General features: G+C 58.0%; 46 protein-coding genes. 12 read left to right on the plus strand and 34 right to left on the minus strand.

Annotated features, from left to right (window positions below; translation table 11 throughout):
• From INT29_RS18375 to INT29_RS18400, 6 genes are all read left to right on the plus strand, one after another.
• Positions 1-423: hypothetical protein (locus tag INT29_RS18375; protein ID WP_226842216.1), on the plus strand; the 423-nt coding region annotated here is incomplete at its 5' end.
• The gene (locus tag INT29_RS18380; protein ID WP_193072847.1) at positions 413-970 is read left to right on the plus strand and encodes a DUF5819 family protein; all 558 of its coding nucleotides are present in this window, start codon (positions 413-415) and stop codon (positions 968-970) included. The genes INT29_RS18375 and INT29_RS18380, both read left to right, overlap by 11 nt.
• Positions 967-1,560 (plus strand): CypD family RiPP peptide-cysteine decarboxylase, encoded by a 594-nt coding sequence (locus INT29_RS18385; protein WP_193072849.1) that lies wholly within the window; start codon positions 967-969, stop codon positions 1,558-1,560. Before INT29_RS18380 ends, INT29_RS18385 begins: the two co-directional genes overlap by 4 nt.
• 120 nt (positions 1,561-1,680) lie before the next feature.
• A complete protein-coding gene (locus INT29_RS18390) occupies positions 1,681-2,310 on the plus strand; it encodes an ATP-binding cassette domain-containing protein (RefSeq protein WP_193072852.1) in 630 nt (209 codons plus the stop codon).
• 377 nt (positions 2,311-2,687) lie between these two features.
• Positions 2,688-3,806 (plus strand): hypothetical protein, encoded by a 1,119-nt coding sequence (locus tag INT29_RS18395; RefSeq protein WP_133066602.1) that lies wholly within the window; start codon positions 2,688-2,690, stop codon positions 3,804-3,806.
• Positions 3,807-3,897: 91 nt separating this feature from the next.
• Positions 3,898-4,659 carry an endonuclease/exonuclease/phosphatase family protein gene (locus tag INT29_RS18400; protein ID WP_096161371.1) on the plus strand — a complete coding sequence of 254 codons (762 nt, stop codon included), beginning with the start codon at positions 3,898-3,900 and terminating at the stop codon, positions 4,657-4,659.
• Between the two features lie 207 nt (positions 4,660-4,866).
• Here INT29_RS18400 and INT29_RS18405 read toward each other — a convergent pair whose 3' ends face one another.
• Positions 4,867-6,963: a HelD family protein gene (locus INT29_RS18405; protein WP_319020940.1), complete on the minus strand. Its 2,097-nt coding sequence runs from the start codon at positions 6,961-6,963 to the stop codon at positions 4,867-4,869.
• Between the two features lie 171 nt (positions 6,964-7,134).
• Here INT29_RS18405 and INT29_RS20810 point away from each other — a divergent pair, with 171 nt between their 5' ends.
• Positions 7,135-7,461, plus strand: a complete 327-nt coding sequence (locus INT29_RS20810; protein ID WP_096161370.1) for a winged helix-turn-helix transcriptional regulator — start codon at positions 7,135-7,137, stop codon at positions 7,459-7,461.
• Between the two features lie 311 nt (positions 7,462-7,772).
• Here INT29_RS20810 and INT29_RS18415 read toward each other — a convergent pair whose 3' ends face one another.
• Positions 7,773-8,345, minus strand: a complete 573-nt coding sequence (locus tag INT29_RS18415) for a TetR/AcrR family transcriptional regulator (RefSeq protein ID WP_096161369.1) — start codon at positions 8,343-8,345, stop codon at positions 7,773-7,775.
• Complete coding sequence (locus INT29_RS18420) at positions 8,332-9,858, minus strand: MFS transporter (RefSeq protein WP_193072854.1); 1,527 nt, start codon at positions 9,856-9,858, stop codon at positions 8,332-8,334. Before INT29_RS18420 ends, INT29_RS18415 begins: the two co-directional genes overlap by 14 nt.
• A 951-nt stretch (positions 9,859-10,809) precedes the next feature.
• Between INT29_RS18420 and INT29_RS18425 the strand changes: the two genes are divergently transcribed.
• The 4 genes from INT29_RS18425 to INT29_RS18440 all read left to right on the plus strand — a co-directional run bounded on the left by INT29_RS18425 (position 10,810) and on the right by INT29_RS18440 (position 14,314).
• Positions 10,810-11,202: a nuclear transport factor 2 family protein gene (locus INT29_RS18425; protein WP_096161382.1), complete on the plus strand. Its 393-nt coding sequence runs from the start codon at positions 10,810-10,812 to the stop codon at positions 11,200-11,202.
• A gap of 195 nt (positions 11,203-11,397) precedes the next feature.
• A complete protein-coding gene (locus INT29_RS18430; RefSeq protein ID WP_096161381.1) occupies positions 11,398-12,285 on the plus strand; it encodes a proline iminopeptidase-family hydrolase in 888 nt (295 codons plus the stop codon).
• An 842-nt stretch (positions 12,286-13,127) separates the two neighbouring features.
• Positions 13,128-13,595: a Panacea domain-containing protein gene (locus tag INT29_RS18435; protein WP_193072856.1), complete on the plus strand. Its 468-nt coding sequence runs from the start codon at positions 13,128-13,130 to the stop codon at positions 13,593-13,595.
• A gap of 146 nt (positions 13,596-13,741) precedes the next feature.
• On the plus strand, positions 13,742-14,314 hold the full coding sequence (locus INT29_RS18440; protein WP_193072857.1) for a helix-turn-helix domain-containing protein: 573 nt from the start codon (positions 13,742-13,744) through the stop codon (positions 14,312-14,314).
• Here the strand turns inward: INT29_RS18440 and INT29_RS18445 are convergent.
• The 9 genes from INT29_RS18445 to INT29_RS18485 all read right to left on the minus strand — a co-directional run bounded on the left by INT29_RS18445 (position 14,263) and on the right by INT29_RS18485 (position 24,339).
• Positions 14,263-14,901: an RES domain-containing protein gene (locus INT29_RS18445; protein WP_193072865.1), complete on the minus strand. Its 639-nt coding sequence runs from the start codon at positions 14,899-14,901 to the stop codon at positions 14,263-14,265. The two genes, INT29_RS18440 and INT29_RS18445, sit on opposite strands and share 52 nt — an antisense overlap.
• Complete coding sequence (locus tag INT29_RS18450) at positions 14,898-15,482, minus strand: hypothetical protein (RefSeq protein ID WP_193072867.1); 585 nt, start codon at positions 15,480-15,482, stop codon at positions 14,898-14,900. Before INT29_RS18450 ends, INT29_RS18445 begins: the two co-directional genes overlap by 4 nt.
• A gap of 50 nt (positions 15,483-15,532) precedes the next feature.
• Complete coding sequence (locus INT29_RS18455) at positions 15,533-16,723, minus strand: low temperature requirement protein A (RefSeq protein WP_319020941.1); 1,191 nt, start codon at positions 16,721-16,723, stop codon at positions 15,533-15,535.
• Positions 16,724-16,974: 251 nt separating this feature from the next.
• Positions 16,975-17,442 carry a hypothetical protein gene (locus INT29_RS18460; protein ID WP_193072869.1) on the minus strand — a complete coding sequence of 156 codons (468 nt, stop codon included), beginning with the start codon at positions 17,440-17,442 and terminating at the stop codon, positions 16,975-16,977.
• A gap of 305 nt (positions 17,443-17,747) precedes the next feature.
• Entirely contained in the window at positions 17,748-18,188 is a 441-nt protein-coding gene (locus tag INT29_RS18465) for a hypothetical protein (RefSeq protein ID WP_193072872.1), read from the minus strand.
• Between the two features lie 373 nt (positions 18,189-18,561).
• Positions 18,562-21,867 (minus strand): hypothetical protein, encoded by a 3,306-nt coding sequence (locus INT29_RS18470; protein WP_193072874.1) that lies wholly within the window; start codon positions 21,865-21,867, stop codon positions 18,562-18,564.
• Between the two features lie 3 nt (positions 21,868-21,870).
• Complete coding sequence (locus tag INT29_RS18475) at positions 21,871-22,725, minus strand: hypothetical protein (protein WP_193072876.1); 855 nt, start codon at positions 22,723-22,725, stop codon at positions 21,871-21,873.
• 75 nt (positions 22,726-22,800) lie between these two features.
• Positions 22,801-23,148 carry a hypothetical protein gene (locus INT29_RS18480; RefSeq protein ID WP_143924337.1) on the minus strand — a complete coding sequence of 116 codons (348 nt, stop codon included), beginning with the start codon at positions 23,146-23,148 and terminating at the stop codon, positions 22,801-22,803.
• A 90-nt stretch (positions 23,149-23,238) separates the two neighbouring features.
• Complete coding sequence (locus INT29_RS18485; protein ID WP_193072878.1) at positions 23,239-24,339, minus strand: hypothetical protein; 1,101 nt, start codon at positions 24,337-24,339, stop codon at positions 23,239-23,241.
• 272 nt (positions 24,340-24,611) lie between these two features.
• On the opposite strand from INT29_RS18485, the gene INT29_RS18490 reads away from it, so the two are divergent.
• Positions 24,612-26,249 (plus strand): glycoside hydrolase domain-containing protein, encoded by a 1,638-nt coding sequence (locus INT29_RS18490; RefSeq protein WP_193072880.1) that lies wholly within the window; start codon positions 24,612-24,614, stop codon positions 26,247-26,249.
• A gap of 6 nt (positions 26,250-26,255) precedes the next feature.
• Here the strand turns inward: INT29_RS18490 and INT29_RS18495 are convergent, their stop codons facing one another.
• The 22 genes from INT29_RS18495 to INT29_RS18600 form a co-directional block, all read right to left on the minus strand.
• A complete protein-coding gene (locus tag INT29_RS18495; protein WP_193072882.1) occupies positions 26,256-26,705 on the minus strand; it encodes a hypothetical protein in 450 nt (149 codons plus the stop codon).
• A gap of 368 nt (positions 26,706-27,073) precedes the next feature.
• Entirely contained in the window at positions 27,074-27,697 is a 624-nt protein-coding gene (locus INT29_RS18500) for a hypothetical protein (protein ID WP_193072884.1), read from the minus strand.
• Positions 27,694-28,365, minus strand: a complete 672-nt coding sequence (locus INT29_RS18505; protein ID WP_193072886.1) for a hypothetical protein — start codon at positions 28,363-28,365, stop codon at positions 27,694-27,696. The genes INT29_RS18500 and INT29_RS18505 overlap by 4 nt, the downstream gene beginning before the upstream one ends.
• The gene (locus INT29_RS20700) at positions 28,340-31,774 is read right to left on the minus strand and encodes a M23 family metallopeptidase (protein WP_193072888.1); all 3,435 of its coding nucleotides are present in this window, start codon (positions 31,772-31,774) and stop codon (positions 28,340-28,342) included. The genes INT29_RS18505 and INT29_RS20700 overlap by 26 nt, the downstream gene beginning before the upstream one ends.
• A gap of 45 nt (positions 31,775-31,819) precedes the next feature.
• On the minus strand, positions 31,820-32,302 hold the full coding sequence (locus tag INT29_RS18515; RefSeq protein WP_226831578.1) for an HNH endonuclease: 483 nt from the start codon (positions 32,300-32,302) through the stop codon (positions 31,820-31,822).
• A complete protein-coding gene (locus INT29_RS18520; protein WP_193072891.1) occupies positions 32,302-32,751 on the minus strand; it encodes a hypothetical protein in 450 nt (149 codons plus the stop codon). The genes INT29_RS18515 and INT29_RS18520 overlap by 1 nt, the downstream gene beginning before the upstream one ends.
• A gap of 3 nt (positions 32,752-32,754) precedes the next feature.
• Complete coding sequence (locus INT29_RS18525) at positions 32,755-33,819, minus strand: hypothetical protein (protein ID WP_193072894.1); 1,065 nt, start codon at positions 33,817-33,819, stop codon at positions 32,755-32,757.
• Positions 33,806-34,396, minus strand: a complete 591-nt coding sequence (locus tag INT29_RS18530; protein ID WP_193072897.1) for a hypothetical protein — start codon at positions 34,394-34,396, stop codon at positions 33,806-33,808. The genes INT29_RS18525 and INT29_RS18530 overlap by 14 nt, the downstream gene beginning before the upstream one ends.
• Positions 34,393-34,773 (minus strand): hypothetical protein, encoded by a 381-nt coding sequence (locus INT29_RS18535; RefSeq protein ID WP_193072900.1) that lies wholly within the window; start codon positions 34,771-34,773, stop codon positions 34,393-34,395. Before INT29_RS18535 ends, INT29_RS18530 begins: the two co-directional genes overlap by 4 nt.
• 5 nt (positions 34,774-34,778) lie before the next feature.
• Entirely contained in the window at positions 34,779-35,072 is a 294-nt protein-coding gene (locus INT29_RS18540; RefSeq protein WP_193072903.1) for a hypothetical protein, read from the minus strand.
• Between the two features lie 145 nt (positions 35,073-35,217).
• Complete coding sequence (locus INT29_RS18545) at positions 35,218-35,625, minus strand: hypothetical protein (RefSeq protein ID WP_193072906.1); 408 nt, start codon at positions 35,623-35,625, stop codon at positions 35,218-35,220.
• Between the two features lie 14 nt (positions 35,626-35,639).
• A complete protein-coding gene (locus INT29_RS18550; protein WP_193072909.1) occupies positions 35,640-36,638 on the minus strand; it encodes a hypothetical protein in 999 nt (332 codons plus the stop codon).
• Between the two features lie 362 nt (positions 36,639-37,000).
• Entirely contained in the window at positions 37,001-38,188 is a 1,188-nt protein-coding gene (locus INT29_RS18555; protein ID WP_193072911.1) for a hypothetical protein, read from the minus strand.
• A 272-nt stretch (positions 38,189-38,460) separates the two neighbouring features.
• On the minus strand, positions 38,461-38,844 hold the full coding sequence (locus tag INT29_RS18560; protein ID WP_193072914.1) for a hypothetical protein: 384 nt from the start codon (positions 38,842-38,844) through the stop codon (positions 38,461-38,463).
• Between the two features lie 13 nt (positions 38,845-38,857).
• Entirely contained in the window at positions 38,858-39,061 is a 204-nt protein-coding gene (locus tag INT29_RS18565; protein WP_193072916.1) for a hypothetical protein, read from the minus strand.
• A 68-nt stretch (positions 39,062-39,129) separates the two neighbouring features.
• The gene (locus INT29_RS18570; protein WP_193072918.1) at positions 39,130-39,411 is read right to left on the minus strand and encodes a hypothetical protein; all 282 of its coding nucleotides are present in this window, start codon (positions 39,409-39,411) and stop codon (positions 39,130-39,132) included.
• Between the two features lie 81 nt (positions 39,412-39,492).
• Positions 39,493-40,512, minus strand: a complete 1,020-nt coding sequence (locus INT29_RS18575) for a hypothetical protein (protein ID WP_193072920.1) — start codon at positions 40,510-40,512, stop codon at positions 39,493-39,495.
• A 35-nt stretch (positions 40,513-40,547) separates the two neighbouring features.
• A complete protein-coding gene (locus tag INT29_RS18580; RefSeq protein WP_193072922.1) occupies positions 40,548-41,738 on the minus strand; it encodes a hypothetical protein in 1,191 nt (396 codons plus the stop codon).
• Between the two features lie 76 nt (positions 41,739-41,814).
• Positions 41,815-42,492: a hypothetical protein gene (locus tag INT29_RS18585; RefSeq protein WP_193072925.1), complete on the minus strand. Its 678-nt coding sequence runs from the start codon at positions 42,490-42,492 to the stop codon at positions 41,815-41,817.
• A gap of 13 nt (positions 42,493-42,505) precedes the next feature.
• Entirely contained in the window at positions 42,506-43,264 is a 759-nt protein-coding gene (locus tag INT29_RS18590) for a L,D-transpeptidase family protein (protein WP_193072933.1), read from the minus strand.
• A gap of 190 nt (positions 43,265-43,454) precedes the next feature.
• On the minus strand, positions 43,455-45,386 hold the full coding sequence (locus INT29_RS18595; RefSeq protein ID WP_193072935.1) for a hypothetical protein: 1,932 nt from the start codon (positions 45,384-45,386) through the stop codon (positions 43,455-43,457).
• A gap of 164 nt (positions 45,387-45,550) precedes the next feature.
• Entirely contained in the window at positions 45,551-46,315 is a 765-nt protein-coding gene (locus INT29_RS18600) for an HNH endonuclease family protein (protein WP_193072937.1), read from the minus strand.
• Between the last annotated feature and the right edge of the window lie 395 nt (positions 46,316-46,710).

Here is a 46,710-nt window from a genome sequence, read left to right on the forward strand (position 1 = left end):
CAGCAGGACCTGAAATCCCGCTACCTTGGGTGTCCACTATTCGAGGCTAACCTCAGTTCGATGTTCGTTGCGCTGACGGGGATATACAACTTTGTTCCTCACACGGTGGCGAGGCAATCTGCTTATGCCCCTGATGAGCAGAGTGGGGTTGTACAGTTTGCGTTTGCTCCGAAAAATATCCACAGGGCAATTCGGGAGTACTTCGATACCGATATCACCAGAGTGACTGAATCGATTGTGAGCGGGCCACCACGTGTTGTCGTTGCCTCGGCTGAAAACGCCGACCAGCAACGAACTCTTGCGGATAAGCTCTCTGCACCTTACGAACTCGTCGAAGAGTCGTCTCATCGGTCGATCATCGGCTATCAGTCACAGTCGAAGCATGTCGCGGCGATCGTAAGGGAAGTCGTCAGTGGAATCTAAAATTGTGAGCACTGCGCTTGGCATCGCTGCGATCGGGGCCATCGGGGCCCACATTGCAGCTACAACATTGCAAAATACACCAGATCCTTACAATCTGGATATGCGTCCCTACGTGGGTGGGTGGTCCGTGCCAGGCTGGAGGTTTTTCGCGCCCAACCCGGGCAACCAGAACGTACACCTTCTGGTGCGTACTCGGGACGCTGAAGGGACACTGGTCAGCGATTGGAAAGATGTCACCCCACCCGTCCATCACAGTGTTTTTAATGTCCTCATCAATCCACGAAGTCGCGGCCCGAAAGCCCTCTTCGATGCAATGCAACAATTGACTGTGATGCGAGACAATTACGCGGGACTCGACTGGATCTTCAAAAGTCTCCCCTATGAATTGGTCGCAGATACCTGCCGGGGGCTGATAAAAGACTCTGTTGGTCCACGATTTCAATACCTACTGATGAATTATGTCCCATCGGCGTCTGAGGGCGAACGTATGCAGCCGATCCTCGTCTCGCAGTGGCTGGCCGTCAATACGGAAGGGGTTCGAGGATGACAACCGATGTCGGCGAATATGGCGTCTACCACGGCGCTGAGGTGCATCTGCACATCACAGGATCGATCGGAGCCGCGCTCGTTCCCTGGTGGATTCACTGGTTCAGACATATCAACCAGGACGTCGTGGTCAACGCTTCAATCTCTCGAGGTGCTTCGCGTTTCGTGACGAAAGACGCAATTGCAGGTCTGTGCAACGGACACGTATGGGAAGACGAATGGGACGATGCCAAGAGTGAAGACTGGAGGCAAGGACGCACAGGAGACTCAGACTGCATCATTGTCTTCCCCGCGAGCCTAGACAGCGTGATGCGACTGGCGCAGGGACGCAGCGACTCGCCAGCTTTAATGATGATGCAAGTCACCAATCTCCCAATCATCCTGTGCGAAGCTATACCCGTGACCAACTCCGTCATCGAGCATTGGCGAAATATTCTGCATGAACGGCCAAACGTGACTACAGCTCCGCCTGTCGTTGGGATCAAGGCCACGGACCGGGACTCTCAAGAGACTGGATTCAACCTCCCGGGTGCCATCGCTATGGCAAATGAGCTCATTGATGCATCACGCGAAGGTGACGGCGTTGGTTGAAGCCCACGTCCGGCCAATCGCATCACTTCATAGTCACGGTTTGCTTCAGGACGTTGGTTCGTCCCCTGGGGGACACATTTTGTCACAACGAACCATGCAGGATGGTGGAACAGTCGCTTTATGATCGAACTCAATAACGTCAGTGTTTTTGCGGGAGAGGTACCTCTGTTGAGACCCACTACGGTCTCACTCTCACAGGCAGAGGCTCTAGTGATCCGCGGCCACAATGGTTCGGGTAAGTCAACGATGCTTCGCGTACTCGCAGGAACCCTGCCTCCTACAGATGGTGAGGTTTTGATCAATGGCAGCGTGCCGGATACGAGAAGTCGAGCTTTTCGCCGCACGGTCGCTGCCATGATCGGCCTTCCCCCGATGTCCTCGGACCTCACTGTCCGCGACCATGTCGCACTTGTGTCGACCACGTGGTTCCCGCGGTCTGCAGATGCTGACGATGTTGCATCCAGCGTCCTCGACAAGCTCGGATTATCACAACTCTCCTTGCGTTTTCCTCATGAACTTTCGTCCGGACAACTCCAATTGTTCGGATTGAGTCTTGTGCTTGCGCGACCGTTCGACATTCTGATCGTCGATGAACCCGAGCAACGACTTGATGATGAGCGCTTGGGTATTGTGTCTCATGTTCTTCAGGCACTGAGAAACGATGGCGTCACCGTTGTGGTGGCCACGCACAGCTCTCATCTGGCTGATGACCTGGGAGACCGTGTCCTCAGTCTGGATGTAACGACGTGAGGTCGCAGTACTCCGCGGCGATGTCGATCTGGAGAAACAGGACGGTTGACAGCGACCACCCCGAACCTCGGCGCGACGTGGGGTTCATTATCTACGCTGTGATTCTGCTGTCTGTTATTTGTCTAGTACCAATAGTTCGCCTTTTATTCTTATCCCTGGTTTCACCTTCTGCCAGTTCAGTTCTCGCTTCACCAGTGGCAGAACGAACGGCGTTCGCAGTCGCTGTGATTGTTTGCGTGACAGCTCTTTGGGGTGGCCGGTTTCAGGGCCCCGCGACCTTGCCCCCGTTTCTCACATATGCTCTGGCCGGTAGTGATATTCCTCGACTCTTAACGTATCGGCGTCCGCTTTTAATCGCGGCGTCGTGGGTGTTGGGGATGTTGACAGCGGCGTCTATTCTGGTCGCCGCCAGCATGTGGACGACTGACATCATCTTTGCCCTGGACGCGGCGCTGGTCGTGGTGTCTTGGATCTGCACGGCCACCGTCGTCTTTTGTCTTTGGGTCACGAGCCAAACTTTTCCGCGAGCTTCCGCTGTGTCCGCGATTCTACTACTGCTGGTGGGCGGTTGTGTTCTGTTCGTCCCTGGCCTGTGGCAGGGATGGCCGGCCGAAATTTTGTCCAGTGGCCCAGGAACGGTCATCGCGTTGATAACTTGGGCAGCGCTTGCTGTGGTCGGAGTATGTTGCTTACCTCGCATGCTTGAGGCTCAGCGATTTGATGATCTGCTCAAACGCTCTATTCGCTTGGCGCAGGCACAAGCGCAGGTGTTTATTATGGAGTTTGGCCAGGCTTCCTCAATCTATCGGGAGCCTCCACGGTTGCTTCGGAGAATGAAAGCGGTGCGGCCGTCGCGTCACGTCTGGATCACCATCGCCATAAGTGATTTGTACGCGTCACTGAGAAGTCCCATCCGACTATTGACCAGCCTCGTTTGCGTCTTAGGCGCCGGTTTGCTTGTGGGGTTGGGGTCGTCGCTGGGACCTTTAGCTGCCCTACTCGGACTCGGTGCCGGGGCGTTGAGCTATATGGGCGTAGGCCCCCTTGCCGATGGCCTTCGGCATGGTGCTGCTCAGGTCTCGGATCTTCCTCTGTACGGTATCAGTGATCGTTTTCTCATTAGTGTTCATGCGATCTTTCCGATCGTGGTCAGTGGTGTCGTCACCACGATCGGTGGTCTGATCGGTGTACAGCTGACTAGCGGATCGATTCTTCAGGTATTAGTGTCATCGGTCGGTTTGTCAGTCCTGACAGTTGCTTCCATACTCATGAGCGCATTGAAAGGTCCGATGCCGGTCCAATTCCTCACGTCGGTTCCTTCGCCGATGGGGGATCCGATGGTGCTGACGAGAGCGATGTGGGCCCTCGACGGTTTACTTACAGCAATAGCGGCAGGTATGGCTGTAGCAGCGCTGCCGACGGCTCCTGCTCTGACGGTCGTAGTCGCAGGTATTCCCTTGGTCCTCATTTTGCGTCGATGGCGCTATCGCGGTTAATGTCCCAGATCTAGCGTCGCATGAATGGTTGCCGGTCTCCTTAAATCGTGACTTCAATGCGCCGCTGACCCGTGCGAGGAAAACTCAGCGCATGTTTGTCCGCAATTCATATCGGAGCGTCATGCTGGGATGCATGGTCACCATTGGCACTTGGAATCTCGAGAACCTTTTCCGGCCAGGAGAAGGTTCAGGACCCGACAGTTCGACAGAGTATGAGAAGAAACTCGAATCTCTGGCCGAGACGATCACGAATCTCGGTCCAGACGTACTTGCGGTTCAGGAGGTCGGTGACCCCGCGGCGCTCGAAGATCTTGCGGGCAAGCTTCAGAGGACTTGGCGTACCGTGCTTGCGGATCCGGACGGACGCGGAATCCGCGTCGGGTTCCTTTCCCGGTCGGCGGTTACGAAGGTCGAGGAGATCGTCGACTTTCCAGAGGGATTTTCACCAGTCCAGATCAACGACAAGGGCGAAACCATCGAGCAGATGGGCCGACTGGTGCTCAAGGTGCGAGTTCGCAAGGATGGAGCGATGTTTGACATTGTCTCGGTTCACTTGAAGTCGAAGCTCTTGTCATATCCTGGCGGCCGGTTCTCACCTCGCGACGAGGGTGAACGCACTCGCTACTCCGTCTACGCTTTGCATCGCGGAGCAGCAGAGGCGATCACCAAGCCGGGATGGATCGACGAAGATCCGCCGAGAAGGTCTGGGAGCCAGAGCATCGTTCTTTGTGGCAACACATCCGCGCGGCATAGAACCGTGAGGGAGCCGGACAGGCGGGGTTGTATTAAACGTGAGCTCAGTTGGAGGACTTTCAAATCAGGTCCGTCGCCGGTCAGCTTTGAGACCTCGTAGAATTTCAGCTGCTCAAGCTGGGTCGTCGAGGCGGTAGCGCTTTGGCCGCGGTTGAATGGAGGGCAATTCGTAAGATGACCGGACCGCACCGTCTTGGATGGACCGGCTTGTGGGGTTGCTGACACGTATGTTTCTCATTTCCAATCGTGGGTGGACTTTGGTTGCATTCGGCTTTTGCCCAGCGAAAATGTTTACTGTCCCACATGCCTAGAGGACGTGGATCCTGCACAGCTCCTGAGTGGATCGAGTGAGTGCTACATATAACCTGTTCCAGCCGCGAGGTTCTGCTGCGATGCCGGCAGGATCGATAACGATAGTCGCGTCCCATTCCAGGCCCTTCGATTGAGTGGCCGTGATCACTGGAATACCGTCCAGTGCAAGCTGCAGTGCGGGGACCCGTGGTGCGGCGGCGATGACGCCGACCGTGCCACCAGCCCAACGTTCGGTGAGTTCTTTGAACGCGCGTGAGATTTCGGTGACCAGTTGAGATTCGTTGGCGCTGCGTTCCCAGGGTTCGATTCCGGAAAAGCGCACAGCGTTCGGTGGTTCGTTGACGCTGCCGGCATTTTGGAGGATGGGGCCGGTAAGGGCCATGGCTTCTGCAGGAGTACGATATCCGATCGTGAGCTTTGCTTGAGTCCAGCGTTCACCGAAGACTGCGTCGACGGCCTGAGCCCATGTCGTGTGCTGATGTGGCGTTTCCGCCTGGTCGATGTCGCCGACTGCGGTGATGGACAATTGTGGAGTTCGGCGGGCAACCATGTGCCACTGCATTTCAGACAACTCTTGGGCTTCGTCGACGATTACATGTCCGTAAATCCAGTCCCGGCGTGACGCGGCCCGTTCGGAGAGGAACGTCTCAGAATTGGGGTGGACGGTCGTGTCGCCGAGCAAGTGCGAAATTGCATCGAGCAGGGGAATATCACTGCTCGTCCATCCGCCCTTCGTTGTAATGACTGCTTGTCGCTCGGCATCGTTCAGCTCCGGAACGAACTTCTGAAGCATGGCTTCGTCGCCCATCAGCCGGCCTAGTTCTTCGTTCGGGTCCAAGATGGGCCAGAAGTCCGCGAGGACGGCGGCAACTCGGGGGTTTTCTGCGATGTCTTCGCGAAGTTTGTCGAGTTCTTCGTCTGTGAGTATGCCGTCGGCCTCGCTGCCCTCATTGCCGCCGTCCACCTCCTGGAAGTTGACTCGGGCGTGCACGACATCCTCGAGGCCTTCGTCGATTCGCGCGAAAGCATCCTCGAGACGCTCGGCGATAGCGTGGGCAAGCCGGTCGTGCATCTGCTCATGGAACCACCTCCGCGCGGCGTGGTAGCTCCGACCAGAGATAGCAGTGGTGATGAGGCGTTCCACCATGGACGAGGAGATCTCGTATCGTTCCCCTTCCCAGTCGAGGGCAACCGGAGCACTTTCGGGGGTTTGGGCGACGGCGTACCGAGACAGGGCTGACTGCCACAGGGCGCGACCCTTGATGGCCTCTGTCAGGCGCGGCTCTTCCACCGTGACAGTGACTCCAGGCAGGAGCGTGTCCGGGGTTGCCGCGACAATAGCTGTCTCACCCAAGGCGGGGAGAACCTGGGAGATGTAGTCCAGGAAGCGACGAGATGGCCCGAGGGTCAATACGCCTCGCGTGGCCAGTTGAGGATTCGCGAAGAGCAAGTACGCCGCGCGGTGGAGCGCAACAACGGTCTTTCCCGTGCCAGGACCGCCCTGCACCACGAGGGGCCCATGCGCGGTGGCGCGCACGATCTCATCTTGTTCACGCTGCAAAGTGGCCGCGGCGCTGGACATCTCACCCGTGCGTCGCTGCGAGAGTGCACTGAACAGCGCGCCTTCACCAACCAGTCCGCTAGCACTATTGCCATCGAGAGGTTCGTCGTCCACTCCCACAACAGTGTCACCCGTAGTGCGGATATGTCTTCGGTGAGCGTGCCCCAGTGGTTCGACGGGCGTTGCCATGTAGAACGGCCGCGCGGCAGGTGCGCGCCAATCGATGACCATCGGATCAGCACCATCCGCCGCGTCTGAAACACCAACTCGACCGATCCTGAGAGGAGTTCCCTCAAGAGAGTCGAGACGCCCGAAAATCAGCCCATTCTCGGCGTGTGTCAGCTCTGTGCGTTGCCGGTTCATACCTTGATGGCGGGCATGGGAAACCGCATCGTCGACTGAGGTGGACAGCTCGGCATTCAAATACTGGAGGATTTCTGCACGACGCTCCAGCGTCGCGTTGAGGTAGTCCTGCTCTTCAGTGATAGCGGCTTGGCGTGTATCCAGCGGCGAGGCGATCTCTTTCGGCACCAGTTCTCCTTCGAGTGATCTTGCCCATAGGATGACTGCATAATGGCGGAATGGGTGGCGGAATTTGGGACCGCCGAATGGGCAAGATCACTAGTAAATCACTAGTACTAGGAAAAGCAAAGTACTAGTGATTAGCTAGCAGATGACTTTAAGAAAAGCTATGCTTGGGGCATGTCGAATCGAGCGGGTTTAGCGAGTGCCGTCCGGGACTCCGGTCTACCGTCGGCATTCGGCATTCTTGGCAAGAAATGGAACGGGCAAATTCTTGCCGCCCTGTGTGAGGGGCCGATGAAGTACTCAGATCTGCGCCGTTCGGTTGGCCCGATTACGGACTCCGTCCTCTCAGATCGACTCGGCGACCTTGCCAATGCAGGACTCATCGAGCGCGCACAAGCCTCCATGCGACCGAGTCACATCACATATGCACTGTCTCCGCAGGGTGACGCGATCCAGCCAATTCTCGATGATCTCGCAGTCTGGGCTGCTACAAACCTTTAGATCCAGATATCCAGCAATTAGCGCATCCAGAATGCTGCTATGACGACCGATTCTCACCCAGAGCTCACCACGGAACGTTTCCCAAAGCCGATCGACTGACGCGCAATGGTACTGTTGAGCACTGCGAGAACACTGCCACGTACCGTTGCGGGACGATCAAAGCGGCCGACTTTCGGCTTTGGCGCCACCGCTGTCCGTTCATCAATTTTCGCTGAAGGTGTCCTGAGCCATTTACCGATGCCGCAGAAATCGATCCCGTTGGCCTCTCCGCGAAGCTGCTCTCAAATCGTATCGTGAATGACTTTGCCCCACTACAAGTTCTGGGTTGGTTCTGTCATTTCGAGGAGTCGCTCACGAGCGGATTTGAGCTCGGTTGCCGTGAGGTATGGAGTATCTGTGGCTGTCGCGAGTCCTTCGGCAGCGAATCGCAGCATCAACGAGGTGGCTGGTTCGATTCCATCGGCGGCGAAGGCTTCTCGCCAGGCGTGGGCATCTTTCTCAAGGAACTTTTGTACAGGTCGTTCACCCCCGATGACCAGAATCAGGAAGGTGGGCGAACAGATCTCCCACATCACGTCGCTGTTGGAGGTCAGGGCTCTGATATAGCCGCGCAATAACTTGCCCGGTCGATTCTCTGACAAGTCCACATGGGCATGTACTTCATTCCAGAAGCGTTGTGCCCCGTCGGAGAGGATCGCGTCTTCTAAAGCGCTGCGGCTTGTGAAGTGGTGGGTGAGCGCGCCTTTGGATACACCAGCTCGAGCTGCGATGTCCGCCAAACTGACTCCTGCACCATGTTCAGCGATGAGTTGGGTGGCGGCATCGATGAGTGCCTTGCGAGTGCGTTCTTTGTCACGGGTGGCAGTGTGTTCAGTGTCCTGCATGGGAATCGTCCTTGCCAGTTGTGGATGGGATCAGACGCCAGGCAATGAACGCCGCGACTACCAGCAGTACTGCCGCGACGAACGCGGTAATCTGCATCCCGTGGGTGAAAGCATCTTGAGCGATGGATAATAGTTCGGCATCTTTTGTGCCCAGCGTACTGGCCGTGCTGGCCAGCGAGTCTTGCATCGAAGCAGAGACATCCGGGGGTGTCCCTGCAGGTACATGCAGACTCGCACGATAAATTGCGGTTTGGATGGATCCAAGCACCCCAATGCCCAGTGCGATGCCCAACTCGTAGGCTGTTTCGGCGATAGAGGCCGCGGCGCCAGCACGCACTGGCGGGGCTGCGGACACTACGGCATCCGTGGACAACGTCATCGACAACCCTGTACCAAGACCGATGACTCCCAGGGAGATCCCCATTCCAACGTAGCTTGGCATACTTTCGCTCAGCCCCAGGGTGGCCAACCCAATCGCTCCGATCAATAAACCAGCAGCAATAGCGCGACCCAAACCCAGTCGGGATAGGACAAACCCCACGATTGCGATGACGGCCACTGAGGCGATGGTCGCGGGCATTTCGGCCATGCCTGCCCAGAATGGTGAATAGCCGCGTACCAGCTGCAAATACTGGGAGAAAAAGAACAACAACCCGAAGAACGCGAAGATCGACAGTGTGTTCGACGCCACGGCTCCATTAAACGCCGGAATTCGGAAGAGACTGATGTCAACCAATGGTGTTTGCAGCCGGCGCTGGCGACGCACGAACAACCACCCCGACAGGGCCCCGATCAGTAAAGAAGCCAGTACTGACCAGTCCAGTCCTTGGCCGATCGCATGTTTGATGGCATAGACCACCGGCACAATGGCCAGCACCGAAAGCACCGCGGACAACAGGTCGATCCGCCCGGCATGCGGATTCTTAGACTCCGGTAGCAACCAGATACCCAACACAACAACGAGCCCGATCACGGGCACGTTGATCAGGAATACCGACCCCCACCAGAAGGATTCCAGCAACGCACCGCCGACCAGCGGCCCCACTACGCCGCCGGCCATGGCCCCGGCCGACCAGAAAGCGATGGCCTTGGTCCGCTGGATTGAGTCATGAAAGAGATTGCGAATGATCGACAATGTCGAGGGCATGATGGTGGCGCCAGCGATGCCCAACAACGCCCGGGCAGCGATCAGTACTTCCGCAGACGGTGCGAAAGCAGCCAGAACCGAAGCCAAACCAAACGCCATACTGCCGATCAACAACAGCCGCTTGCGCCCGACCCTGTCAGCCACGTTACCCATGGTCACGAGGAGACCTGCTAGTACAAACGAATAGATGTCGCCGACCCACAGGATCTGCGTAGCGGTCGGCGCGAGGTCGGCGGTGAGCGCGGGCACCGCCATATAGAGAACTGTGCCGTCGATGGCCAGCAGTATGACGGCGAGGATGAGCACGACGAGCGAGAGCCATTCCTTGGCACCGGCTCTAGGTGGAGTGATAGATGGGGTGTTCACGTAAATCAGCCTAACAGACCATATGGTTTGTTAGTAAGTCCGATTGGCTTGTTACTAACAGGTGCCAACATTAATGTGTGGGTGGAGGAGTTGGGGCGACTTCTTTCCCGGTCAAAGGACGCCACTGTTTGGTGGTCACGGACCGATGATCAGGGTCAAAGGCGTTTGTTTTTCGGTGAGGGAACGTTGTGCGGGTCGCCACAGTTGCAAATGTGCCACTGTCGACATCGACTGCACTGTAAACGGTGTACGTCCTCGCAGGGCTCACTCCAGAATTTGACGGCAGCACGGTCGCCTTTGCTCAGTGGTTGCGCAGGGCCGCGAAGACCAAGTCATTTAAGGTTCTAACTCACACTTTTGCCTGCGAATGGCGATGCCGCCATTCTGCGGCGAACGAACACCGTTACCTGTCAGCCAACGCCACGGTTCGGCGTAGCTTAGTCGGTCGTGGCCGCGGCCAGATCGGCGGTGACTGTTGGCGAGCCCGGTCACGGGTGGCGACGAGGCCCTCCACACGGGCAGTGATCGCCCGATAAGCGTGAGCGGCCTGTTGGGATTCCCGTTTCCTCGCCGTCGCCTCCTGGCGGAAAAATTCTGCCCCCTTGGTTGCGACCAACTTCCGAGCGCTAGCGAGACGGGCTTCCTTTTGGGGTGACGTCGGCACAGTCTTCGTCGAACTGTTCCGAGTAGGCGACTGCATTCGGCGAGCAGGAACTGTCGTGACCTGGCATTTTAGGCCTGCTGCTCTCACTGCTTGAGAAAAACAAGACTTATATTCCGAAGTTCCTGTCCCTAAACTTCGAATCGTGGCCGAGAAGGCACGGCCAGAGGGCACCGTGGACGAAGGTGCAGTTGCGCCCAGATCAGGATGGTCGGCGGTGGCGTCTATTCCTCGAGTCGCAGACATTATCAATACCTCGTTTCGGCGAGAAATAAGGAAGGCACGATCGAATGACAGTTCAGAATATCGGGGAGACGGCAATGGAGTGTTTGCGTAGTCTGGAAGAGTACGACTTCGAACGTATGCGGGCCCTGTGTACAGAGACGGCAACTATGTGGCACAACGACGGTCGCGGAGACCAGTCGGTTGACGAGAAGATCGAACAGCTCAGACCACTTGTCGCGGCCGTCGATTCGTTACGCTACGACGTTATCCGACAGTTTCAGAAGCCGGACGAGGTCCTTCAACAACAGGTGCTCCACCTGGCGATGGCTGACGGCTCTCGCAGCGACGTAATGGCGACGATGTACTTTCGGTTCAAAAATGGACTGATCGACAGAATTGAGGAGTCTGCCTACCAGCCACCAGACGTGAACAACCCGGCTACTAACAAGAGCACGTGAAGTTGGACCTTCTTGATTTGAAGCCCTATTTCTGACCGCCCGGGTTCGTGTCCTGCTAAGCGTTCAGGATATGAAACATCCATGTTGAAATTTACAGCGCCTGCGCTGATGGGGTAGAAGCTCAACTTCTGGGAAATGTTGTTCCGGTGCAAGGCTGGATGACTGGGCTTCGGCCCGTTGGTTTGTATATGACACTTGATTGAATACGAGGTTGACATGATTGAAGGGTATATATCTGTGCCGGGAGGAGACGTCTGGTATCGCAGGATGGGTAGTGGTGGTGTGCCGCTGGTACTCGTTCATGGTGGACCGGGCTATCCAAGTGATCCATTGTTCGAGGCCTTCGAGCCACTCGCGCGGGAACGCGAAATAATCTGGTACGACCAACTTGGAGTCGGACGTTCTGATCCGATCAACGACACGTCTTTATTGACTGTGGATCGTTTCCTTGACGAACTCGGCGCCGTTATTGAAGGTCTCGGTCTTGACCGTCCGCACGTTTATGGGCACTCGTGGGGTGCGATGCTTGGCCTCCAATATGCCGCCGAGCGGGCGCCCAACTGGACAAGTCTGATTAGTGCCAACGGTGTGGCGAGCATACCTCGGTTCCAAAAGGAAGCCCGAGAATTGATGGCCAAACTTCCAGGCAACGTGCTTGACCGCACATATGGCCGTGAGCTCCGGGGACAGACCGACGATCCCGACTATTGGCTAGCCCAAGAAGAGTACCTACGGGCGTGCGTGGTACGGACCTCTCCCGTAAACCTCGACTCGGATCGCATGAGCATGCTCACGTTCCGGACGATGATTGGACAGTCTGACTACCATGTCACAGGTACTCTTACGGAATGGGATATCTTCGAGAGTTTGGAACGGATTCGGGTTCCTACATTGGTTCTCGGTGGGGAGTTTGACGAATGCGTACCTGTGCACCTCGCAGACATTGCAAGTAAAATTTCTGATTCCCAACACATCACCCAGACCGGCGTCGCGCATATGGGATATCTCGAGTCGGAGCCGCTTCGCAGCGAGTACATTGCAATAATCCGGAACTATCTGACTCGTATCGAAGCTCGTCCGTAACCACGAACCACAGCTGGGGCGAGGTGAGCAGCGTTTCATCATCACCGGGCTTGGTGATATTCCGGGCCCGTCGGGCAGTCTTGATGCGCTCTTCCCGAAGCGAACCTGGGCCTGAGCACCGGTGACGTGAGTGTGACCAGTGATGGTGCCGCATGTGACGCTGGCCTCATTGTCAAGAGCATCGCCACGTGGATATCTGCAGACGCTAACCTCTTCAGTGGGGAGATCGGAGTCTCTTACATCATGACAAACCGCACCCATCAATTTGGGGCCCGTAACTACGCCGAGACCTCAGTTGCCTCATTCGCCCACGCGTTCAAAGCCACAAGACGGCGGGGAGCCGGCGCGCCGAGAGCCCCACCACCATTAGAGCCGCCGCGCAGCGCTGCGATCCGTGGGCGCTGAAAGGTAATATCGGTGGCGCTTAACTGCAATAGTCGTTGGCACTCAACACGCGGCAAAGATTCTCGGCGTCGCACTGCAGGTCCTCGTCAATCTCAGCGATAGCGGCCAAATTCCTTCCCACGGTCGCTTCGCTCACCGACGGGTTACCCTCCTCGATGTTCTGGCGTATCGAGACGAGCGGAAAGCGTGGCAATACCGAGCACTTGAGGCCCTGGGACAATACGGCGACGAGATGGAAGAGAGCCCTGGCCTCGCAGTTGCGCGGATGAAGGAAGCTTGAAAGATCGTCGCGCACAAGCGTCGAGCCCAGGAAGAGATCCCCGCAACCGAGGACGCCTGACTGTAAGGTTTCAGCCCCAAGTTGTTCTCTTGGCCGACGAGCCATGTCAGGGGCTGCGGCTAGTGTTGGCCTAACTGGCGAGTTTGAGAGGGGCACGATGGTACAGACAAATGCTCATGATGTAGCAAACTACATCCTCAAGAAGACCGGGCGAATCCAGGCGATCAAGCTCCAGAAGCTCTGTTATCTTGCGCAGGGGTGGAGCCTGGCATGGCTTCGGGGACCTCTCTTCAACGATGAGATCCGTGCATGGCGTTATGGCCCCGTTGTCTACTCTCTCTATCAGGAGCATCGTGGATTGCACTATCTCGAGGAATGGACCCACGGGAATCCTGACGACTCCCATCTGAGTGCCGATCAGAAGAAAATTATTGATGCAGTGATTCAGCAGAATGCGCACAAGGGTGGGCTCGACCTGGTGTGTGAGACTCGCTCCCACGAGATATGGAAGACCAAGTTCGAAGAGGCAGAGCCGAGTCGGCGCGGTTATGAGGTCCTCACGGTCGAAGATATCCGAAAGGAATTCGACCGGCTCGACGACGAGCTCATGAAGGCCACGAGCTAAGCGCTCTTAGACGCAGAGCCCGACACGGATTGATCAATCTGTGTCGGGCTCAACGTATAACTTGCGAAGGATTCGGTAGACGCGGGAGTTGGCGACGGTCTACGATGGGTAAAACGCAAGAAACGAAAATCGAGAATCGAGACATCATGAGCACGAGTGCAGCAGCGCAGGACACCTTCTACGTGCCAGGGGACCAGGGCACAGGTGAGGTTTACGACTTCATCGAAGCTCACGCAGCGAAGACTGGCTCTCGGCCTGAACCTCGCTTCTACCTCTCGGGACCAGACGCAGGAGATCAGGTAGAGCTGCCGCATGAGATCTACGAGATCCTGGTCAAAGCTGTGGACGCAATGCGATCGGGCATGGCAGTCACCATCACTCCCAACTCTCTAACGATGACAACGCAGCAGGCGGCCGAGATTCTCGGAGTCACGCGCCCAACGCTCGTGAAGCTACTCGACGAGGGCAGGATCCCCTTTGAGAAGCCCAATACACACCGCCGCGTTCGCTTGGCGGATGTCCTCGAATACAAAGAGCAGCGGAAGGCTGAGCAGCACGAGGCAATCGCTGAAATGAGTGACTACACCGACGACGAAGAAAGCCGGGAGCAGGCGCTGGCGCGGATGAAGAAAGCTCGAAAGATCGTCGCAAATCGGCGCCACCAAGCTCACGGGTCGATGACGATTGATCCTGAATCTGGAACGGATTCCACGTTGTAACCTGCCATGTCTGCAACGATCGTGTTTGCAGAGGCTGATTCGCTGTCGAGGATGTCGCCGAGCTCATGTTCGCCCTCGCTGCCAAACATGAAGAGGCATTGAGGGTCGCGCCCGGCGCCGCATCGTGAGCGGGTGCGAATACCGCCCATTCCGGCTCTGTCGAAAGTGTGGGCCCAACGGCGAGTGATTGTGTAGGTGGGGTCCATCGGCGCAGATGCGTCTGCGGCCAACACCCCGAAAGACGCCGCTGCTTCGTGAAGAAAGTCGGCGGCGCTCAGTTGGGGTATTTCAAGACATGAGACTTCCACGCCAGTCAGCGCGGTCTCTGGGATTTCACGGCTGCCAAGTAGGACTGGACCGAGTCTCTCCCTGAGTGCTGTCGTCGAGGACGATCCGAGATTTAATGTGCCTCTCGGGCTGAAGAGATTGAACCGTCCAACGCTGCTGGAAAACCACCAAGGAGACTGCTCTCCCTGGTGGGCCCGATACCACCGCAGCCGATCCTTATGCTCGAAGGTTGGGAATTCAGAGTAATCCACGTCGAGATCGGGTAGTGACAAAGAGCTTTCTGCTCGTTCCTGACTCATGCAGATTCAGTCCGCCAGGAAGCGGCGTCATCCGCCGCCTGCATTAGCAGCCGGCGTCGAGCGTCTGCACCGTCACCGACTACTTCCACCGCGGTCCTGCCGTCAAAGGAGTTCATCGGCGCAGTGAGCCAATAGGCCACAGTCCATGGGTCGGCACCAGAGTTAAGGAGTGTTTCTATCACAGGAACTAAGTTGGATCGAACACCAGTGGCAGTGAACTGGAAGGCAGGGAAGACCTTCACCCCATCGGATGTAGTCACACGCAGGAGCCTGTTTCTCCGTGCTCGTTCTGACACAGCCTGCCTACTGACACCGAGCAGTCTCTCAACTCGTCCAGACGTGTAAAACGGGCCAATGCGATCATTGACTCGGCCAGCCGATTGGAAGGCATCGCGCATCGCATGGATCTTCACTTCGACCGCTGCCTCGGAGTAGTCTGAGGTTTCGTCAGATTCGATGAGATCGTCGACCATTTTGACTGCTCGACGCTTGAGAGCCTTGCGATAGCGGTCTTTCGTGTTCACGGCGATCAGCCTCCAGGCCTTAGTAGTTTCAACACCCATTATCTCGGATCTTGTCAAGCCTTGTCAAAAGAGTTTGGTGTCAGGTGGCTGGTATCCAACGAGACCGATCACTCAGCCTTTTCATCGAGCTTTGCAAGCATTTGCCCTTGATGTGTGTGGCCGATGGTTTCGTAGCCGACAACGGTGACAAACGGGGCCGCCATGATCAGTAACAGGCATACCGACATTGGTGCTCCGAGGGCTGCCATACCGACTGTCGCGGCGAGAATCGCCAGCGTGGTGCCTAAGAGAACGGCGTGAAACGTGCCTCCGGAGAAGAACAATAATGTGTGGAGGATGTAGACCATCGCTACATACAAGGCAACGGGCGCAGCCACAGCCAACACCACAGTCGTCTCGTTGAGTGCACTGTCGTGTTCAAGATATAGCCCAGCGACATGCAATCCGGCCCCGACACCGGCAGTACCGATGAATAGCGGAATGTGGCCGTACCCAAACAAGTACCCACGACGCTTGCGATGCTGGAGTACTTCTCCGAACGGGGTGGCGAAATAGACCCACCACATTCCAAAGGTCAGTCCCACACCGGCGATGACGACGGCAACCGTGTTGGTCGTCCAGGTCAGGCCGTCGGCGCCGCCAAGCAGCCCCGACGACGAAGCCACAGTCCCCACGACGCTCTCTCCTAGCGTGATGATCGCAAACAGGCTGAATCGCTCCGCCATGTGATGAGGGTGCCATGGGATACCATCGGCTGCACCCTGCGTGATCATGGGCAGGAGCAGCTCGAAGACTCCTATCATGAGGAAGAGTGGCACCATGACGAGAGTCGGCAGACCTGAGAACGACAGACCAACCCATGCGACCTGGATGAACACGGTCCACCTAATGTGGGAGTGGGCGACTTTGCGGTACTGCGGCGCGGATCGGGCCACCCGCCACCACTGGAAGACGATGGCAATACGCATCACCACATAGCCGATCACCATCAGGCGCAGGTCGAGGTGATGACCCTCCTCGACCGACCGGTACATTGCTGGCAATCCGAGCGCAAAGACTACGACGCCCATCATCTGGACCATAGTCAGAATCCGGTACAGCCAATCGTCGGTATCGAAGGCCGACCCGAACCAGCTGAAGTTGATCCAGGCGATACAGATGGCGAATGAGGCGAGGACGAACGCTCCGATTGCAGAAGCCACATGCCCTGCACTGGTCATTTCGGCCAACTGCGATGCAGATGTGCTGATGGCGACGACGAATGTTAGATCTAAGAGCAGTTCGAGTGGGGAAGCCACCCGTCCTTTTTCGCGTGGATCTCTTCCCACCATAGGGCTCAATCCATGGGCTATGCGGCCTGTCGGCGGCTGCCCTGGTTCTGTGTTGCTCAATTTTCCTCGAAACATTGTTGCTCGTTGGGGGCGGTCAATTGTCCGATCCTGAGGGATAGAGGCTGGACTGAAGAGGCGCGTAGTGCGGGACCTTGTGCGTCGATTGCCAGCCCCTCGGGTCGTGAACCTGCATCAGGAGCATGGAGCGGGCTCGGGATCTAACCTTCGCCGCAGAGCTCCGTGATCTGGTCGACGGCGCCCTGGACTGCGTCGGTGAGTCTGTCCTGGGCATCCTGGACCTGATAGAGCTCTCGCACCGTTCCGCTACCGCCGAGTGCGAACTTCGAAGGATCGAACTCGCTTAGTTCGTCCTCGGCCTTTTGCAAGATCTCGCCGAAGTTCTCGAGCTCTCCGACAAGGTCTTCATTGTTCACGTCCTCGCCCACCTTCGCAATGATGTCGTGTGTGGTGACGAAGTACTCCGACACTCCGGCGTCGTCACCCCTGAGGATGGACGCGACAGCTTCCCGAACGCTGGTCTTAGCGTTGACGTTCAGTGCGCGCTCCTTGTCCATCACGACCTGGCAGGCAGCCTTAGTGCTCTGGCCCTGGGCGCATGCCGACAACGCGGCACTCACCCCGACCACCAGGAATAACCCGCTGAGGCGGTGCAGTCGTCTCTTCATATGCGAGTTTCCTCATCTCTGTATATCGTCAGCCGCCCCAATTTCGCGCTGCACGGACATGGCTGCTCTTATTCTGGTTTGCTCAATTTCCTCGAAACGCCGATGCTCAACGACGCGTCTCGATGTCAGGTTCTGAGGGATGGAGGCGCGCCCGAAGAAGTACCGTGATCGGGGCCTTGAGTGATCGTTGAGGCCCCCTGCGCTTGTGCGAATTGCCGATTGAGTTAGCGCACACTCCGTGTCGTTCTATGCTCGTGTAACGATGGGCAGTGCAGCGATGATGGTGAGATGTCATGTTGGCGACATCAGGGTATGTACTGTGGTGGGTTCGGGTCTATGTATTCCTCTTCGAACTGAAAGTCGTTCATGACGCCCTGCTGATCGATAAAGAGACTGGCTTCGGGGCCGTTCTCCAACCCTTGACCACCCGGCAGCGGGTCCTCACAGGAAACCGTCACAGACACCATTTCGTCGTTGGCTTTCACCGTGTCAGGATCGGGCTTGCACTTCGATTTTTCGCCGACAACTCCATTTCCGATGTCTTCGAGATAGTTGCTCCCCGACATATCATGAGGCGGGATCGCCTCTGCCACTTCGTCAGAATGACCATTTGTGAAGTTCTCGACTGCCCAATATAAGGCCTGCCGATGGTCCTCGGGCATCTTCCCGGCACCTCCGCACGCTGTCAGAGCTGCCAGCATTAGTGCTGTCGCGGTCAGAGCTACAGGTCTCGTGTACTTCATCATTTGTCCTTTGTCGCAGGTCGACCGTCACACAGCCTCTCTAGGCACATGATAAGACGGGAAGTTGTTAGGTCTATGGTGACTACAGACTGACTACGCTCGGTTGTTCAATAGTCAACAGTGCTTGTTTGTCGGCGCGAAATCACGTAATAAGTGTTGGGATAACCCTCATGCCCGAGTTTTACGTCGGACCCACAATCCTTCGGCATCCTGTTTGGTGCTGACCTGCGCATATGTGCGACAACGACGATTCGCCGCACCCATGCGTGCCGGGTGCGGCGAATCCTGATATTGGTGGCAACTGTGCCATGACGAATGCCAAGATGATTCCTCCCATGTAATCTCTTGATTTCGCCAATTTATCACGGCTTTGGGTTCAAATCTTCGGTGGCATATCTCCTACATCTGGTGTCATTGATGAACGGGCGGGACGACCCACGACCGGAGATTCCGGCTTGAAAGGTTCCCGCCGCGGCTCTGCCGGCCGAGGTGGCTGGGGTGTTGGAATCGGCTCAGCTCGCGGTTCCGGCTGGGGTTCAGGGACCGGCTGCGAATCCGGCTGGGGTTCAGGGACCGGCTGCGAATCCGGCTGGATCGGTTGCGGCTGGGCCACCGGCTGTTGGGGCTGGACCGGCTGAGTTGGGCCAGCGGGCGGACCGTTGACGTTTGGGGCTCCACCCGACATTGCCTCACCGGTCGTTGGAATGTCCGCATATGGATCGTCGAAGTACTTACCTTCCTGTGCATCGATGAACTGGTCTTCGGCGAACTGGTCTGGACGAGTGTTCTCCGACGCCCGCGGATCCATCTGGTGATCGCGATTTCCGCCCGCGTTAACCTCGTTGATGTTGACCGGTCCAGGCATATCACTATTGATGACCCCAGCTGAGGCCTGCTGGGCCATGCTGGCCATAGTCATGCCGGCATCAGCTTTAGCCGCCGACGCCTGCTGCCCGGCGATTGCGGCACTGCCTGCGGTGTTCATCAAATGCGACTTCATTTCCTTGTGAGAGTCGACAGCGGCTCGACGATCTCGGCGAATGGCCTGACCTTCTTTGAACTTTTGCAGTCCTGAAGACTCGCGGGCCTTCAGCGCGTCCTTGGCATCGGACTTCGCTCCGGCGATGCCTCTGCTGGCATCCTCCTTGGCGTAGTTCTTGAGCATAGTCTCGCGTTGCTTGGCATCCTTTCGCTCGAACTGCCGGGCACGTTTGGTTTCCTGACGCATCGCCTTGTTGTTTGCATTAGCCTCCTTGCGAGCCGTCTCGTCGCCCTCTCGCTTGGACTTGGCCTCACCAAATGACATCGGAGTACGTGGAGGCAGCAGAGTGTCATCGATGCTCGCATTCGCGGCATCGTTGGGCCCGCGAGTCCCATCTGCTCCGGCGCCAAGACCACGAGCACCAGCGCCGGCCACTGCGGGGGTCTTCGGGCCCGACAGACCCTTGGGATCCATTCCATCTTCGCCATCGAGACCGCGGTTGCTGTTGGGAATGTCGCCAGAGCCCTTGTCACCACCCGACCCCAGTCCGGAAAGCGGGTTGCGACCACCAGGGCCGCCCTTCCCACCTCCTTCGCCGCCACCGGTCAAGGCATTCGCTCCCTCTCCGAAGGCTTCGCCGGTTGGCTTGCCACCTGCCCACGCCATCGCGCCAGACGGCGTGAACGGAGACGGTTTCTTGAACCACTTCTTGAACATGATGTGCAAGACCACAATGGCTAGGATCGGAGCAAAACCGGTCCACAGCATCGCCGCCAAAGATCCGCGTCCCAAAAGCTCGAGTCCGCCTGCCGTGAGTACCGAGGCAATCATGGTCACCACAATGAAGATCAGCGAGGCGAAGACAGACACAATCGTGGCCCCGACGAACGTCAACGCGGTCTCTTTGACTGCCGAAGCAATCGCAAACGGCAGGACATCCTTGATGATGGCTGCAATCAAGGCAATGAGTGCGACGACGAGCATAACCTTTGCCCCGAGGATGAGGACCGAGATGAGTCCGAATGCGAACATGGTCAAGGTCGCTGCCAGCAGGTAGAAGAGCGTCATGGTCTGGAATCCACCGCGGTCATAACCCATAAAGCGCTGGACGAAGCTGTTCACACCAGGGTCGGCGCCGAACTGTTCTGAGATACTTTTTTGACCTTCGGTGGAAGGTGTAATCGCTTCCGGTAGCGATTTGTCACTCGCAGCCTTGTTATACCAGTCGTCACAATTAATGTGCTTTGCGTCCTTACCCAGAGCCCGCTTCCATGCAGCACTGAGTGACCAGTTGTCATCCTCGTCGAGGGTGCACGCAGCCCACATGAACTGGCTTGTCGAGCGCTCCTGCGGGTCGGGGTAGCTCCCCCACGGCGACAAGCTGGTGGGCTTTAGATCGTGGTCTTCCAGCGGGGCGAGGTATCGCTCATTGGCTGGAATATTCCCGAGGTCGTCGAGGAGTCGGCAGTAGGTTCGAGACTCGTACGTGTCCATGTCTGTACCGTATTGCGAGGTCATCCACGCCATGAGACCCGTGTTTTCCCACATCGCCGAGATCGTCTGAGCCGTCGAGGCGTTGCCACCGGCCTTCTTGGCATAGTGCTTGTAGGCATCCTGCATGGACTGTCGCTGGGCCCAGCACGAGTTGACCTTCTCGTGGTAACCGTCCTCGGAGTTGGGATGGAAGGGTTCGAGCGTCTCTGTGACCAATCCTTGCACTGGGTCAGCCAGCGTCTCGACGGATGTGGTCAGGGTCTTGCCCACCCACCACGGGGAGCCGGTGCCAGGTTTCGCGTCATTCGTCTTCCCATCCTTGACTGTGTCTTGAGCTCCGGAGGTGAGGACGACGAAGACGACGACGAGGATGAGGGGCTTGAGCAGGAGGGAAAACAAGCTCACACCCGCCCCACCGCGCCGGTAGTAGCGCCAGGCGGCGATGACGATGGCGGCAACGACGGTGAGGCCGACGAAGCCGTTGAGGAGCATTTCTCCGATCTTGGCGAACGACAGGTCGACGTAGTATCCGGCAACGTCGAGGAAATCGAAGTCTGAGGCGGTGCGGGCCAACGTGGTCGTCATCGAGAATTCGCCGTTGCCCACAGCCATCACACCGCCGTTGATGATGGCGTGCGAGTTTGCTTGGGCGTTCGACATCTGGTTGCCGGCAACGTTGTTGAAGATGGTCGTGGTGGCGTTGTCCCAGCGGTAGAGAGGCAAGAGACGTGAGCTCCACGTCTGGGAGCCCAGCTTTTCCTTGTTGGACGTGTCTGAGAAGAACTGGTGCCATGGTTCGGTCCACGATTTCTTACCGACAGTCTTCACACACCCTGGATCATCGACAATGCCTTCTTTGTGATCCTTGAGGTCGGGCTCAGCGAAGCAGTTCTCGTACCAGCCTCCCTTTGTCGGGTCATCTTTGTCATCACCGGCTGCCAGGATGAAGTCGCTGGAGGCCTGAATCGAGGTCCGGTGGCCCGAGGTGTCAGCGAGGTCTCCTCCGATCCAGTCTTCAGGTGTATCAGCCGAGGGTGCGGCACCGATGATGAATGAGAGCAGAACGGCCCCGAGCAGTGACCACTGGAGAGCACGAAGGAGCCGGTCTCTGAAATCAAAGCCGGATGCTTTTGAAGCTGCGGTGGAACGCGCGGCCTTTGCCTTCGGTGCTGGTAGATCCAGCGTGGTGCGGGGAACGAACGCCATAACTTACAGGAACCCTTCAAGAGCGTCGTCGACACGTCCGAGATCGGTTGTGCCTGGGGGAGTGGCGGGTGCCGAGGTTGAGGTCTTCTTGGCCTTCCCGCGCTTCTTCCGTGGCGGGGGATCGGGTGTCTCCGTGTCGGCCGACAGCTCCGGCAACGGGCCGTCGAGCTCGAGCCCATCGAAGCCGGGGTCACTGACTTCAGAGACTGTGAGGTGGCCGGCGACCGCGGCCATTTCGACCTCGTCGGCGTTGGGGGCATGAGGGTTTCGTCGCCCGAACTTGCGAGGCTTGGCAGGAGGAGTCGCCTTGAAGTGGGGCAATTCGGTGCTGCGCCGAGTGATGGACTGAGCATCCTCGTCGCCGACAAGATCAGAGAAGATGTCGTGGACCTCATCGATGTCTCCCGAACCGAGCCCAGGCATAGATGAGGCCTTGTTCATCTCCCGGTTGCCTACATCAGTAACGACAGTCGAACGGTAGATGACGCCGGGGGAGTAGGCGGCGACGGGGATGCGCTTTCCGCACAGGATGAACTCGTTCTCAATGGCTGTCACTGAGTCGTAGACCGTCTTGTACAACCGCTGCTTCAATCCGGTGCGGGACCGCCACTCGACCATGACGATGATGGAGACGATGACGAAGGCAAATGCGCCAAACGCGTATACCCCGAGGAGGGGGGCAGTGATCGCCATGGCAATGATGCCGGGGAAGAAGCCAGCGACGGCCAGGTAGACGTAGCGGCGAGGTACTTCTGTTCCCCACATGACCGTTGTTCGCCCAGTCTGTGCTTCCTTGCCCGTGAGGTCGGTGAGAGTGAAGATGATCGGATACGTCTTCTTCTCATCTGTACTGGCCATCAGCAATCACCTCCATTTTCTCCTCGTCAGCCCTTGCCCACATGGGCAAGGGCTTGCCTGGTCCTGCCTGCGCGGTCAGAAGATCTTTTCGAACAGGCGGATACCGACATTGCCGACGAGGTCAGCCACACCCAGAGCAAGTGGAAGGATCACCGACGGTGCGGCCATGAGGGTGCCGACGACGAGTGCGCCGATGAGGAACTTCGTCCGGCCCTGATGAGCGTTTCCACCGCCACCACCGCCACCATCACCGCGGCGCTTGGCCCAGATGAAGCCGACAATGGCTGCGATGACGATGATGGTGCCGAAGATGCCAAGCAGCTTGGTGACATCAGAGTCTCCGGAGATGGCTGACCAGATGGTGTCCCAGTTGCCTCGGAGGTTGAGTTCTGCTGCCATGATGACGGGTTCTGAGGGGGTCACTGTTCTTTCCTAACTTTCGCGTACGAGGACCAGGCTTTGATGCCTCTACTACTGTCTATGCGCCGATTTTCGTCGCAGTCTCGATACTGCCTAGAACCACGCGAACGAGGGCTGAGGATCTTGGGCCTGCGCATCGTGAGTTGACGCCTTCGGCTTGGTTTTCACACCTTCGTCTTTGTTGTTCGTGGCCGTGTCAGAGACAGCTGCGCTGCCTGTCCACAAATCCCAGGCGTACTCGCCGTCACCGGTTGAAAGAGCATCGACGATCGCATCCTTCTGGTCGACTGACAGGGTGTTGCGGCCTGACCAGGGAGTGAAGAGCGCCTGGGTGCCATCAGTGGAATAGCCGTTGTTGTGGTCCTGCATCGCCTCGTGGATTCCCTGGGACTCGAGAACTTTACGAGCAGCGTTGCGGCGGTGGGACTTCACCGAGTTGGGAACGACTGCCGGCGCCCCGTGGTGGGCAAGAATTGCAGTGGAAGCTTTACGGCGCAGACCGTAGGCGTTGTGCATCCCTCGTTCCTCAGCCTCGCTCAGCAATGCCTCAGATCCTGCGACCTCCGGTGCCTCACTGGTGAAGTAGGCCTCTTCGGCTGAGTCCACGTTCGCGGAATTGAGCTCGGCGACCAGGGTGATGTCATCTGTGGCTGAGACTGTCATCTTCGACCGCGCCAGGCGGTCCTTACTGGGGCGATCATGCTTGTCTTTCGAGGCCCGGACCTCTTCGGTAATGCGATCGACTTCTGACGGGCGAAGACTGCGGCCCAAGTTCTGAGACATTGCCGCTGACCTGGCGTCGATCTCCGAACGGGTCTTGATCGTGCGGTAGTCAGACCCGTTGCGGAAAGCCTCGGCAAAACAGTTCTTCACCAGCTTCGTCACATACGCCTTTGGATTCTTCGCACGCTTGCCATCAGCAATGGATTCCATGACCTTGACGTAGGAGTTCTGCATCATCTCCTCGCGCGTGTAGTCCGGGTTCGACGAAGAGGCGCCGTAGCGGTTCCAGAGGTAGTTGACCGGCTTCTCAACATGGGAGAGGTGATCGTTGGTCAGAGGCTGGCCAGCATCACCGTCGTCATCGGTGTCGACAATGAGATCGGAGACATCAGGACGTGACCGGGCCGATTGCGCGAACTGGCCGCCTTCGGGGATACCAGCCTGGACACGGTTGGTTGTGAAAGTGCTCATGCCCGGTATACGTGCGGCAAAATGACAATCCGTCACAGGACGCCGGTAGCTTCGCGTCAGAATTGGCCCTGATGCCGGGGTCAGGGCGGCTATACACGGTGGTGAGCCTGCTGTCGGAGATGTCCTTCATCCGAGGTCTTGACTCAAATCAAAAGCGCTGAAATGGTGTCTAAAACCGAACATAGGCTTATACATTCGAATTTCACGCGCCAGATTCCAGGCCAAGGGGGTTCGTCTAGTCACAAGCTCAAATTGAGAGGAACGTGATCGTCATGGCTGATGGGCGCGACGACGTACAAGAGATTCAAGCTTGGTTGAACAGCGTTTTTGGTTCGAACTCAGAGTGGGAGAGCCTCGACGAGGATGGAATCGCTGGGTGGGGGACTATCCGAGGCATCATTCGTGGCTTGCAACTGGAGCTCGGATTCTCCGGCACTGACGTTGATGGCGTCTTCGGCAATGACCTCAAGGCTGCCGTGCCCGACCTCACGCCACCGACCAGTGAAGACCAGACATTCATTTCCATCGCGCAGTCAGCACTGCGGGTGAAAGGCTACAACGCTCCGGCTGTTGGGACGGGAGAGTTCGGCCACTTCTCCGACCTCACTGTAGAGGCGCTGCGGACGATGTGCGATGACGCAAATTATCACGCAACTGAAAACGACTACGGCAACCCAGTGATCACCGACGAAATCTGGAAGGGGCTGTGCAGTCAGGACGCGTACGTCCTCGTCTCAGGTGGGGACACCGAAATTCGGACCATCCAGAGGCGCCTAAACGGACCCGGATATCAGCCGCAGCTCGGACTCGCGCCAGCCGACGGTATTGTCACGCCACAGATGACGCGAGCATTGATCAGCGCCGTACAGCTCATTTCAGGCATCAAGAATCCAGACGGGTATTGGGGCGACAACACTCAGGCTGAGATCCCGTCTGTCATGACAGAGCAGGACGATTCTTCAGGCGTTTGGGCTGATGTCTTGACTTATGGCCTTTACTTGAACGGATTCGATTTCGTGAATGTGCAGTCTCCAAACTGGATCGATTTGGAGAGGACCCTGTATCAGTTCGCGAGCTTTATGCGCCTCAACGTTATTGGGGAAGGAGTGGCGACGGAAGACATGATCACGGCTCTTTTCATTAGCCACGGAAATCAGTCGCGCGGCTTCGACGACATCATCGCCGAGCCTGGAGAGCACGTGATGGGAATCGATCTTGCGACTCGGTTGGAAGACAAGACCGACACGTTCTCGAATGACGATGCGGCGCTGAGTTCGATGCACATCTCGTTCGTTGGCCGGTATATGCAAAACGCTCCGGACCCGGTGCTCGATAAGGAGATGACTCTCGAGGAGATCGACCAGCTTCTTGAGATGACCGTTGAGGACCCCGACACCGGCATGATCATCGGCTTCGGTATCGCTCCAATATGGCAAACCTCAGCCAATGGCCCCGACTATTTCATTCCGGGGAGAGGGACCACAGACGCACAACTGGCTCACACTAGGGCTGACGCACTCGGGATGCCGGGCGACGTGACCATCTTCTATGCAGTTGATTTCGACGCTTTCGGATCCACGATTGCGGATCTCATCGTGCCGTACTTCGAGGAGCTCAATGCTGAATCAACAGCTCTGGGCAGTAACCCGGTAGGTGTTTATGGTCCCAGAGCTGTGTGCAACGAACTTCACGACAAAGGCTTGGCCTCGGCGAGCTTCGTCGGCAACCTGTCGTACGGATGGACTGGAAATCTCGGACAGCCAATGCCAGATAACTGGGCAATCGACCAGTTCAATGAGATCGACGTCATGCTGGTCGACGACGATGACGGTACAAGCGAAACAGTCGGCGCCGACCAACTCATCCGCAATCCTGCCAACGGGAAACTGTGGACTCGTATGTCTAGGTAGTCGTGCCTAGCGGTTCTGATAGTAGAACTTGAGGTCATCGAAAGCGGGGGCTCTCTTTGGCGTGCCAGGGTCCCCGCTTTCGACTTTCTGCTGACGCTTTACGTACCGGTCGGGCATCCCTTCGATACGGGCTTGTCGGATGGTGAGGCTCACTTTTCCGAATTCAGGTTCGCGATAGAACTCTTCGTCGGACGTAATCTCCCACACTGACGCCTCCTGATTGTTGCCGGCGTCGCGATTGCCGATGAATCGCACAGTGGTGTCGAGTGCGTCCTCACAAACAGTGTGTGCTCCATCTCGGTGGATGGGTTGGAATGCAAACCTTGTCAGGTCGTCGGCTTTCAATGGGAGGCTTGAACTCTTCAGCGCGACAAGGATCAGGCGGTTCGGGTCGAATTCGTGCGAGTAGTTGTCCCATCCGTCCGAGCGAGTGTCGTCATACGACACCTCATCCATATTTGGAGACCCGGCGAATACAGGGGAGATGTTGACATTGACGCTGCTGCTGTCAGTCCAGACGGGCTCTCTCAGGCCGTCGCCTGACTGAGAGCACGCATTCTTAGGAGTCCGTGACGCTGGCGTGTCTTTGGAGGACTTCGAGTAGGTCCGCTCCTCACTCGATTCTTCTCCTTTGACGGGAGGCCCGTTGGGTTCCGGGGTGCACCCAGCCAAGAGGGTTGATACACATGCGAGTGCGGTGAAACTTAGTGCCATTGCTCTGTACTGCATAATGAGTCCACTGTACTCATTTTGTCGTGGGCGAGGGCCTGGTGGGCGACCGGTGCCGGTTCGGCAGTGCGATGACGCGTTGTGAGCCAAGAACGTCAGTGATCATGGCCTTGATCAAAGAAGCCCTTCTGGGCCTCTTCGCTCGTGCCCTCACCGTCGACCAGCCATTTGTCACCAGACTTGACCACGGTGACGACTGAGAAGTCGCCTGTGAGGAAGCGGCCGCCATCGGACTCGTTGACCAGCTGATATTGGACATAGACCCGGTAGGTCTTCGCATCGTCCTTCTGGACGTAAGTGTTATCGAACTCCGGGAACTCGCTCATATGGCGACGTTCCATTTCGCTGACCATCGTCCCACCATCATCGGGATCGACACCTTTGGTGCGGGAGTCATAGAACTTCGAAGTCGAGAACTCTTTGATGGCATCCACCCACGGATTCGGAGAATCGTCTTCGTATGACAGGCTCACGTAGGCGCGAGTGAAGTCTTTGGCGACCTCTTGAACCGCGTCTTCTTCAGCACTGGCCGGATCCTGAGTCTCCTCGGGTGCCGGTGTCGCCTCCTCTTCGACGTCGCCTTCAGAGATTGGAGTGGGAGCCGGGCCGGCATCGTCTTCGTCGGCCTCGGGGCCTGAGAAAACGAGGAAGGCAGCAACGATGATTGCGATGATAGCCGCTGGAATGCCGATGACGATGAGGCTTGTCTTGAGGTTCATAGCTGTCCTTGTCCATCGGTGTTGTCATAAGCGTCAAAGTGGTCGACTTTCCACGGCTGCTTGTCCTTGCCGCGGCTGATGGCCAGGTCGAGCATGAACGTAACCTCGGTCGTCTCTGAGCCCTCGATTTCAAGGGTGAGATCGAAGGTCGGCATCTTGAGGTTCTTCGCCGCGCCTTCACCGAGCTCCCCACCATCACCGACGGCGGTTGCTTCGATGCCGGTCACTTGCCCCTCATGACCGATGACTTCGTCCCAGTCAAAGCTCTCAGGCACTGTGGGAACGACGGCGCCCATGGATGAGAACTGGCCCTTGAGGTCACCAGTCATGAGCTGCGTGCAATTGCCCACAGCATCGGAGACCGAATGCTGCTTCGCCCCATTGAAGGTGTAGAGGCAGCCGATCGCCTGCTCGGCGGCCTTGGTCTCATCTGTGCTGAGCTTCTTGACCACGGCGGGCGTAATCGAAACCGGTGTCTCCTCTTCTGTCTCACCAGTGGGTTCTTCGTTTCCAGGTTGGGCCTGCGTGGCCTGTTCCGGTGCGCCGGGGTCTCGTGAGAGTGTGTCGTCATCGCCGGACTGGCATCCGGCCAGTGCCAACGTCAGTCCCATGAGACTCGCAGCGGCTGTCAGAGGTAGGCGCTTAGTGCTTGAGTGAGAAGTGAACATGGTCCTTATGATTCTGTGTTGGCGATCCGCGGTCTTCCATCTGTTTCCAGTCATCAGGGGCCTTGCCCGGATACCAGATCTTCTGATCCCAGATGACGTACTTCATGTTCAGCTCCTTGGCGTTTTGTTGCAGATACTTCGCCACTCGGTCGCCGAGCTCGGCGTCATTCTTGCCGGAGTCGTTGATCATGATGTCAAGGGCGTTGCCGGTGTAGTGGTCGGATTTGTTGCCGATCCACGATGATTTGCGCACACCGCCGAAGGACTTCAGTTCCTTTTCGTCGAACTCACCACAGATGGCTCGTGCGAGACGGATAATGCCGGGCTGGGCGCCTTCGATCTGTTTCTCAATTCGTGGGCACTCCTCATTGCTGAGATCCCCGCTCGTGGCCTTATCGCCAGGCTCTTTGCCCGCTGTCTCGCAGGCGGCGTTGTCAGCGCCTCCATTGTCGGGCTTGGGCTTGTTCCCGCCGACCTTGGCACCGTTGGAGTTGAGGAACTCGTCAGCATCGGCAGTGTTGTGCTCTCGACCTGGGCCTGTGAACTCACTGGTGCGCAACTCCAAATGCAGGTGCGGGCCAGTGCCGATGCCGGTGTTGCCGGAGACTCCGATGATGTCGCCAGCCTGAACCTTGTCACCGACTTTGACGTTCTGCTTGTCCTGGTGGGCATAGGCGTAGCCAAGGGTTTCGCCCTTCCACGTTCCCTTCACGATCGTGTAGTTGCCGTAGCCGTTCATCCACCCGGAGAAGGTCACTGTGCCATCGAACATGGCCGGCAGGTCGGTGCCGATGGGCATTCCGTAGTCGGTGCCTGCGTGGAACTTGCCCCAGCGGGCCTTGCGGTCAGAGGTTTTGGGGTGCTTGCCCTGAGGCTTGACCAGCTTGCCCGAGGACTCGCCGCCGTCGCTGCCCGAGTCATCACCGGAATCTCCTGGCTCATCGGCGACAGTGTCAGCGTTGCCTCCGTCGGACTTCCCACCGGGCTCGCCACCGCCGTATTCCTTGAATTTCTTGCGGAACTCAGAGAGATAGCTCATCGTTACTGCGGGCAGATCGGGGTATTTCTGCAGATTGCCCTCACCGGAGTTGTGGGCAATCATCAACGCTTCGAGCTCTGTGAGGTCTTTCGTGTAAGCGGCGCCCGGATTGGCTTTGCGCATACCGCGGACTGTGGCCAATCGCTTGTCGAAATACTTCGCCCCGTATTCGGAGTGGATGAGGGGTTCTTTGACGTCCCAGGTGCCGTTGTTGTTCTTGTCGGTGGAGAATCCGCCCCCGTAGATTTCCGTCCAGATGGCCTCATTGATCTGGAAGAGACCCCATGTGCCGCCGTTGCTGTCGCTGGCGAAGATGTCGGGACGGAAGTCGGTTTCGCGGTCCATGATGTAGGCGAAGAATGCGGCAGGGATCTTCGCCTTCGAGGATGCGGCTGCCTTCTCGATCCACGGGATTGCCTTCTTCGGCACACCCTTGCCATCAAATGATCCACCGTCACCGGAGCCCGACCCGCCTCCTGGAGGCTCGCAGTCGACGCCGAACCACCAGTTCTGGGCATTCTTGACCAAGGTCTCGGCAGTGTCCTCGATGCCAGTCAGCGGCAGCTTCTTCACCGCGTTGGTGTAGACATCGACCATTGAAGCGTTCTCATCTCGGGCGGTGTCAGGAATGTAGCCTTTGCCCTTGCCATCGCGGTGTGCGCCGTGGGACAAGGTAGCGATGAGTCCCGGCTTCTTGGTGTTCTGCTTGATCTCTTTGGCTACGACCTCGGCCATGAACGTTTCGAAGGCAGCATCGTTGACGAGATCGCCTTTATCGGCGCCGAGGGATTCGACCTTCTCCAGATCAACGTCGTAACTCAGCGTTCCAGTGATCTCATCATCGCTCTTGGCTGCGACGGGGACTGCAAGGGGAGCCGATGTCGGTGATTGACTCAGAGTCGTTGCAGCAATATTTGTGGGATCAAAGCTTTGAGGCTCGACAGTCTTGGTGTCCTCATCGCCGGAATCGTCGCTGTCGTCAGAGCCGTCGTCATCGCCGCTGGGCACATCAGCAGTTTCTGGCTTGGCCCAGTACTTGTCGATGATCGACATGCCCAGCGAGAATTCAATATCCTGGCCCTTGCCGTCGAACATGTGCACGGCTTTGTTGCCCACACTTCTGGCGTGGTCGTGGATGGATTCCGTGACAGTAGTCGATGTCTCGTCGACCTTGTCCTTGATCTTGCCTTTGACCCATTTGCCGCCCTTGTAGGCGAAGACGCCTGTGTCTTTGACCTGCTCGACACCGGCTCCAGCAGCGTCACCAGAGATGGCCCGTTGGTAGTTCTCATATGTGCCGAAGGCGAATTCGCCCAGGGTTGAATCACCGATCGACTTCAGTGACGTTGTGAGCATGGTCAGAGCCATGAAACCGGCGATGAGTGCCAGAGCACCTGCACCGGCGAGGCCGAAGATCCCGACCTTGAGGGTGTTCTTAAACGTCCGGGTCTTGAAAACGCCTTTGAGCGCACCGACGCTGGCTTTGACGCCGATGGTCGTCAGCTCGCCCTTACCGGTCTTGGCGCCGTCGTAGGCTCCGCGCGCAGTTTCTTTGGCGACCGTGGAGATATCAGACTTAGCTGCCTTGCCTGCCGATGTCTTCGGGTTCCACTTCGTCATCCCGGTGGCTGAAGCCATGCGGCCAGCAGGTCCGCCCAAACCCTTTGCGGGGTCGTCTAGGGCCTGATCGATGGCGGTATCGGCAGTGCCGATGACATGAGCATCGACGGACTTCTCGCCTTTGCCAAGTGGATTGGTGGCACCTGAGCGATCCGGCGACTTGTCAGCGGGGGAGGAATCGGGTCCAGGCGAGCTCGTTGATGGCTTGGCATCGGGGGTCGAGGAGTTGGTCTTCTTCGGGCTCAGACCATCGGGCGTCGAGGGGGTCTTGCCCTCTCCCGATTTGGCGTCGGCGGAGGCGAGATCGCTGATGGCACCGGTGCCTGTGGCAAGTCCTTCACCAATGCTGTCGGTGACCTTGTCGATACCAGTGGCGTCTGGATCCTTCGTATTGAGTTTGCCGCCCGTGGCCTGAGCCTGATCGATGTTGTCTGCTAAGTCGTTGAGGCTTCGAGTCTTGTCCTCGCTGGACGGCAGAGGAGAGGATTCCGCGGCACCGGCAGCTTTTCGTAAGCCATCGGTTGTCTTCTGCGAATCGTAGGCAGGGCGGGCTGGGGTCGAGGGAGCAGAACCCTCTGGGCCGGTTGATTCCTGCCGATTCGCAGCCTCTTCGTCGAGAGCAGCCTGCTTGCGCTTGGCGCGTTCGGAGTCAGTGGGCGCAAACAGGCGACCGCTATCGCCCGAGCCGCTTGAAGTCGGCCCAAGCGCGGGTGTTGGCGGCCCATTCGTCGTCTTGTCGTCGTTGGTCAAAATTCCCCCTCAACCTTGTCTATGCGCCGAAAATCGTTGCAGTGCTCAAACCCCCTGATATCGCTGGCCCGGCCGGATCGGGATGCCGTCGGGGAAGTAGCGGCGTCGACGCATGGCAATAAGGAAAGTCGTGAGACGGGTGGGCACATGGTTGGACTTGGCGAGATTGCATTTGGCGCACGCGGCGACATAGTTGTCCATCGTCGTTGCCCCACCGCGTGACCAGGGGAAGAAGTGGTCACCGTGTTCGGCTCGGCGCCGGCACCGTTTAAGGCCGAAGAATTTCGGCATCTCGCACCGGTTCTCGGCCCGGACCATTCCCTCTCGGCGTTGGTCGGAAGTGAAGAGCCGGGTGGGGTCAGTCGTCGACGTTCGCCGTGCCATCGTTCGGGCAAAGATGATCACGGCGAGAACGGCCACCAGGAGGAGTGTTGCCATCGTGTGTGCTGACAACCAGGTCATCGCCGTTCCAATGACGTCGATGAGGCTACCGGCTCGGTCGATGAGAGCATCGATGTCGAGATCCATTACTCGTCCTCAGTGGGGTGGTCTGCCAGCCACTTCTTTACGTTGGGCAGTGACCTCAGTCGGGACAAGACGTTCTTTTGGTCGTCGGGAATGGGAACCCAGAAGTCGTCGTCGTCTTCGCGCTCATCGATGATGTCCAAGGGCGATGAGTCGATAATCTCGATGGCGAATCCTCCGATCGATGTTGCCTCGAGCGCGATGTCGGTGTGCATACCAGTTCCGAGGAGTCGGAGCCCTGTCGTGTGATCGGCCAGACGGAACCAGTGAACAATTCCGAGGCACCTTGTCGCCATGCATTCACAGGGCAGATGGGCTGCCAGATATGGCGCTCCGGTTTCGGGGTCGTGGGCGACGATGGAAAGTCGTGGGCTTGCCCCAACGGTGTTGCTCTGTCCGATGTAGAGCATGATCTCGCCGTCTTCGGAGGTGATCTGTTCGAAGTCGTTCATTTTTCATTCCTCTTCGCTGGTATCGGTTTTGGTCTCTGCCCAGGCCGGATCACTGGGATCGCCGAGGTCTTCGTAGGCGTGGATGATGTCGAGGAGGACGCGAAGGAACCCGACATACTCTGTCCGAATCTCGGTGAACAGGTCGGTCAGGTCTGGCATGATCTCGTTGATGAACCCGTCATGGGTGCCGGAGAAGTTCTCGACCTTCGCCCGATGCTCGCTCAGCACGTCGACCATCGTGGTGTAGCCCTCTGGCAGGTTGAAGTCGGAGGCATCGACACTGCGATACATCACCTCGGCCATCTTCAGCAGTGACGTCACCTCAGTACGCAACGGGGTGAGCGAGTCCCCGTTGTGGGCCGGGTCTTTGTAGCGGACGGGGTCTGAGAACACATCGAGGATGGTCAGTGAGTCCTCGGCCACCCTGTAGTAGGAAGCACCCAACAGAGGTTCGCGGATCTCGGTCGTCGTTAGCAGCGCCCAGTCCTGGGCTTCGGGGTAGGCGAAGTACGGGCTGAGGTCGATGGAGTCGAGCACTGGATCTGCCTCACCTGCCAGCCAGGCAGCAACTCGCGAGTGCGTGCGTTCATCGGTTGAATCGAGTCCGTAGAGTCCGAGCACATCGAGCCAGCCACCGGTTGCTGTGTCATATATGCCCGCTGCCGAGAGTTCGAGGAAGATGCGCACCATCGCCGATTCGCTGTCTTCGATGGCATCGACGTAACCGTTGTCATTTTCTGAGAACCGGGGTTTGGTGAGTTCCGTCGGCAACCACATGATCGGATGCCACATGAACGAGGCGTTGATGTGTCTGAACCGTTTGCGGATGTCATAGTCATCGCCGGGGTGAATGAGGTGGGGATGGAAGAAGGGCAGAGGCAGCTTCGACATCGGCGAAGTCATCAGCTCTTCGTGATCGATGCCCGAGGCCTCGTGGAAGGCCATGTAGAGCTTCGATGTCGTCACCGGGTCACGGGGGAGGAGTGCCCAATCGTCGGCACGCAGAAGGAATTGCCTGCGTGGGGCATCGGCCGACAGGTCTTGGCGGGTGGCGCTATACAAATTCAAGGGTGTCTCCTTTTGCGTGTGTGGGCATCGGCAGGGTGTGGGACTCAGTCAGGGCCCGATACGAGGCCTCGAAGGCTTCGAATGTGCCCACGATCGTCACCGGGTCGCTGGTCAGCGTTGCCCACCGGTTTCGGCGGGGGTGGGTTCGGTAACCGTGTGGTCCGACGTCGTCGGCAATCCAGGCCTTGAGTTTCGAGATGGTTCCGAAGTCGGCGACAGGATCGACACCAGGTATGACCAAGGCCATGTCAGGGGTGTAGGAAGCAAGGACTCGCACACTGTCTTTGCGAGCTCCTTCGATGATCGACATCCCGACGCCGTAGTCCTTGAAACCATTGGCAGCCTGCGCGGCGGCTCCATAGGCGGCCTGCCTCACGGCACCACCGAGGTTGGAGGCCTTGAAGTACTTGACTTGGACGGCGAATCCGTCGAGGACGAAGAGGTCACCGCGATCATGGGGTTGGCCAGCATTCTTCCCGCGTTGCGCACCGGGAACGAGGTGATCGGCAAGCCGGGCCTCGAAGAGAGCGAGGACTTCACGCTCGCCGCGGTCGCCCTTGTTCTTGGAGGAGTTCATGACGATACGTGTTCCTTTCGGACTGGTTGATTGGGGTCAAGGCCGTCTGTGGCTACGTGGTCGCACCAGGCGGGAAGGCTGCGTTCTTCGACGTCGAGTCCTGCCCGAATGGCGGCCTTGATACCCAGGCTCATGCCGGGTGTGATCCCGCGATCGACGTAGACGGCAACACCTTGAGCTCCGGCCATCCATTCGAGATTCGCCTCGATGCCCACTCCGCGCTCGTATTCCTTGGAATCGTCGAGGACACCTGGCTGGGTATAGAGCATGTGGGAGGCGAACGGCGCCTCTCCGCGCATGAGCGAGTCGCGCATCGCCGCCCTGGCGTAGGCCAAGTTCGTCGGGGTATCACCAGCGAACGGAGATTCGAGGACCATCCGCCTCACCGCCTGGCCCCGGCGACGTCAGCGGATGGTTCATCAGAGTTCGAGGCCCGTAGTACCGCAAGGGCGTTGTCTTGGTGCCCGGCATCGATGCTCTCCGATAGTGAGTCCAGTAGGTTCATCGACGACTTGTGCGAATCTGCCAGGGCTTTGATGACGGGGAAGACTGGCCCGTTCGTTGCACGCCAGTTGGTTACGGCATCGTTGGCAGCGTAGGAGGTGGTCATGAGGTTGAGCAGATCGCCGGCATCGACGGTGATCTTCGTGGAGGTATTGGTGGGGTTCGTTGTCATACTCCATACAGAGGACGCCTATGCCCGTGGCTACTCAAAACGACAACTAATGCAAGCAGAATCGGATATCAGCTTGAATGTTCGAATGTATGGAGGGAATAAAAATCCGGCCTCCTGGAAGAAGGCCGGATTGGTGTGAGTGAGGTCAGGATCGGCGGGCGGTGATGAGCTCTCGGCGCAGTCTCTCGCGCGGACCAGTCATGACTCTCACGCTTGACCGGGCGCTACAGTGTTCAACGGCTGCCGATGTCTCGGGGGAGTACTCTCGACCCAGTGACGGCGATGGTGTCGGGGCGAACGGGGCGGGCATGTTCCTGATCGTCACGACCTCGGATTGGCCTGAGCGGGTGAGGATCTGTGAGACCGAATATGACGGACCGATCGGCAGGCGTCCAGCAGCAAGTCCGGCGTCGAGAAAATCACGCGTCGGTCCATCATCAGGGCCGAAGTCTTCTTCGCCGTCCAGGCTGAAACCACTGACGTTGGGGCGTGTTTTGGCAGTCTCGGCGTACTGACCACCATCGGGGACTCCTGAGCCAATTCGATTCTGCACATTTCCATTGTGCCTTATCTGCCTGCCTTGGTCGGGCGATTCGCCGCTTGACGCTCCTTTTCGCGTTGCCGGAATCGGGCATCGTCCTCGTCTTCGATCCGTGAGAAGGCGTAGAAATTCGTCTCGAAGTAGTCGGTCATGGAGTCTGACTCGTCCATTCGATACGAGTTGGAGATCCGGTCGATGCGGTCCTTCAGTTCGGCTGCTTCCGGGCGGTGGCGCCTGCCAAGATAGGCCGGTTCCATGTCGTCGGCGGGTGCATAGATCTGGTCGTTGGTGAGACCTTGGACCTCAATGCTCATGGCCGATGCGCTGGACTTACGCACACTGTAGGTGAGGTCGTTGGGCAGGTATCCAGTCGTCTTGGCGTCTTTGATGTCGGCCCGGATAGCCTTGGCCGCCTCAGTCGTCGACATGCCCTGCTCGTATCGGCTCCCATACATCGCGGGAGACTGATACCCGTACCGGTTGTCGGAGACCCTGACTCCACCCGGATTGAAAGGTCGCCGAGAGACATTGAGAATGCCCATTGCAGTGTCATTGTCTTCAACGGCCTGAGCAATGATCTCCTCGTCCTCGCCTGGCTCGCCATTGTCGCCGGCCTCCAGGTAGCGATTCAGGACCTCCTGGCGATCCTGGTCAGTAAGGCTCGGGAGCCGGGACTTCAGATGCTGAGCCGCTGACTGCCTGTCTTCACCGCTGTCAGAGGCCCACCGGGCGTCGAAGAAGGCGTTGCGGGTGCGCGGATGGACGAATCCGGGCAAGTCGATGGCACTGGGATTGTCGGGGTGTTTGCCGGGCAAGACGGTGCCAGCCATTGACTCCGAGTCGCTGGCGATATGGCGGGCTGGTGGCTCGGGCTCCTCGAAGTCATCGATCGTGAGCTCGGGTGGGTCGTCGGTAAAGGAATCATAGAATCCGCCGAGGCCATCAATGCTGGGTCGAGCCTTCGTTGACTCGGCGAACTGGCCGCCTTCGGGGATACCGGACTGGACGCGGTTGAGATTGCTCATACCCTCACTACGTGCGGCAACGTGAAGATACACCACCGCCCACCTCGTGCGGCGTGCCGGGCACACAAGGTGGGCGGTGATGGGAGAGGCGGACGGCCAAGGGTAGGAGAACACTGGATTGGCCGCCCGTACCAGCTATAGAGAACGCTGCCAGTCGTGGTTGCGCATAAATTGGAAGAAGGACAGCCCGCGCTCCTTGCTTTCGAAACGCGAACCATCCTTCACCGACTACTGATATGGGCCTGTGGCATGGCTCACGCTCGGGTGGTTTGCGGGCCAGACGGAGAGGAAGGGCGACCCGTGCATGGGAGTACACGCGCCGCCCTTCAAATCTCATTGTCGTGGGGTTCTCTGGTGGCTCGTTAGTCCTTCTTACTCCGACGAAGCGTCAACAAAATAGTCATCGTGCCACCAACGACGAGAACTAGTCCGGCGATGAGCCCGGTGAGACTGGCACCAGTGAAAGGCAGCGTGGAAGTCGCTGACTTGTCTGTCTCATCGTCGCCCCTTGTATCGGCCGAAGTGCTATCAACTGATGTGTTTGAACCATCACTGGATGAGCTCGAGGTGCTGGCACCGTCTGACGTCGCCGAGGCAATTGCGCCCGCTGAGCCAGAATCTTCGTCTGTGGTCTCATCCGGTCTGGGATCACTGTCGCCTTCGTCGCTGTCATCCTCGCCGGGGGCTGGAGGCTCGCCTCCATCTGATGATGAGTCTGCATCGGCCCCCGTCTCATCAGTCCCGTCCTTTCCTGATGCATCGTCATTGGCGCCAGAGGCATCATCTGAAGCGTCGGTGGTTGCTGCTGAATCCTTCTCCGCACCTTGATCGCCGTCGTCACCCCCAGCGTCGGCTGAGTCGTCTTGATCGGCGTTGCTGCTGGGGTCTTCGACCTCGGTGACAGTGAATGTGCCGGTGGCTGAGCCGTCGCCGCACGTAGCTCGAACACTGTATTTGCCGACGTAGAGGTTGGGGTCCTCGGATTCGAGTGCGAAGATGCTGACCGCACCGGTGCCCTGGTCGTCGATCGCGACATCGGTTTCAAAGGCTTTGACGTCGAGATCGTCGGCTGGACTGACGATAATGTGGGCCCCTTTCTCCGGTGCGCAACCGGAGATTGTCATGACCGGCGCCAAGTCCTCGTCAGTGAAGTCCGTTGCCGAGACTGTGGCTGGCTCGATATCGAGACCAACGGCGATGTCGGCCTCAGTGACAGTGAACGTTCCTGTTTGGGAAGTATCCCCACACGCTGCTGTGACGGTGTAGTCGCCGACGAACGCAGAAAGTTCGTTCTCACCCTGACTGGCGGAGATTTTCAGTGCGGCGTTGCCGATGTCGTTGGTTGGCACTGTCTCCTCCAGCAGCGGGACCTTCGGATCTTCAGCGCGGGCGATTGTGAAAGTGACATCGGCTTTTGGTTCGCAGCCTGTCAGCTTCATGGACACTCCCTCGGCGGAGTTGGTGAAGTCTTCGGGGCTCAGTGATTGAGGGCTGATCTCAAGAGCCTGGTCGGCTTGTGCTTGCGCCAACTGTGCAGGTGCAGCAGGCACGTGTGCCGTATCTGCTGCATGGGCAGGAACTTGGGTTAGGACTGACATACCAAGGATCGCGGCAGCCGAAATTGTGACCACAGATAGGCGGGTAGTCTGGGCGCGGGGTTGGACGACATGGGGCATGGGACTCCTCGTATACATGTGTTGGACCTTCACTTCTTGCTATGCGCTGACAGCGACTCCAGGCCAGAGGGACACTGATGTCGACTGTGCTGCCGGATTTCTCATCTCCCGACAGGCATGGGCCCAGGAACGGCTGGGCGGAGTCTTTACCCGTCGTGATTGCCTCGTGCCAAATCTTTGGTCTCACGACGATCAGCGATGACGCTCACAAGTGCGATGATCGCGGAGCCGATGAGCACGACAAGTCCGATGATCCACCCGAATTGGTAAAGCGGTTCCACGGTGTATGTCAGGTAGGCGGCGAAGAGGCCGACCGCAGGCGCGTAAAACGCGAAGATCACTTGCGGACCGCCACCAGAGTCAATGCGCGGCAGAAAGAAGATGAGGAAGACAACGACAGTAGCGGCGAGGCCGAGCGCCGGAAGAATTGCGTTCAAATCGGTGGCTTGCCTAACGGTTTCTTCCCACTGCTGTTGCCAGTAGCCATTCCCGGCCCGCCCTTGGGAGAGGACGATTGTTGGCGCGTACATGTGGAGCACCTCTTCATTTCGCGTGCGGTGAACTCTGGGACATGTTGGCATCGGCAATAGAGGCTGAATCCGGCTGGGCTGCCGGCAGCGGTGGGTACTCCCATGTGCCGGAGTGCATGGTCACAATCACGGTTTCGCCGCGACGCTGATGAGCCATCCGATGCCGGGTGATGCCGTTGGGCTCGTACACCCGGTCGCAGTTGTGACAGGTGGGCATAATCTTCTCCTTGAACTTGTGAGAGGGATAGTTCTTATCCCAATCAGAATTGGGAACCTGACCTGGTGCTATGCGTTGCCCTGCTCGCGCAGCGAGTCGAGAATCCCCTGGGGCAAATCGGTCAGCCGCTGGACGATCGGTGACGGTGCGCGGCGATTCGACTGGTGATCATCGCTACGTCGGCTCTCTCGCATCATCTTCTCCACGTGTGCAGCGCCATAGCCGTTGAACATGGTCCAACTTTCATCAAGCAAGACCACCAATGCCTTCGGGTTTCGGCGTTGATGCTTTCGCACCTGGGCGGTGAGTATCTTGTTCTGCCTGCGGATTGGTTTCGGCGTGCACGACATGAGATCTCTTTCTCCTTTCGGATGATGGGCTCGTGTTTCTCACTTTCACCAGGAGTGGGAACCTGTCGTGGTTCGTGTCTATTACTTGAACATGCGCATGGTTGCCCTCACGCTGCCGCGCAGAATGTCATAGGAGCCACGCAGCACCCAGTAGGAGACAACGCGACGTCCCAGCCTTCCACCACGACGCCGGCCCTTGCCCAGCTGTGACTGAGGGAGAGGCTGACCCTTCTCATCGAGGCCCCGCTTGGCCATCTTCTTCACATGCTTGCGGTAGGCCTTCTGGTCCTTGTTCCAGGCTTTGGCTTCGTAGACGTCTCTGCCGTCGTAAAAGGCTGAGCTATGGTTGCGGCGCTGTGCATCGATGACTCCGGCAACGTTGGGATCTCCTTCGCGTTCCAGAGTGCCGAACGTTCTCGCGGGTACATTCGGGTTCGCTGCCACAGCTGCTCGAATGGCCGGGTTGGAGTGGGCGGAGAGATAGTTCAGCGCCTCAGGTCTCGCAGAGGGGTTAGCCGCGATCTCGGCCTGAACAGTGTCGTCTCGAACAGAGGCCAACTGCGACAGCGTCTCTGGTGGAGTCCTGGAGTTGGCAGCCACCGCTGCTGCGACAGCAGCGTTGTCCTCGCGCCCGGTCAGGCAGGCTCGCAGCTCATCGTCACCGGCTCGAGTCTTCGCGTATTGGATGACGGCGTGGTCGCTCATGTTCGGGTTCTCCAGCGCTGAGACCCTCACGAACGGGTCCGGGTCATCGCGCATCGTCACCAGCGCCCGCTCATCCATCGACTCATTGGCAGCGACGGCGCCACGCACCAGAGGCGATGGATGAGAGGCTAGTTCGGTCAGCTCCTCAGGATCAGTCGAATCCAGGGCCTGTTCCTCAGTCTCCAAGAGCTCACGGCGCTGCTCATCGCTCATCTGGGCAATCGAGTCCTCCAACGAGTCCATCGAAGCATCAGCATTGACTGAGGGCACGTATTCCTGAGACCACGTTTGGGCCAGGTTCTCATCCAGTGGTGGTAAGTCCGGACGCGACTTCGCGGCCTCAGAGAATTGCCCACCCTCGGGGATGCCTGCCTGTACGCGATTGAGATTGCTCATACCCTCACTACGTGCGGCGATAGCGCAAGTTGGTCTCAGCCCTCATCTTGCGGCACTCCGAAGTGCTTGATCGAATGTTGGCGTGCTGAGCGTTGGACCCATGAACGGTCCAGGCTCACCTCGTGAGGCTTGAACGTCTGGGGTCCCGCAGGGGAGTCGATCGTATTGCCGACTGCCGTAATCGTTCCGCTGGAATCGATGTCGCTGATCTCGAAGGTCGCCCCATCTCCTCGCGCGATTTCGTCACCAGCCTCATAACCGTCCTTGTTCGGCGTCCTCGCAGGGCTGAGGATTGTCGAGTAGTCGGTTTCCATCTTCTCGCGAAGGATTGAAAGGCGCCCGGTAAGTGCCTGATATTCCGCACGCTGTGTCGCGGTGACTCCGGTAGACCTGATCGTGTCGAGGCGATCGCGAATCGATTGTCCTTGGCTGATGACCTCCTGATTTGTCAGGTCTGCGTCGTCCCCGGTGGTGTCTAAATCAACGAACTCTGTGGTCACCTGGCCGCCAGTTGAGGAGTGGACGAGATAGGTGTTTTCTCCGGCATCAGTTGATTGGTAGGCGAATGCGGACTCTGGGTCCTCCAGCCGGCTGCACAGGTCTGCTGAGACTTTCTCCGTTCGGTTGATGGCCGACTGGTCCGGCAGGTCGTCGAGCTCGCGTGTGCGAGTGACCAAGAACGTGTGCTGGTTGCCCTCGTCGGCCCGATGAAACGGGGACGGTCCTCTCACGTACTCTCCTACCGAAGTGTGGACCTCCTCAGCATCGAAACCGGCATGAGCAAACTCGGCGTTGAAGCGTTGCTTTTGTCCGACATCGATTCCCAAGTCTTCGCCACGGTCATTGAACGCGTGCACGACTGTGGCATTGGACAGTCCTATGTCGGGTTCATCGATGCTGATACGAACGGTCCTCACCCGTGAGTCGATGTTGGCCATTGCATCGGCGGCAGACTTCATGCGGATCCGACGTTGGCGGAACCCGTCTTCGTCAGAGAGGAACTGGGCTGCTGCATTCCGGTCGGCGCCAGAGAGACGGTCGAGTCCGATGTCCTCACGTACCGAGAACCCGTCCATGTCGTCATCGAAGTCCATCTCGTCAACGTCGGCGGCGGCCACAGCCAGGCTCGCAGAGAGCTCTGCCAAAGCCTGCGGACGTGACTTCGCAGCTTCTGAGAATTGCCCACCTTCGGGGATGCCTGCCTGTACGCGATTGAGGTTGCTCATACTCTCACTACGTGCGGCAATGGCAGAGAGCACCGACCGTCCGAGTTAGACGGTCGGTGCTCAATGTGAGCTCAGATCAGTCGGAGGAAGTACTCGAGTCAGACTCGATCAATTCGTTTGAGTGAGCGATGATGATGACGTTTTCGACCGATTTGCCCGCTGTGCGCTGCAAACAGGTGAGAATGACGAGCTTGCCCGGCTCGTCTGACCACACATCCTCCTCGTCGGAGATATCAGACTTCGTCACCGAATATGCCTTGTCGATGGTGAAACTGCGGTCTTGCGCAATGACTTCTTGGCCCGCACTCACCGCGGGGGTTCCGGCTGCCACGTTGATGAGCTTGTTGCCTGGCAATGTAGCGCCTTGGACCGAGTGCAAGGCGATGATCGTCGTGCCGTCCTCGGGGGTTTTCGGCGTGGCACGGCCATTGATGACAAATGCGGGGTAGAGCTCGGGCGGGTTGATGACTCCGCCGACTTCGTTCATCGTCTTCAGATCAGTCGACATGTCCACCGCGGGGACCCTGAGGTCGCCGCTGGCAGGTTGAGGATCCATCTGATCAATCTCGGTCTGCGACGGCGGATCATCGAGGACGATCTTAGGCTCCTTGGCTTCGGCTGCCGAATACTTCGAACCAGGATTGAGTCCGGAGAAAACCAGGTAGCCGCTTGCGGCCAACAGAGCCACGATGAGCGCAGTGATAACCCACGGCACCCATCGGCGCCGTCGCGTGGACCGAGATTGATCAGACATCAGATTGTGCTCCTTACTTCACGATTGCCATCTGGGCCGAGTCGGAGCCTTCCCAGTCCAACAGGGTCAACATCGCCGACTGGGACACTGAGACGCATCCGGCTGTTTTGCCGCTGCCGGTGTTGACGTGGAGGAAGATTCCCGAGCCCTTGCCGGGAGTGTTCTTCGGGTTGTAGTTCACGACCTGGCCATAGTTGTAGGCCGGTGTCTGGTACATCGACTCGCCCTTGTAACCGTCGGACTTCCGCTTGAGAGTGTTGTAGCCCTTCGTGGCATTGCCATCGACCCACACATGATCCTTGGTGACCTTGACATATTTGCTGCCACCGAACTGTTTCGGTTCAGCCTTGACTCCGAATCCGTAGCCCATGTCGAAGACGCCCGATGGTGTCTTGCCATCACCTTCACGCTTTTTGTTCTTGGCCGCGATCCCGTTGTAGCCAACGTGGCCTTTGGCTTTGTGAGCTTCGTAGTAGTTGCCCTCCCACTTCTCACAGGCTTGAACGGTGGCGTTAGCCCCGCCTGTGCCGTTGACGTAGATGACCTTCTTAGCCTTAGCTCCTGATGGCACCTTGCATTTGCTGCCCAGATCTTTCGGCTTATGTGGGGTTCGATCGGTGATGTCCTTGCCCGAGAGCGTAAAGCCCGTTTCGACCCTCTTCGGATGGTCAGCGGTGCTGCCGCCAAGCCCGACTGCCTGAGCCGGTCCAGCCCCCATGAGCATTGTCGACGCGACAGCGGCAGTCGCGGCAACTGTGGCCGTTCGAGTCATGGTTTTTGCAATGGATCGTGTGCTGATCACTTTATATACCTCCTGGTCAGGTCCGTGTTCGATGGACACCAAACACACGTGCGGCAATTCGAGAAGACGACAAGCCGCACAGACACCTCTGGGGTCCACCATGATCGATGAACCCCAGAGGTGAGTCGTGCGAGGTGACAACGCTGAAGCGAAAAATCACTCAGCTCTCGTTGTCAGCCTTATTGCGGTTGCGCCGAACCAGGGCCCAGGTGGAAGCACCAGCGGCTGCCAGAAGGCCAGCCAGGCCGCCACCGATGAGGCCGACGTTCATTCCTCCTTCTGCCTCAGCATGTGCACCGGTCTTGACCTCGTGGTCTTCGGGTGCCGGAGCATCGGGAGTCTCAGGCTTCGGAGCTTCCGGCTTCTGCGGAGTGGGGAGTTCGATCGAGACAACCTCACTAGGCACGCCGTAGTCATCGGCGAACTCAGTGTTGAACTCGTTCTCTTCGCCCGAGACGACAAACGCCAAAGCACCCTTCTCACCGGACTTGATCGCGTCTTTGTCTATTTCCAGAGGAGTCGTCTCGTAGGTGGCGGTGCCATCGTCGTCGCACTCAACCTTCTGTGTGACTTCATCGACCTTCTTCGCGTCAGCCGGAACTTCCTTCGACTGTTCGATGACGCCATCAGACTCGAAGTAGGTCTCCGTCTTGATCGTGATCTCAGAGCCAGGGGCGCAGTCTTCAATTGTGCCGGTGTCGTGGACCTTGGCTGGCAGGGAATCGACTGTGCTCTCAGAAGCCTGAGTCTTCACCGTCGGCTGGTATTTCGAGAAGCCGGTCTCCTCCGAGATACCGTACTTACCCTCCCAGCCTTCGTTGTTGTCGTTTGGCTTGATGCTCTCAGTCCACACGACATATCCGGCGTAATTATCGGGCAAGGTCACGGTTGCCGATTTGTGGTCACCATTTCCGACGTTCTTGGAGATGACAGTGCCAAGTTCCTTGGCATCGGCAGGCACCTCATCAGAAAGCTTGGGTTTGGTCTTCGAGGCCCAGAGCTTGTGCTCGACGTCGACCTTCTGTCCTTCAGCCAGGCCCGAGATTGTGAAGTTGTCATAGACATCGTCACCTCCGATGAAGGACTCATCAGAGATGTTCGTTGTCACCTTCGGGCTCGAGTTCGCGTCCAGAGTGTCTGCGGCCTCAGCGGCCGCTGTCTGCTTGGTCACGACCTGCTGCAACGAGTAGCGGTCGTAGTCCTTTGCGTCATAGTCCTTGGGCTTGTGGACGTTCACCGAGGAGCTGGGCAGAGAATCAAAGGATGCGTTGACTTTGACCGCCTTACCCTTGTCGAGATCCAGATCGATCGTCGTCGGTTTGGTCGCAGACTTCACAGTCGCCGACTCGGCCTTGCCACCATCGACCGAGATCTTTCCGGTGAAGCCTGGGACATTGACACCGTCGGAGTTCACGAGGGACACCTCAGCCTTTCCGGTGGCCCCGTCCTTGTCCTTCGTCACGTCAACCTTCACCGTGTACTGACCGTTGCCGGCGTACTTCTGCGCCTCGGAGCTCATCGTCTTTGAGTATTTGACTGCATCCGGAAGGACCGAATTCTCAAACGTCGACTTGCCTACTGCCTTGACGTTCTTCGACGTCATGTCCCAGCCAATTCCGCCCGCGACTTCCGAGACCTTGCGGGCCTTCAAAATATCGCGATGGTTGAGGTTCTTCGAGCCGTGTACGTGCTCGGAGATCGCCATGTCATAGGACATCTGCTCGGCTTTGTCACCGCGCTCCTTGTCCCACTTTGCCAGGATGTAGGCCAGCTCTGGGTCCTTCTCGGAGCTGACGTCCTTGGGGGAGTAGCCGTCGGCGTAAGGCCAATCGAGTCCGGCGTCCATGCACCAGGCGCGCAGACCTTCAAGAGTTCCGACTGAGGGGAGGTAGGCCCCGAACATTGTGGCGTTTTCCTTCTCGCCCTGCTGGTCGGTCTCTTCATTGGTCGTGACTCCGGTGAAGCTGGGGTCGCCCTTGAATTCTCCTTTGGCAGCCATGGCGGGCCCGGAGAAGGCTGTGCCAGCCAGCACGACCGAGGCGGCAGCGATGATGCCAGCCCGTCGTGCTGTGGTCTTGAGGGGTGTGCTCATTCAGTTTTAACCTTTCACTTAGCAGCCCAAGCTAGGGTTGCCGTTCTGTCATGACATAGCGGCGCTGAAGCCACTACTACTGTCTATGCGCCGATTTTCGTCGCAGTCGAAGGGTGAAAGGAATCTGTCTACTCCTCGGTAGTGTTTGAAGACAACCGGCTTTGTCAGTTCTCACAGGTCTCGATCGTCGACGTCATGGCCTGGCGATCTGCCGGTGTCACAGGTAGTTCGTACTTGTCGGCGACGAATGCGTACCTGGCAACGAATGTGCAGTCGTAGGCGGGGTTGCCTGAGTCGGTGGGCATCCAGTCTTCGGGCCCGAGGTCGGATTTCGCCTGGTTGGCCGGACCGTCGACGGCGATGAGGTTGTCGGGATCATTCGCGATTGCTTCGCGCTTGTCCTGGGACCAATCTTTGGCGCCCATGCGATAGGTGTACCCGAGTGCCACGATGTGTTCGATCTGAACCTCTGAGGAGGTCGACGGGCCGCGAGTGAAATCGATGGTCTCACCGGTGTAAGGGTCATCAAGTGTGCCGGTGGCTACTTGGCAATCATCGTCGTGGGAATAGGTGACGTCGTCGAAGTCTCGGTTGAGGATGTCGTTTCGCGTGTCGCCACAAAACGATGGATCTGACGAATCATCACCGGTCAGCCAGTTTCCGTACTGAGGGACACGATCGTAGCCGCCCATCGATGAGGCTTCCTTGGTCTCCAGCGATGCGATAAGGGCGGTGGCCTTCTGCCGGTCAACGGTGCCGATGGTGGCTGTACCGTCCGATCCGATGAGGTCATTGAGTTCGACAGAGACCGAAGGGCCGGCCGGTGCGGCTTCATCGGCGGCCTTCGTGGAGTCAGTGTCGACGACGTTCGTGTAGAGGAAGAATGCGGCGATGGCCGCGGCGACGAGGGTGAAGATTGCTTTTCTCATACTGGCCACTGACGTGGGGAGACTGAATGGGTCCCCACGTCAGTTGTCAGTGATGCCTGGAGAACCTATTGACGAACATGATTGTCTAGAGGAAAAACGAAAGGGGCATGTGATGGTCAGCGTCACCACCGAACTCAGTGACGATCAGGCATTGAGGCTGATCATGGGACGACTGAACTATTCGCCGGCAAAAGCCCAAGCCTGGTTGGCTAGCTTCAAACGCAGGCACGGATCAGTCCAACTCGGAGCCCTCATGCGGGCCATCACTAGCCAGCGCGATCAGAACGCACGGGAATTCAGTACACCGCCACCTGGGGGACCCTCACCGGATATCGGACCTAGCCTCGATTTTTCATGGGTAGCTGGTTGCCCATGATTCCGGCTCCGTTGCCGCG

Origin of the sequence: Brevibacterium sp. FME37 (assembly GCF_014897485.1) — a bacterium.
GTDB lineage: Bacteria > Actinomycetota > Actinomycetes > Actinomycetales > Brevibacteriaceae > Brevibacterium.

Excerpts from the sequence above, each read along its gene's own strand:
- INT29_RS18385 (WP_193072849.1), top strand. The coding sequence starts at position 967 with ATGACAACCGATGTCGGCGAATATGGCGTCTACCACGGCGCTGAGGTG.
- INT29_RS18390 (WP_193072852.1), top strand. The coding sequence starts at position 1,681 with ATGATCGAACTCAATAACGTCAGTGTTTTTGCGGGAGAGGTACCTCTG.
- INT29_RS18395 (WP_133066602.1), top strand. The coding sequence starts at position 2,688 with ATGTTGACAGCGGCGTCTATTCTGGTCGCCGCCAGCATGTGGACGACT.
- INT29_RS18400 (WP_096161371.1), top strand. The coding sequence starts at position 3,898 with ATGTTTGTCCGCAATTCATATCGGAGCGTCATGCTGGGATGCATGGTC.
- INT29_RS20810 (WP_096161370.1), top strand. The coding sequence starts at position 7,135 with ATGTCGAATCGAGCGGGTTTAGCGAGTGCCGTCCGGGACTCCGGTCTA.
- INT29_RS18415 (WP_096161369.1), bottom strand. The coding sequence starts at position 8,345 with ATGCAGGACACTGAACACACTGCCACCCGTGACAAAGAACGCACTCGC.
- INT29_RS18425 (WP_096161382.1), top strand. The coding sequence starts at position 10,810 with ATGACAGTTCAGAATATCGGGGAGACGGCAATGGAGTGTTTGCGTAGT.
- INT29_RS18435 (WP_193072856.1), top strand. The coding sequence starts at position 13,128 with ATGGTACAGACAAATGCTCATGATGTAGCAAACTACATCCTCAAGAAG.
- INT29_RS18440 (WP_193072857.1), top strand. The coding sequence starts at position 13,742 with ATGAGCACGAGTGCAGCAGCGCAGGACACCTTCTACGTGCCAGGGGAC.
- INT29_RS18445 (WP_193072865.1), bottom strand. The coding sequence starts at position 14,901 with ATGAGTCAGGAACGAGCAGAAAGCTCTTTGTCACTACCCGATCTCGAC.
- INT29_RS18460 (WP_193072869.1), bottom strand. The coding sequence starts at position 17,442 with ATGAAGAGACGACTGCACCGCCTCAGCGGGTTATTCCTGGTGGTCGGG.
- INT29_RS18465 (WP_193072872.1), bottom strand. The coding sequence starts at position 18,188 with ATGATGAAGTACACGAGACCTGTAGCTCTGACCGCGACAGCACTAATG.
- INT29_RS18470 (WP_193072874.1), bottom strand. The coding sequence starts at position 21,867 with ATGGCGTTCGTTCCCCGCACCACGCTGGATCTACCAGCACCGAAGGCA.
- INT29_RS18475 (WP_193072876.1), bottom strand. The coding sequence starts at position 22,725 with ATGGCCAGTACAGATGAGAAGAAGACGTATCCGATCATCTTCACTCTC.
- INT29_RS18485 (WP_193072878.1), bottom strand. The coding sequence starts at position 24,339 with ATGAGCACTTTCACAACCAACCGTGTCCAGGCTGGTATCCCCGAAGGC.
- INT29_RS18490 (WP_193072880.1), top strand. The coding sequence starts at position 24,612 with ATGGCTGATGGGCGCGACGACGTACAAGAGATTCAAGCTTGGTTGAAC.
- INT29_RS18495 (WP_193072882.1), bottom strand. The coding sequence starts at position 26,705 with ATGGATGAGGTGTCGTATGACGACACTCGCTCGGACGGATGGGACAAC.
- INT29_RS18500 (WP_193072884.1), bottom strand. The coding sequence starts at position 27,697 with ATGAACCTCAAGACAAGCCTCATCGTCATCGGCATTCCAGCGGCTATC.
- INT29_RS18505 (WP_193072886.1), bottom strand. The coding sequence starts at position 28,365 with ATGTTCACTTCTCACTCAAGCACTAAGCGCCTACCTCTGACAGCCGCT.
- INT29_RS18515 (WP_226831578.1), bottom strand. The coding sequence starts at position 32,302 with ATGGATCTCGACATCGATGCTCTCATCGACCGAGCCGGTAGCCTCATC.
- INT29_RS18520 (WP_193072891.1), bottom strand. The coding sequence starts at position 32,751 with ATGAACGACTTCGAACAGATCACCTCCGAAGACGGCGAGATCATGCTC.
- INT29_RS18530 (WP_193072897.1), bottom strand. The coding sequence starts at position 34,396 with ATGAACTCCTCCAAGAACAAGGGCGACCGCGGCGAGCGTGAAGTCCTC.
- INT29_RS18535 (WP_193072900.1), bottom strand. The coding sequence starts at position 34,773 with ATGGTCCTCGAATCTCCGTTCGCTGGTGATACCCCGACGAACTTGGCC.
- INT29_RS18540 (WP_193072903.1), bottom strand. The coding sequence starts at position 35,072 with ATGACAACGAACCCCACCAATACCTCCACGAAGATCACCGTCGATGCC.
- INT29_RS18550 (WP_193072909.1), bottom strand. The coding sequence starts at position 36,638 with ATGAGCAATCTCAACCGCGTCCAGTCCGGTATCCCCGAAGGCGGCCAG.
- INT29_RS18560 (WP_193072914.1), bottom strand. The coding sequence starts at position 38,844 with ATGTACGCGCCAACAATCGTCCTCTCCCAAGGGCGGGCCGGGAATGGC.
- INT29_RS18565 (WP_193072916.1), bottom strand. The coding sequence starts at position 39,061 with ATGCCCACCTGTCACAACTGCGACCGGGTGTACGAGCCCAACGGCATC.
- INT29_RS18570 (WP_193072918.1), bottom strand. The coding sequence starts at position 39,411 with ATGTCGTGCACGCCGAAACCAATCCGCAGGCAGAACAAGATACTCACC.
- INT29_RS18575 (WP_193072920.1), bottom strand. The coding sequence starts at position 40,512 with ATGAGCAATCTCAATCGCGTACAGGCAGGCATCCCCGAGGGTGGGCAA.
- INT29_RS18580 (WP_193072922.1), bottom strand. The coding sequence starts at position 41,738 with ATGAGCAACCTCAATCGCGTACAGGCAGGCATCCCCGAAGGTGGGCAA.
- INT29_RS18585 (WP_193072925.1), bottom strand. The coding sequence starts at position 42,492 with ATGTCTGATCAATCTCGGTCCACGCGACGGCGCCGATGGGTGCCGTGG.
- INT29_RS18590 (WP_193072933.1), bottom strand. The coding sequence starts at position 43,264 with ATGACTCGAACGGCCACAGTTGCCGCGACTGCCGCTGTCGCGTCGACA.
- INT29_RS18595 (WP_193072935.1), bottom strand. The coding sequence starts at position 45,386 with ATGAGCACACCCCTCAAGACCACAGCACGACGGGCTGGCATCATCGCT.
- INT29_RS18600 (WP_193072937.1), bottom strand. The coding sequence starts at position 46,315 with ATGAGAAAAGCAATCTTCACCCTCGTCGCCGCGGCCATCGCCGCATTC.